The sequence below is a fragment of the Tepidibacter aestuarii genome (assembly GCF_934924865.1).
Taxonomy (GTDB): Bacteria; Bacillota; Clostridia; order Peptostreptococcales; family Peptostreptococcaceae; genus Tepidibacter_A; species Tepidibacter_A aestuarii.
The window spans coordinates 865073-922743 of sequence record NZ_OW235315.1 but is presented as its reverse complement, the minus strand read 5'-3'; the positions used below and the strand labels follow the sequence as shown (position 1 = coordinate 922743).

The 57671-nt window shown below is 30.1% G+C and carries 58 protein-coding genes (2 of these 58 running past the window's edge); 5 read left to right on the top strand and 53 right to left on the bottom strand.

The genetic code is table 11. The features are described 5' to 3' along the window. The 9 genes from M2214_RS04425 to M2214_RS04385 all read right to left on the bottom strand — a co-directional run. On the bottom strand, positions 1 to 701 hold the start of the coding sequence (locus tag M2214_RS04425) for a carbon starvation CstA family protein (RefSeq protein ID WP_248483205.1). It extends 709 nt beyond the left edge of the window; 701 of the gene's 1410 nt are visible here — the first part of the coding sequence; it begins with the start codon at positions 699 to 701; its stop codon lies beyond the left edge, outside the window. Positions 702 to 808: 107 nt separating this feature from the next. Beyond that, positions 809 to 1519 (bottom strand): LytR/AlgR family response regulator transcription factor, encoded by a 711-nt coding sequence (locus M2214_RS04420; protein ID WP_248483203.1) that lies wholly within the window; start codon positions 1517 to 1519, stop codon positions 809 to 811. 1 nt (position 1520) lies between these two features. Next, entirely contained in the window at positions 1521 to 3197 is a 1677-nt protein-coding gene (locus tag M2214_RS04415) for a sensor histidine kinase (protein WP_248483201.1), read from the bottom strand. A 128-nt stretch (positions 3198 to 3325) separates the two neighbouring features. Then, entirely contained in the window at positions 3326 to 4021 is a 696-nt protein-coding gene (locus tag M2214_RS04410) for a DUF1361 domain-containing protein (protein WP_248483199.1), read from the bottom strand. A gap of 22 nt (positions 4022 to 4043) precedes the next feature. Then, positions 4044 to 4808 carry a YfjL-like protein gene (locus M2214_RS04405; RefSeq protein ID WP_248483197.1) on the bottom strand — a complete coding sequence of 255 codons (765 nt, stop codon included), beginning with the start codon at positions 4806 to 4808 and terminating at the stop codon, positions 4044 to 4046. A 181-nt stretch (positions 4809 to 4989) separates the two neighbouring features. Beyond that, a complete protein-coding gene (locus M2214_RS04400) occupies positions 4990 to 5688 on the bottom strand; it encodes a hypothetical protein (protein ID WP_248483195.1) in 699 nt (232 codons plus the stop codon). A gap of 84 nt (positions 5689 to 5772) precedes the next feature. Further along, complete coding sequence (locus M2214_RS04395; RefSeq protein WP_248483193.1) at positions 5773 to 7155, bottom strand: HAMP domain-containing sensor histidine kinase; 1383 nt, start codon at positions 7153 to 7155, stop codon at positions 5773 to 5775. Further along, the gene (locus tag M2214_RS04390) at positions 7155 to 7844 is read right to left on the bottom strand and encodes a response regulator transcription factor (protein WP_248483192.1); all 690 of its coding nucleotides are present in this window, start codon (positions 7842 to 7844) and stop codon (positions 7155 to 7157) included. Before M2214_RS04390 ends, M2214_RS04395 begins: the two co-directional genes overlap by 1 nt. A 10-nt stretch (positions 7845 to 7854) precedes the next feature. Beyond that, positions 7855 to 9189: a hypothetical protein gene (locus tag M2214_RS04385; protein ID WP_248483190.1), complete on the bottom strand. Its 1335-nt coding sequence runs from the start codon at positions 9187 to 9189 to the stop codon at positions 7855 to 7857. Positions 9190 to 9482: 293 nt separating this feature from the next. Between M2214_RS04385 and M2214_RS04380 the strand changes: the two genes are divergently transcribed. Then, complete coding sequence (locus M2214_RS04380; RefSeq protein ID WP_248483188.1) at positions 9483 to 10160, top strand: DUF4163 domain-containing protein; 678 nt, start codon at positions 9483 to 9485, stop codon at positions 10158 to 10160. Between the two features lie 68 nt (positions 10161 to 10228). Here M2214_RS04380 and M2214_RS04375 read toward each other — a convergent pair whose 3' ends face one another. Both M2214_RS04375 and M2214_RS04370 read right to left on the bottom strand, forming a co-directional pair. Beyond that, the gene (locus M2214_RS04375; protein ID WP_248483186.1) at positions 10229 to 12181 is read right to left on the bottom strand and encodes a GTP-binding protein; all 1953 of its coding nucleotides are present in this window, start codon (positions 12179 to 12181) and stop codon (positions 10229 to 10231) included. Positions 12182 to 12289: 108 nt separating this feature from the next. After that, positions 12290 to 13252, bottom strand: a complete 963-nt coding sequence (locus M2214_RS04370) for a hypothetical protein (protein WP_248483184.1) — start codon at positions 13250 to 13252, stop codon at positions 12290 to 12292. A gap of 173 nt (positions 13253 to 13425) precedes the next feature. Between M2214_RS04370 and M2214_RS04365 the strand changes: the two genes are divergently transcribed. Then, positions 13426 to 14445 carry a threonine aldolase family protein gene (locus tag M2214_RS04365; protein WP_248483182.1) on the top strand — a complete coding sequence of 340 codons (1020 nt, stop codon included), beginning with the start codon at positions 13426 to 13428 and terminating at the stop codon, positions 14443 to 14445. 70 nt (positions 14446 to 14515) lie between these two features. Here the strand turns inward: M2214_RS04365 and M2214_RS04360 are convergent, their stop codons facing one another. From M2214_RS04360 to M2214_RS04310, 11 genes are all read right to left on the bottom strand, one after another. Further along, entirely contained in the window at positions 14516 to 14938 is a 423-nt protein-coding gene (locus tag M2214_RS04360; RefSeq protein WP_248483180.1) for a hypothetical protein, read from the bottom strand. 24 nt (positions 14939 to 14962) lie between these two features. Then, a complete protein-coding gene (locus M2214_RS04355; RefSeq protein ID WP_248483178.1) occupies positions 14963 to 15466 on the bottom strand; it encodes a peptide deformylase in 504 nt (167 codons plus the stop codon). Between the two features lie 400 nt (positions 15467 to 15866). Continuing rightward, entirely contained in the window at positions 15867 to 16955 is a 1089-nt protein-coding gene (gene orr, locus M2214_RS04350) for an ornithine racemase Orr (RefSeq protein WP_248483176.1), read from the bottom strand. An 11-nt stretch (positions 16956 to 16966) separates the two neighbouring features. Continuing rightward, a complete protein-coding gene (locus M2214_RS04345) occupies positions 16967 to 18325 on the bottom strand; it encodes a GlmL-related ornithine degradation protein (RefSeq protein WP_248483174.1) in 1359 nt (452 codons plus the stop codon). A 71-nt stretch (positions 18326 to 18396) separates the two neighbouring features. Next, a complete protein-coding gene (oraE, locus tag M2214_RS04340; protein WP_248483172.1) occupies positions 18397 to 20610 on the bottom strand; it encodes a D-ornithine 4,5-aminomutase subunit OraE in 2214 nt (737 codons plus the stop codon). Between the two features lie 26 nt (positions 20611 to 20636). Beyond that, the gene (locus M2214_RS04335; protein WP_248483170.1) at positions 20637 to 21014 is read right to left on the bottom strand and encodes an ornithine aminomutase subunit alpha; all 378 of its coding nucleotides are present in this window, start codon (positions 21012 to 21014) and stop codon (positions 20637 to 20639) included. Between the two features lie 3 nt (positions 21015 to 21017). Next, positions 21018 to 22445 (bottom strand): 2-amino-4-oxopentanoate thiolase subunit OrtB, encoded by a 1428-nt coding sequence (ortB, locus tag M2214_RS04330; protein ID WP_248484759.1) that lies wholly within the window; start codon positions 22443 to 22445, stop codon positions 21018 to 21020. 4 nt (positions 22446 to 22449) lie between these two features. Then, positions 22450 to 22758: a 2-amino-4-oxopentanoate thiolase subunit OrtA gene (gene ortA, locus M2214_RS04325; RefSeq protein WP_248483168.1), complete on the bottom strand. Its 309-nt coding sequence runs from the start codon at positions 22756 to 22758 to the stop codon at positions 22450 to 22452. Between the two features lie 11 nt (positions 22759 to 22769). Next, positions 22770 to 23843: a 2,4-diaminopentanoate dehydrogenase gene (gene ord, locus M2214_RS04320; protein WP_248483166.1), complete on the bottom strand. Its 1074-nt coding sequence runs from the start codon at positions 23841 to 23843 to the stop codon at positions 22770 to 22772. A gap of 250 nt (positions 23844 to 24093) precedes the next feature. Further along, a complete protein-coding gene (locus M2214_RS04315) occupies positions 24094 to 25482 on the bottom strand; it encodes a sigma-54 interaction domain-containing protein (RefSeq protein ID WP_248483164.1) in 1389 nt (462 codons plus the stop codon). A gap of 122 nt (positions 25483 to 25604) precedes the next feature. Beyond that, on the bottom strand, positions 25605 to 26831 hold the full coding sequence (locus M2214_RS04310) for a serine hydroxymethyltransferase (protein ID WP_248483162.1): 1227 nt from the start codon (positions 26829 to 26831) through the stop codon (positions 25605 to 25607). Between the two features lie 161 nt (positions 26832 to 26992). On the opposite strand from M2214_RS04310, the gene M2214_RS04305 reads away from it, so the two are divergent. Then, positions 26993 to 27766 (top strand): threonine/serine exporter family protein, encoded by a 774-nt coding sequence (locus M2214_RS04305; protein ID WP_248483160.1) that lies wholly within the window; start codon positions 26993 to 26995, stop codon positions 27764 to 27766. Continuing rightward, on the top strand, positions 27766 to 28203 hold the full coding sequence (locus M2214_RS04300) for a threonine/serine exporter family protein (RefSeq protein ID WP_248483158.1): 438 nt from the start codon (positions 27766 to 27768) through the stop codon (positions 28201 to 28203). The genes M2214_RS04305 and M2214_RS04300 overlap by 1 nt, the downstream gene beginning before the upstream one ends. A gap of 10 nt (positions 28204 to 28213) precedes the next feature. Here M2214_RS04300 and M2214_RS04295 read toward each other — a convergent pair whose 3' ends face one another. The 31 genes from M2214_RS04295 to M2214_RS04145 all read right to left on the bottom strand — a co-directional run bounded on the left by M2214_RS04295 (position 28214) and on the right by M2214_RS04145 (position 56968). Then, positions 28214 to 29377, bottom strand: a complete 1164-nt coding sequence (locus M2214_RS04295; RefSeq protein WP_248483156.1) for an MGDG synthase family glycosyltransferase — start codon at positions 29375 to 29377, stop codon at positions 28214 to 28216. A gap of 26 nt (positions 29378 to 29403) precedes the next feature. Then, entirely contained in the window at positions 29404 to 29832 is a 429-nt protein-coding gene (locus tag M2214_RS04290) for a SoxR reducing system RseC family protein (protein ID WP_248483154.1), read from the bottom strand. Between the two features lie 9 nt (positions 29833 to 29841). After that, positions 29842 to 30138, bottom strand: coding sequence for a metal-sensitive transcriptional regulator (locus M2214_RS04285; RefSeq protein ID WP_248483152.1), 297 nt, complete (start codon positions 30136 to 30138; stop codon positions 29842 to 29844). Positions 30139 to 30152: 14 nt separating this feature from the next. Then, positions 30153 to 30419 carry a hypothetical protein gene (locus M2214_RS04280; RefSeq protein ID WP_248483150.1) on the bottom strand — a complete coding sequence of 89 codons (267 nt, stop codon included), beginning with the start codon at positions 30417 to 30419 and terminating at the stop codon, positions 30153 to 30155. A 263-nt stretch (positions 30420 to 30682) separates the two neighbouring features. Beyond that, a complete protein-coding gene (gene aspS / locus M2214_RS04275) occupies positions 30683 to 32464 on the bottom strand; it encodes an aspartate--tRNA ligase (protein ID WP_248483148.1) in 1782 nt (593 codons plus the stop codon). A gap of 13 nt (positions 32465 to 32477) precedes the next feature. After that, positions 32478 to 33737 carry a histidine--tRNA ligase gene (gene hisS, locus M2214_RS04270; protein ID WP_248483146.1) on the bottom strand — a complete coding sequence of 420 codons (1260 nt, stop codon included), beginning with the start codon at positions 33735 to 33737 and terminating at the stop codon, positions 32478 to 32480. Then, entirely contained in the window at positions 33727 to 35208 is a 1482-nt protein-coding gene (hemZ, locus tag M2214_RS04265; protein ID WP_248483144.1) for a coproporphyrinogen dehydrogenase HemZ, read from the bottom strand. The genes hisS and hemZ overlap by 11 nt, the downstream gene beginning before the upstream one ends. Before the next feature lie 24 nt (positions 35209 to 35232). Next, entirely contained in the window at positions 35233 to 35850 is a 618-nt protein-coding gene (locus tag M2214_RS04260; protein ID WP_248483142.1) for an MBL fold metallo-hydrolase, read from the bottom strand. Positions 35851 to 35863: 13 nt separating this feature from the next. After that, positions 35864 to 36313: a D-aminoacyl-tRNA deacylase gene (gene dtd, locus M2214_RS04255; RefSeq protein ID WP_248483140.1), complete on the bottom strand. Its 450-nt coding sequence runs from the start codon at positions 36311 to 36313 to the stop codon at positions 35864 to 35866. Positions 36314 to 36327: 14 nt separating this feature from the next. Beyond that, positions 36328 to 38523, bottom strand: a complete 2196-nt coding sequence (locus M2214_RS04250) for a RelA/SpoT family protein (RefSeq protein WP_248483138.1) — start codon at positions 38521 to 38523, stop codon at positions 36328 to 36330. Between the two features lie 83 nt (positions 38524 to 38606). After that, a complete protein-coding gene (locus M2214_RS04245) occupies positions 38607 to 39119 on the bottom strand; it encodes an adenine phosphoribosyltransferase (protein WP_248483136.1) in 513 nt (170 codons plus the stop codon). Between the two features lie 421 nt (positions 39120 to 39540). Next, entirely contained in the window at positions 39541 to 41205 is a 1665-nt protein-coding gene (locus M2214_RS04240) for an ABC1 kinase family protein (protein WP_248483134.1), read from the bottom strand. 158 nt (positions 41206 to 41363) lie between these two features. After that, positions 41364 to 42224 carry a protein translocase subunit SecF gene (secF, locus tag M2214_RS04235; RefSeq protein WP_248483132.1) on the bottom strand — a complete coding sequence of 287 codons (861 nt, stop codon included), beginning with the start codon at positions 42222 to 42224 and terminating at the stop codon, positions 41364 to 41366. Positions 42225 to 42235: 11 nt separating this feature from the next. Then, positions 42236 to 43480: a protein translocase subunit SecD gene (gene secD / locus M2214_RS04230; RefSeq protein WP_248483130.1), complete on the bottom strand. Its 1245-nt coding sequence runs from the start codon at positions 43478 to 43480 to the stop codon at positions 42236 to 42238. A 16-nt stretch (positions 43481 to 43496) separates the two neighbouring features. After that, entirely contained in the window at positions 43497 to 43997 is a 501-nt protein-coding gene (locus tag M2214_RS04225; RefSeq protein WP_248483128.1) for a gamma carbonic anhydrase family protein, read from the bottom strand. Continuing rightward, the gene (scfB, locus tag M2214_RS04220) at positions 43990 to 45372 is read right to left on the bottom strand and encodes a thioether cross-link-forming SCIFF peptide maturase (RefSeq protein WP_248483126.1); all 1383 of its coding nucleotides are present in this window, start codon (positions 45370 to 45372) and stop codon (positions 43990 to 43992) included. Before scfB ends, M2214_RS04225 begins: the two co-directional genes overlap by 8 nt. Before the next feature lie 265 nt (positions 45373 to 45637). Further along, positions 45638 to 45775, bottom strand: a complete 138-nt coding sequence (scfA, locus tag M2214_RS04215) for a six-cysteine ranthipeptide SCIFF (RefSeq protein ID WP_072888016.1) — start codon at positions 45773 to 45775, stop codon at positions 45638 to 45640. Positions 45776 to 45833: 58 nt separating this feature from the next. Further along, positions 45834 to 46202, bottom strand: a complete 369-nt coding sequence (locus tag M2214_RS04210; protein ID WP_248483124.1) for a TIGR04086 family membrane protein — start codon at positions 46200 to 46202, stop codon at positions 45834 to 45836. Positions 46203 to 46255: 53 nt separating this feature from the next. After that, a complete protein-coding gene (yajC, locus tag M2214_RS04205) occupies positions 46256 to 46522 on the bottom strand; it encodes a preprotein translocase subunit YajC (protein ID WP_256466702.1) in 267 nt (88 codons plus the stop codon). 62 nt (positions 46523 to 46584) lie between these two features. Further along, positions 46585 to 47706, bottom strand: a complete 1122-nt coding sequence (gene tgt, locus M2214_RS04200; RefSeq protein ID WP_248484755.1) for a tRNA guanosine(34) transglycosylase Tgt — start codon at positions 47704 to 47706, stop codon at positions 46585 to 46587. A gap of 123 nt (positions 47707 to 47829) precedes the next feature. Continuing rightward, positions 47830 to 48246, bottom strand: a complete 417-nt coding sequence (locus tag M2214_RS04195) for a hypothetical protein (RefSeq protein WP_248483121.1) — start codon at positions 48244 to 48246, stop codon at positions 47830 to 47832. Between the two features lie 17 nt (positions 48247 to 48263). After that, positions 48264 to 49286, bottom strand: a complete 1023-nt coding sequence (queA, locus tag M2214_RS04190; protein WP_248483119.1) for a tRNA preQ1(34) S-adenosylmethionine ribosyltransferase-isomerase QueA — start codon at positions 49284 to 49286, stop codon at positions 48264 to 48266. Positions 49287 to 49300: 14 nt separating this feature from the next. Continuing rightward, positions 49301 to 50872 carry a SpoIID/LytB domain-containing protein gene (locus M2214_RS04185; protein ID WP_248483117.1) on the bottom strand — a complete coding sequence of 524 codons (1572 nt, stop codon included), beginning with the start codon at positions 50870 to 50872 and terminating at the stop codon, positions 49301 to 49303. A gap of 34 nt (positions 50873 to 50906) precedes the next feature. Then, positions 50907 to 51914 carry a Holliday junction branch migration DNA helicase RuvB gene (ruvB, locus tag M2214_RS04180; protein WP_248483115.1) on the bottom strand — a complete coding sequence of 336 codons (1008 nt, stop codon included), beginning with the start codon at positions 51912 to 51914 and terminating at the stop codon, positions 50907 to 50909. A 15-nt stretch (positions 51915 to 51929) separates the two neighbouring features. Beyond that, the gene (gene ruvA, locus M2214_RS04175) at positions 51930 to 52523 is read right to left on the bottom strand and encodes a Holliday junction branch migration protein RuvA (RefSeq protein WP_248483113.1); all 594 of its coding nucleotides are present in this window, start codon (positions 52521 to 52523) and stop codon (positions 51930 to 51932) included. A gap of 14 nt (positions 52524 to 52537) precedes the next feature. Then, positions 52538 to 53026, bottom strand: a complete 489-nt coding sequence (gene ruvC, locus M2214_RS04170; protein WP_248483111.1) for a crossover junction endodeoxyribonuclease RuvC — start codon at positions 53024 to 53026, stop codon at positions 52538 to 52540. A 97-nt stretch (positions 53027 to 53123) separates the two neighbouring features. After that, positions 53124 to 53747: a hypothetical protein gene (locus M2214_RS04165; protein WP_248483109.1), complete on the bottom strand. Its 624-nt coding sequence runs from the start codon at positions 53745 to 53747 to the stop codon at positions 53124 to 53126. A 74-nt stretch (positions 53748 to 53821) separates the two neighbouring features. Then, the gene (locus M2214_RS04160) at positions 53822 to 54016 is read right to left on the bottom strand and encodes a DUF1858 domain-containing protein (RefSeq protein ID WP_099187748.1); all 195 of its coding nucleotides are present in this window, start codon (positions 54014 to 54016) and stop codon (positions 53822 to 53824) included. A 70-nt stretch (positions 54017 to 54086) separates the two neighbouring features. After that, positions 54087 to 54746: a nitrite/sulfite reductase domain-containing protein gene (locus tag M2214_RS04155; protein WP_248483107.1), complete on the bottom strand. Its 660-nt coding sequence runs from the start codon at positions 54744 to 54746 to the stop codon at positions 54087 to 54089. Positions 54747 to 54853: 107 nt separating this feature from the next. After that, the gene (locus M2214_RS04150) at positions 54854 to 56212 is read right to left on the bottom strand and encodes an MATE family efflux transporter (protein WP_248483104.1); all 1359 of its coding nucleotides are present in this window, start codon (positions 56210 to 56212) and stop codon (positions 54854 to 54856) included. 75 nt (positions 56213 to 56287) lie between these two features. Then, entirely contained in the window at positions 56288 to 56968 is a 681-nt protein-coding gene (locus tag M2214_RS04145) for a superoxide dismutase (RefSeq protein ID WP_248483103.1), read from the bottom strand. A gap of 215 nt (positions 56969 to 57183) precedes the next feature. Here M2214_RS04145 and M2214_RS04140 point away from each other — a divergent pair, with 215 nt between their 5' ends. Beyond that, positions 57184 to 57671, top strand: partial view of a 4Fe-4S binding protein gene (locus M2214_RS04140; protein ID WP_248483101.1) — the 5' portion only. The gene runs 4 nt beyond the window's last position; 488 of the gene's 492 nt are visible here — the first part of the coding sequence; its start codon is at positions 57184 to 57186; its stop codon lies beyond the right edge, outside the window.

Below are 57671 nucleotides of genomic sequence, written 5' to 3'. Positions count from 1 at the left end.
GCTATAGTTATAAATAGGAATGGGAATATAGGAGTTCCTTTAGGGTGTAGATTTGCAACAGTTATTTCTGGTATATTATATCCTTTTACAACTAATCCTCCAGCTATACCTACAGCCATTATAAGAAGAGAAGCTCCAAATATTGGATATATCTTTCCTATTAATTTATCAACCGGAAGTACAGTTGCTAATATATAGTATGCTATTATTACTATAACCCAAAATCCTTTGTCAAATGAAGTTAAGTTAGCTAAAAGTCCAGCTGGTCCTGTAACGAACACTACTCCAACTAATATTAATAATACTACTGTAAATACTCTCATTATTTTTTTTACAGTTTCTCCTAAGTAAATACCAACGATTTCTGATGCACTAGTACCTTTGTGCTTCATAGATAAATATCCTGATAAAAAGTCATGGGTTGCTCCTGCGAATATACATCCAAATACAATCCATAAAAATGCTGCTGGTCCCCATAAAGCTCCTGCTACTGCTCCAAATATAGGTCCAAGTCCCGCAATATTTAAAAACTGAATAAGAAAAATCCTAGGCCAACTCATAGGTATATAATCTACACCATCTTCCATTTCAATAGCTGGTGTAGTTTGTGAATCATCGATTCCAAGAATGTTTTCTACAAATTTACCGTATACAAAATATCCTAAGATTAAAAGTATAATTGCTGAGAAAAACGTTATCATTGTATTCCCTCCTTAAAGTTTAGTTAGTCTTAACTAAATTATAATAGATGCTTAGTTAAAATTTTAATAACGAACACGAAATGCAAAAAAAAGCACATAAAGTGCATTTATATGCCCATTATGTGTTTAAATTCTTTTATATTTTTCCTACTAACCGGAATTTTAACATCTAAATCCCTTAATTTAACATTATAAGTATTATTAAACCAAGGTATTATCTCTTCTACCTTATCTATATTCAATATATATGATCTATGGCTTTTAAAAAAATTATATTCCGAAATCTTATTATAAAACTCAGATATACTCATATTAACAGTATATTCTTCATCCTTAGTATAGACCAAAGTATCCCGTTCTGATGACGTACAATAATATATATCGCCAATATTTACGACTATCATCTTTTCTCCCTTTAAAAGAGTCACCCTATCATACATACATTTTTTTTCTTCACAAGACTCTAATCTCTCTATTTTTTTTAAAGTAGTAAGTATTCTTTCTTCAGAATAAGGTTTTAATATATAATCAAATGCCTCTAGTTCAAACGCTTCTATAGCATGTTCTTTATATGCAGTTATAAAAACTATTTTAAATTCTTTATTAAACTTATTTATAACTCTAGCTAGGCAAACACCGTCTAACTTTGGCATATTTATATCAAGAAATATAACATCAACATCATTACTCTCTATAAAATTTAAAGCATCTAATGAGTCATCAAATTCTTTTACTATTTCTATTGAACTAAAGTTATTTATAAAGTACTTAAGCTCCTCCCTTGAAGGAGATTCATCATCTACTATTATACATCTCATATTAATTCCTCTTTCCTTCACGATATATTATAAATCTTATTTTTGTTCCTTTATCAAGTCTTTGTATATCAAGACCTTTTCCATATATAAGCCTCAACCTATTGTGTACATTTAAAAGTCCAATCTTATTTTCTTTCATATTTCTCTTATATATATTTTTTATTATTTTTTCATCTATTCCAATGCCGTCATCTTCTATAGATATTTCTACATCATTATCAAGTTTTTGAACTTTTACTCTTACACACCCACTACCTGTTCCCTTTAGTATTCCATGTTTTATAGAATTTTCAACCAAAGGTTGTATTATAAGGCTTGGAACCTTTACTTCTATACTCTCATCAATATCATATACTACATTTAATTTATCACCAAATCTGGCTTTTTCGATTTCTACATAAGCTTTAACTTGATCTAATTCCTTATTTATATCAACACAAGATTCACCTATTTCTAAATTATATCTAAGATAAGTAGATAAGTTTATTATAAGTTCTCTCGCCTTGTCTGGATTTACTCTTATAAATGAAACTATAGTATTTAAAGCATTGAATAAAAAGTGAGGATTTATCTGAGCTTGTAAAGCCTTTATCTCAGCCTTATTCGCCATCTCCTTGAGCCTTTCTATTTTAGCTATTTCAAGCTGAGTTGATATCATCTGAGAAAGACCTATAGCTAAAGTTTTATCCTTAAAGCTTATAGAGTCTTCTTTATTGTAGTAGATTTTTAATACCCCAACAACAGCTTCTCTATCCTTCAATGGCATTATTATAGCAGATTTTAATGGGCAATTCTCATTAGGGCAAGCTATTTCCCTATGAGATTTAAATATTATTATTTCTCCAGTTTCTATTACCTTCTCAGTTGCACGAGTTAACACTTTTTCACCGTCTATATGGTGATCATCTCCATCTCCCACATGAGCCAATATGTACTTTTTATCAGTTATAGATACAGCACTAGCTCCTACACTGTCTTTTATAACTGTACATATTTTCTTTAAAGAATCATTGTTTATATTTCTGAAATAAGGAAGAGTTTTGTTAGCTATCTCAAGAGCTAGTTTTGCTTGTCTTGCAGCTATCTCTTCTTTTTCTTCGAATATATTTTCTGTAATTAGTATTACTATACCTATTCCTATTCCATTAACTAAAGTCATAGGTATATATATTTTCTTAACTATCAAAAGTGCTACTGCAAACGGTCTAGAAAGCAAGAGTATAAGACCCATACTTATACTTTCAATTAGTATTCCACCTAAAATACCATATACCCACCTATTCTTATCATTTGATTTTATATATATAATACCCGATAGAAAACCTCCAATAACTGTACTTATAAAGCAAGGAAATGCTGTTATTCCTCCTACATCTATTAAGTATCTATGCATTCCAGCTATTATTCCAGACCCTATTCCAACAAAAGGACCACAAAGTATTCCTCCTGCCATAACCCCAATTATTCTAGTATTTGCTATAGCTCCCCTAACATCTGTACCTATATAAGTTCCAAGTATCCCAAATGCACCAAATATAAAAGATAGTACGAAAAGATCTATATAGGTGAATTCATCCTTTTGTATTATCTTCTTAAAGCTTTTTATCTTAGATATCATAAAAGCTATTAATACTACATATCCTAGATTGTTTATAAGATTTTTTAATAGATATATCAAATTATCATCTCCAAATTAATCTTTCATATTAATTATATCAAAAAATATCTTTTTTTGTCACAATGCTATATTTATATATTTACTATCATGTACTTTAATTTTTTAATATATTCAAAAAAAACAACCCTTTATTCAGGATTGTTCTTAAAATTTATCAAGCTATATACAAGTACATAAGTAAACAATAAAACAGTGGCAAACATCAAAGAAAAGTATATAGCTTCAAGTTTAAAACTATTTATAATATATCCGAATAATTTTATAGGATTCGATACTATATCCCAGCTATTAAATCTAACAAATCTACCTAAATATATCCCGTATCCACTCAGAAACGATACAATACTCACAAATATCCAAGATACTAAATTATTAAACTTATCCTTAACTATTATTTGGTTCAAATATAAAGATGCAACACCAAGTAAATATCCTATTAAAGCACAAAATGCTATCAGTATAAAATCATACCATATCCAAAAGTTTCGTTGAAATTCTAAAGTATCTTCTATTTTAAATGGATATTTAGAAACACTTATATGTATAAAGTCCGTTATTATATATGGAGCATTAGGATAAAATAGCAGCCATATGCACATACAGATAAATATCAATATATTGTTTATATTTCCCTTACCTTTATAATACATATTGTGTACTATCAAAGAAAATATGAATGGTATCCACGCCAAAAACATATTCCAAATGTATATATAATATTTATATGTGTTTAGTTTGTAAGATCTATTTGTAGCCATAACTACTGCCATCATTGTAACTAAGAAAAACACACTAAAAATCGAGATTAATCTTTTGTTTATCACTATTTACCTCCTCTATTGCAAGTTACTCTTTAAAATGCGTATTAATTCCATATTTCTGAAAAGCTTCTTCTGTATTATCCTTAGAATATTGAATTAATTCAGTTAATCCATCATCTACCATATCCGATTTAACACCAGTTACATTTATATAATCATATTGTTTATCTCCATCGATCCAAACACCATATTCATTAATATAGTACCCTTTTTTAGTTAGTATATTATGCAATTTTTTAAGATTGGATGAAAGCGATTCAACAGTCATGTCGACACCTTTTAAATTAAGCCATAGCTTTTTATACTCGCTATCATTAATATCCAAAGGTGCATTTAACTTAGTAGAAATATCTGTTTTTGTAATTTCTTTAGGATACTCTACAATAACTCTATCAAATGAATCTGTAAATTCTTCTTTTAATAATGGTGTAATGAGTTTAGCATATTCCTTTTCCATTCTCCTAACTGTATTCCATCCACTTAGAACATCTATTTCATAATCGTCATATATTCTTTTATTCCTATATCTAACAAAAAAGTGAACATCAATATCCTCTTTTGAATAAATATTAGAATAATATTCACCGAACTTGAAATTATACTTTGTTTCTTCAATATTTAAGTTCATATCGCTATAATTAGTATTAACATAATGATTTATTTTTTCAGACGCTATTTTCTTTGATATAGGGTTTCCATTAAATGAGTTAACAATTGATAATATAATGAACACTATAAAAATAGCTAATATTGAGACAATACTTCTTTTTGATATTTTTATTTTTTTCATATCATGAATCTCCCCATTCTATATTTACAAATATTTACTATAGGTTTATATTACCATATATTCATATATTATGCTAAAAAGTGATATACTTATGTTAAGCTTCGAATGGTAAGCCTGATATCAAATTAAAATAGTGTATATTAAAAATCCTCTTTAGAATTTCTAAAGAGGATTTAATTTATTACTGCTCTGGCTCAAATAATATATATCCAAATTCAAAAGGGCTTTTACTCTCTCCCAAAAGAATTGTATTTCTAAATTCTACAAGACCTTTTCCTTCTTTAAATACTTTTATTTCCCTATAAGTGTTTTCAGTATAGTTTTCTATTCCTTGAATTGTAGTTTCAGTTTTTATCATATTTCTATTTCTATCATCCTTAGATACGTCTGTAATCTTTGTTTTTGCAGTATACTCTTTACCATCTATGGTGATTTTTTGATCCCAAGTATTCCCTACTTTCATAGGCAATTTTAAAACTATCTGTTCTGTAATTATAGATTGTGAAAACCTTCTTGTTAAATTCTTTTGTGTTTGTGTAACTGTATCTTTATTTATTATATATTCTGTTTCTATAATCCTATCTTCTTTTGAAGGACCTTCACCTTCAGATATATCTAATATCTCACCTTTAAAGTTTAACATTAATGATTCATTATTATCTACAACTTTATTAAGCGTCAATCCTTGTCCATATTCAGCTGTTCCAGAATAGTTAAGAACAGTTCCTTCTACTGATGGAAAGTAGCTTGCAAGCTCATTACTGTACGTTTTTTTACCTGTATCTTGTTCAACTTCATTATCTGCTTGTGTACATCCAACTCCAACAGCAATTATTGCAAACATCAATGTACAAAAAAATATCTTTTTTAGTAGATTCATTCAAATCTCTCCTTTTCAATACTAATCATTTGATTTATTAATTATATTTTAGTGTATAAATTACTTTTTGTAGTTACAGCTAAATTAAGCTTTAGGTATTTTTATAGTTACTTTTGTTCCTTCTCCTTCGATACTTTCAATATTTAACTCTCCCTTATGCATATCTACTATTTCTCTACATATTGCTAATCCAATTCCACTACCCGATTTTTTAGAGTTTCCTTTATAAAACTTATCTGTTACTTTAGGTAAATCTTCTTGTGATATTCCCATTCCATTATCCTGTATATCTATTAAAATAAATTTATCACTACATATAGTTTTTATAGATATTACTTTATTCTCCTTTGAGAATTTTATTGAATTATCTATAATATTTATAAATACTTGTTTTAATCTATTTATATCTCCTTTTATATAACACTGCTTTTCATCTAAATCTAAAATACCGTTTATATTTTCTTTTTTTAATCTCTTCTTAAAATAATTATAAATAGATATTATTAATTTATTTATATCTATATTTTCTAAATCAAGAGTTATTTTTCCAGATTCAAATTTAGAAAAATCAAGAAGTTCTTCTACCAATCCAGTTAAACGTTTAGATTCATCATATATAATTTTTAGTCCTTCTTTTTCTTCTTCATTATCAACATCACCTGTCAACATAATTTCACTCCAACCCTGTATTGATGTAAGAGGAGTTCTTAGTTCATGTGATACAGAAGATATAAATTCATTTTTTATTAGATTAGTTTTTTGGATCTCATCTGACATGTAATTTAACGTATCTGCCAATTTTCCTATTTCATCTTCATTTCTTTTGATAGCTTTTTTTGAAAAATCTCCTAAAGCTATTACTTGTGCAATATCAGTTAATTCCTCAATAGGATATACTATTTCTTTTGCTAAAAATGAACTAAATAAAAATGTTATAATAATTACAATAATACCAACTAACACTGTAACTATACAAATTTGAAAAAAAGTTTTATCAATATCATCTACAGAAACTATATATCTTAAAACTCCAGATATATTATCTAAATAATAAAGAGGAACAGATACAGCCATAATTTTTTCATTAGTTTTTTCATCAATTTGCTTTATAACTTTTTTGTTCCCTTTCAATGCCTCTTTTATATCTACTGATTCTATATGATCAGTAGAATTTAATCCATATGAATCTATAACCATTGTTTTATCTGAATTAACTACTTGCATATAAAAAGCTCTATCTTTTTCGTTATCTTCTAATATATACCTTGCTTTTTTATCTATTTTGTCACTTAATAGAAGCTTATTATAAAATGAACTAGATATGTTTGCTTTATTTATTAACTCATTTTTAACACTTTCAAAATAATAGTTTCTTACATTAACCAAAAATATTATCTCTAAAATCAAAACTATGCTTATAATAATGATCCCATTTTGTCTATATATACGGCTTTTTATGCTTTTCATTAATCAACACTCCATATATATCCGTATCCTCTAACTGTTTTTATATACTTTGGTTTTGAGGGATTATCTTCTATTTTTTGTCTTATTCTTCTTACATTAACATCTACAGTTTTTATATCTCCAAAATAATTCTTTCCCCAGACTTCATCCAATATCTCATCTCTACTTATAACTTTATCTGCATTAGTAATTAAAAGTTCTATAATTGCATACTCTGTTGGAGTAAGCGATATTAACTCATTAATTTTAATTAAAGATTTTTTATCTATATCTAATTTAAAAGGTTTGTACTCAACTATATTTATATTTTCTTTAACTGAATTTATATTAATTCTTCTTAGTAATGACTCAATTCTAGCTGCAAGTTCTTTAGGACTAAAAGGTTTTACAATATAATCATCCGCTCCACTTTTAAGCCCTATTACTTTATCATCTTCTTGTCCTTTGGCTGTAATCATTATAATACCAAGACCTGGATATTTTTTTCTGATTTTTTTACAAACCTCAAATCCATCTATATCAGGAAGCATTACATCAAGTAGTGCAACATCAATACTATTGTCTACTTTATCTAATGCTTCATCACCACTTTTAGCTTCTATAACATCATACCCTAAAGCTTTTAGTTTTATTTTTATAAATGCCCTTATTGAATTTTCATCTTCTAATACTAAAATTTTATTTTTCACAGAAGTTCACCTACTCAATAATATTTTTAAACATATTTTTAATAATTTCTTCATTTACAAAATACTTAGATTCTTCATTTATATCATATATTATCCCAATTACTATGTTCTTTTCATTTTCTTTTAAAACTGTATATTTTTGTTTCTTTAATAAATTTGGATTCCATTTATCTTTATCATAAGTCTCAATAGAAAAAATTATTTCACCATAATATTTATTGCTGTATAAAGGATAAAAACTTACTTTATTTTTGATATTATTATAGTAGTCTTCAATAACAATAAACTTATCTCGCCAATTACTTGGAATCTGTATTTTATATCCAAAATCATAATTATAATACTCACGTAAAACTAATTTAATATTATCTTCACCATCCCATTGATACCATATATTAATTGGAATTGAATTATATCTCCAATTGACCTTAGATATAAGGCCAATTTCTATTATATTATCATTATTTATATCTTGAGATCTAATCATATCTCTTCTAGCTGTTTTATCGTTATACTTTAAAACTTCGATAAGTTTATTATTCTTCATAATATATAAATTAGTATATGAAAAATATGTTCCCATATCAAAATCAATAAATATTCCTTTTTTATATTTAGATGCATTTCCTACATTCATTGTGCTGTAATAACTGTTGTTATCTATTAACAAATCATCAATAGCATTAAATTGTCCATTGAAGTAATTTAAAACTCTTATATTTGTAGAATTATCTTCTAATCTATTTAAAAGTATCAATTCATTTTTACCATCACCATTTAAATCATCTAGTCCAAATTCTCTATATTCAGTATCATAAATCGCATTATAATATCCAACATCATAAATTGTATTAAAATATCCATCATGATAAGAATATGCATATAATCTTTTATTAGTGCTACCTTTAGTATTATATCCTACAAATATATCCGGAAGATTATCTCCAGTTATATCTTTATATTCAACTAAATCTATACTATCCCCCCATCCTTCTATCCTATTTATCTCATGCCATTGATTATTATTTTTTTTGAGTATAATAATTCCATATTGACCTTCATCTTTATAAATATTTTTATCACTCTTATATAATAAAATCATTTCATCCGTTTTATCTCCATCTATATCAACCCTTCTAATAGATCCTTTATTCGTTTGACTCACAGCAAGTGTTAATGTCTCTTGTTCTGATAGAAAGTTAGATAGTATATTATTTATATCATTTGTATATTCTAAAGTTTTAGGTCTTTTTATTAAATCTGACGGAGATTTATAGACTTTACAACCTGATAATGAGAAAAGTATAATTATTACAAGCATAATTAAATTTATTTTTTTTAGCATAAAATCCCCCTTTTTATATTCTATTATAATAAAGACTACTAATTATTAGGTTACAACTAGGTTAAGGTTCCCTTTATTCTAATGCATAGCTTATATTGTCCAATAGTCCTAACTTACTTCGTTGACTAAAAATAGTTGCCACTAAAAAAGCCCTTCTATTATTTTTGCCCATATTTAGAAAAAAATAATATAGAGCTTTATTTAAAACACTGTAATCCAATTGTAACATTTTTTAATTAATTATAATATAAAATCAAGTTAAAACCTATATACTATGAAAGAGGAGATATATAATGAAAAATTTAAAATTATTATCAGTATTGTTAATCGTATTTATACTAGCATCAATATCAATTGGATGTACAAAAAAAGATGCTGTTAAATCTACAAATGAAGAGACCGTTATAAACAATAATTCTTACACAACTGAATCAGTTACAAATACCTTTGATACTAAAATTTATGAAGAAGATTTATCTTTAGAACTTACATACCCTCAAATAAAAGGACTAGAGAATAAAGAACTAGAGAACAAAATTAACGAAACTATAAAGGGTGAATTCCTAGGTATTCAAAGTTCTTTATGGGCAGAAGCTAATGTTGTTGATGAAAGTTTTGAAATAACATCAAAAACACCTGACATTTTAAGTATTAAATATAATTATATAACTAGCCCTGATAACATATCAAAGTATGAATTTTTCGAAACAATTAATATAAATATGAAAAACGGAAAATTAATAAGAATACAAAACCTATTTAATTCTGAAGAATCAGTAGAAAAAGTAAAATCAATTGTAGATAATATTATTAAGAATCAAAATTTTAATATTAAAAACCCAATAGGTAATACAAATATATATGAAAATATATATTTCACAGATAAAAATATGATTATTTATTATGAAAATGATGAGTTAGTTGAAATTGAAGTTCCACTAAACAAAATATTAGAATATATTAATATATAGTACATTATTTAATACACAAAATCCATAAATAAAAAAACTCGCTTTTAATACAGCGAGTTTTTTATTTATTATAAACAATGCATCTCTTTTTCTGATTTATCCCAAGTAACTGTATAGGCTTGTCCTTTTGAGCAAAAAATAGATGATGATGTATAGTCAAAGTCAGCATTTTTCTTATAATCAATTCTTTTTATAACTTCTTCCTCATTATGACAACGTTCATAACCAGCAAACAGCAAACTCATGCTAGCTTTTCCTTGTGTAAAGGCAATTAACTCTGTGCTGTAGTTCATAAAGGTAGCTACTGGTACGTTACCTGATATAATTGCTTTGTTCCCTATAGTTTTAGGTGCATCAAAGCTACCATATGATTTTTGTATATCTGATAAAACCCTACCTAAATAATCTAATTCCACTTTAATTTTAAAGTTGTAATAAGGTTCAAGTAAAATATTTTGCGCTTTTTCAAGTCCTTGTCTTAAAGCTCTATATGTAGCTTCTCTAAAGTCACCACCACTTGTATGCTTGTTATGAGCTCTACCTGTCAGCAAAGTTACTTTTATATCTGTTATAGATGAACCTGTTAATATTCCATGATGGTCTCTTTCATAAATATGATGACTAATCAAATTTTGGTTCCCAACTGTTAGATCATCAGTATGACAGTTATTTTCAAACTCTATACCATAATTCCTTTTAGTAGGTTCTAATTTAAGATGTACCTCTGCATAATGTCCCAATGGTTCGAAATGACCATACCCATTTACTACTGTATCAATGGTTTCTTTATATAATATTTCAGGTTCTCCAAATACCACACTAAAATCAAATCGTTCTTTAACCAATTGTTCTAATACCTCTAGCTGAATAATTCCCATAACATTAATGTGAATTTCTTGTAAAGATTCTTCCCATGTAACATTTAAAGAAGGATCTTCTGAGTTCAAAATTCTAAAACATTTTAATACATGTTTTATATTTAAAGAATAATCAAATATAACTTTAGACTTTAAAGTTGCCACTATTTCATAACTAGATTTTTCTCTCAAAGTTCCCAAACCATCCCCTATTGATGGAACTGTTAGCCCAGTTACTGCAAAAACTTGCCCTGCTGATACTTTCTCAACAGTTTTGAATTTATTTCCATTATAAACTCTTATCTGAGTTACTTTTTCACAAATTTTGTTTTCTTCATCACTATAACTTAACTCATTTCTTACTTTTAATGTTCCACTCAGACATTTAATATAAGTTACTTTAGTTCCATTATTTTCATGACGTACTTTATAAACTCTGGCTGAGAAAGAATCTTCAACAGAATAATCTGTGAATGTTAGCTCATGTATTTTATCTAAAAATTCAACTATACCTATATCTTGCAAAGCAGAACCACTAGAACATGGAAAGATTTTATTTTGCTTTATCATATTTTTCATATTATTTAACCATAAACCCTTTTCAAAACTATCTTCCATATATTTTTCAAGAAGTTCTTCATCTCTCTCGGCTATAAATTCTATGAGTTCTTCTTTCATTTCATCTTTATTAAAGGTCTCTGTTATATTACAAATATCATCTGTTAAGTTCAATTTAATTTCTTTTAATACCCCTTCAACATCTGCACCAACTCTATCAACCTTGTTGATGAAGAAAAAAGTAGGTACATTATGTTTTCTAAGTAGCTGCCACAGAGTTTCTGTATGACCCTGTATACCTTCAACTGCACTAATAATAACAATGGCATAATCCATAATTTGAATTGATCTTTCCATTTCTGATGAAAAGTCTATGTGTCCAGGAGTATCTATTAAATAATAATTTGAGCCTTTGTAAGACATGTATGCTTGGTCTGAAAACACTGTAATTCCTCGTTCTTTTTCTATATTATGACTATCTAAAAAAGCATCTTTATGGTCTACTCTACCTCTTTGCCTAATACTTTTGGTATGATACAGAATTTGCTCAGCAAATGTAGTTTTACCAGAATCTACATGTGCTAGTATTCCAATTGTTTTATTCATTTTGGCACCTCTATTTAATTAATATCAGACATAAAAAATTCGTCTAGTCGCTACATCCCTTGTGTATAAAAAAGTACCTACTTTAATTTGTAGGTACTCCCATATATTTTAATAATAATATTCTTCAATTTTTTTAGATACTTCATCAGATAATTTAAACTTCAAATTATTAACCTTTTTAGCAGCCTCTTTATCATCTACCTTTAACACATACTCATATTCAGACAATAAATTATCCATTTCTTGAGATACATATTTCAAAATTTTTAGATCGCTTGCTTTAAGTTCTTCATATGTATTCTTAACAATATCATCTACTTTTCCAGTTTCATAATCTACAACATTGCTGAAGTGATCAATTCTTAGTAAAGCTTCTACGTACCATCTCATCATATTTTTTAAATCATCTTTGTTTTCAAAATCTTTATTTTCTCTAATAACTTTTTCAAGCATAACTGCTCTATCTTTTATTTCTTCAAAGTCAATACTTACATATTCTTCAACAAATGTAGGGTTCTCTAACTCTTTCTTTTTTAATTCGTAATATGGTTTTAATCTTTCAGAAAGGTAAGTAGCAAAAGTATCGTTAATCATTGAATAATCCATAGCTAAGTAATAACTTCCTTCTAACATTTCAAATGTATAACCTGAAGCTACAGCATCCATTACTTCTTTCTTTATATTTTCGTCTTTAATTGATTCTAAGTTCAACTTATAACTTTCATCCATAGTATCGTTAACTGCGTTAAAATATTCCATTGAATTAAATTTATCAAACAACTTATAGAAATTATCTTTTAATAATACTTCATACTTCATAACCATCTTATCTGCAGTTTCTTCATCAGCCTTATCTATATTATCTAAGATAAATTTTTTTAACTCTATAGTATTGTTTGATTCTAATTTTTTTGTGAATTCAGCAAATATCTTTTCACTAACTTCTTTTTTATCTTCTTCAACGTTATTTTCTACTTGTGTACTTTCTTTTGATTCTTCTGTATTAGCACAACCTGTCAAAGCAGTAGCTAAGCAAAGTAATAATGATGCTCCTATTGCTATCTTTTTCATTCCAATTTTCTCCTTCCAAGTTCTTTATTATGTATTTTATAATTATATAATATCAAATAATCTTGTCACTTACTATTTAATTTGATTTAAAACTAGTTGAAAATTCTTCTATTTTTATCTATACTGTAATCAATTGAAAATTCAATAAATTTAAATACTAAAGGGGGATTACTATGTATAGCTTCAAAAATGACTATAGTGAAGGTGCTCATCCAAGAATTTTAAATGCTCTAATAAAATCAAATATGGCTCAAGAAGAAGGATATGGATATGACCGCCATACACAGAGTGCAGTTTCCAAAATAAAAAATCTAATACATAATCAAAATATCGATGTTCACCTGATATCTGGAGGAACTCAAACAAACCTTACAGCAATTAGCGCTTTTTTAAAACCTCATGAAGCTTGTGTATCTGCTAATACAGGTCATATTGCAGTTAACGAAACTGGAGCAATTGAATATACCGGACATAAAGTGATTACAATAGATTCAAACGATGGTAAAATAGTTCCCGAGAAAATCCAGGAAGTATTAAATTCTCCTTTAAATGAACATGTTGTAAAACCAAAACTTGTATATATTTCTAACCCAACAGAACTAGGTACAATATACACAAAAGAAGAACTTAAAGCTCTTAATGAATTTTGTAAGTCTAATAACCTTATATTATATGCAGATGGAGCAAGATTAGGTTGTGCTATTTGTGCTCAAAAATCCGATTTAAACTTATCAGATATGTGTAATTTTACAGATGCATTTTTTATTGGCGGAACTAAAAACGGAGCCCTTCTTGGTGAAGCCTTAGTAATAAAAAATGAAAATTTAAAAGAAGATTTTAGATATCATATAAAACAAAAAGGAGCTCTCCTTGCTAAAGGAAGACTTTTAGGAATTCAATTTGAAGAATTATTTAGCGATAACCTTTTTTTTGAGCTTGCTAATCATGCTAATGAAATGGCATATCTTTTAAGGGATGGCTTAAAAGAAGCAAATTGTAAGTTTTTAATAGACTCTCCAACTAATCAAATTTTCCCTGTCTTAGAAGATAAAATAATTGAAAGGCTAGAGAAAAAGTTTAACTTTTATACTTGGAAAAAAATAGACGATAACCATTCTGCTATTAGATTAGTTACATCATGGGCCACTAAAAAAGAAGCAGTACTAGAGTTCATAGATGAATTAAAAAAATAAATTAACAGTAAAATAGTCAACCTTGCGGTTGACTATTTTAACGCTACATTAAATTGTCTTTAACCTAAATTTATGTAATATTATCTTTTTTGTATACATAATCTAAACTATATTTTTCTTTTTTCTTTAAAAATACTACATCCCAAAAAGAAATAGCAAAAGCTCCCCCAACAGCAATTGAGATTGCACTTAATAAACCACTATTTGATATTTTAAAGTAATTGCAAATACAGTTTATTAAACTAAATAATATAAAAAATTTAGCAAACCTAAATACTCTTTTCTTAAAATCTCGTCTATATAGCTTTCTTATATTAATAACACTTACGATTAATATATATATTAGATATAGTACAGTGCAGCCTAGATATATCCACATAAATTTAGTAGCAATCCAATTGTCTATTCCTGTGTAAGCAATACATAGTGCTATTATAGTTTCAATACCATATATTGCAGTAAAAATTTTGGTCAAATTTATATTTTTTCTCATATTTAGTCCTCTTTCTTTCTCTTTCTAAAAACAGCCTATTTTATTTTTATTTATTCTAAACGACTTGTTATCAATTGCCCTTTGAACAGCCAATATACCATCAAGGTGGTCATATTCATGTTGTATTAATTCTGACAAGTCCCCTGTAGGCTCTAAAATACAATCATTCCAATTCAAGTCTTTATAGTAAACTTTGCACTTTTTATATCTATATAGTTTCACCTCTAGTCCTGGATAACTCATACAATCATCCCACATTTCAAATTTCTCATCATCAATAAACTCAAGTCTCGGATTTATTAATGCTATTGATTTACTATCAAAATTCATATATATTATTCTATAAAGCTCATTAATTTGAGGTGCCGCTATTGCTCTTCCAAACCCATACTTTTCTCTAAAATCCATCATTGTATCATGCAAATCTTTAACTATTTCTTCAGCCTTATCAATTTCATTTTTTGAAACTTCTTTACATATCTCATATAAATTTTTATTTCCTAATAACAATATTTCTTTTATAGCCATACATTCCACCCCTTTTTATCTTTATATCTATTAATAATTAATTGTTATAATTTAACTTTTAAGGTTTATAATACATATTTATTATATTCTTTCGTTATTCCTTTGTAAACAAGCCCTTTTGATTATATAATCAATCTATAAAAATCTTACTCCCATATATATAACTCAAAACAAAAATGATGCTTATTAAAATGTTAGCTACTTCTTTGTTAATGTTTTACTATAAAACTCAGATTGAGTCTTTGAAACATCCGTTAAAAAGCTTTTTTGTTTGACTCTAGGGAGTTTAAAAGTTTTAGGATATTTCATAAGGCGTAATCTTTAGTTTTATTAAAACATTAACTAAGTAGCGGTATTTTAATAAGCATCATTTTTCTCTTAACCACTATATATTATATTTTTATACATTCTCTGCTAATTTTTCTTCACACTTAAATATCTTATTAACATATTCACTAGTATTAGCTGCCATTAATGCTCCGTACTCAAGATTAAATTCTATAGTATCTCCTACCTTATAATCTTTCTCACTGTCTGTAACATCAACTATTAAATGATCTGAGCTTGCTCCTAATATTTCTTGTTTTGGATCAACTGTACTCATTCCATCTAAATTAATATCTTGCTTTCCTATTCCTACTATAGCTCTTTTTCTAATTCCCTTATCTTCATAATATGGCTTATTTCCAAATGCATCTACTCCTATCTCTCCGATTGGAATAGATGGTTTTTCTTTAAGCTCTACAATCTCACATACTAGCTTAAATGCATCTTGGTAAGCTCCTTTTATATCTTGAGAATAAGCTGACTCTTTTCCAAGAGCTATAGCTTCCCCAAGTCTTAAGTTAGTAACTTTATCAGGCATCTCATCTTTATCTAGTAGATGTAATGAACTTGAATTTCCTCCAGATATGAAAGATAGTTTAATATCGAATTTTTCTTCTATCCTTTCTCCAAGCTCACATAACCTTCCTAAATTTTTCTTTGAAGGTATTACAGCACCATAGCATGTTAAATTAGTTCCAATTCCAACAAATTCTATATTTTCAAACTTTAAAATCTTTCCTACAACTTCAAATAATTCTTCTTCTTTAAAATAACCCTCTCTTAAATCCCCAAGGTCTACCATTAAAGCTATTTTGTGCTTCTTATTTAGTCTTGCACAAGTTTCATCTATCTTTTCTATAACTTCAAGTTCAGAGTTAAGACTTATATCAGAATACCTTACTACATCTTCAATTTCTGTAAGCATAGGTATTCTTATAAGTATTTTTTCAAGTTCTATATTATCAAGTTTTTTTAAATTTTTTATTCTCGAATCTGCTATATATTTAACTCCACTGTCTTTTAGATAATCTACAATCTCAGGAAAAGCACAATATACTTTTGTAACTACAGCCGTTTCTATATTATGTTCCCTACATTTTTTACTAAGCAAACTTGCATTATGCTTTAATTTGTCAAGATCTATCTCTATTCTCGGATACAATACTATCCCCCCTATATACCTAAACTCTTTTTCATAAGAAGTAAAGCCGATTTAGGATGTCTCTTTGATAAAACTCCTAAAGAGGCCATAATATAATCATTATCAACAAGTATCTCAGCTTCCTCTGATGGAAACAACTTTGTCTTTGTTGTATTTGATTTTGCTATTGACTTCATTATGTCAATTCTTAGAGGTAACCTAGTCAAAGCTCCACCTGTTCCTACTATATACTTAACTTCTGTTAAGTCCTTTCCTTCAGCTATAGATGTTCTGCCTCCTGCACCATATAAATCTCTAACTATACCAGCATGTCTTTCACATGCTCTTAATGTAGCTTCTTGAGCTAATCTTTCAACAAACTTTATTTGATCTTTAGTTTTTGGTATAGGAAGATGGTTATCTATTAAACCTTGTATATCCATTCCCAATTCTTTAGATAATTTATCATTACCTATTAACTCAACTATATTTTTCATATTTATATATACTCCCAAATCACCTTCTACAGTTCTTTTTGCTAAAGGCTCCGGGCTTAAAAGTATTCTACTTATCTTGTCACTTCCATCTGTAACTGAATGTAAATCTGTTGTTGCCCCTCCTACATCGAACACTATTAAATCTCCTATTTCTTCATAAAGTAGTTTTGCACTCTCCATTACAGAACCAGGTGTTGGTATAATAGGTCCATTTACAACTTCTCTAACATGTTCCATTCCAGGCGCATGTATTATATGGTCTTCAAAAGCATCCTGTATTACTTTTCTTGTTGGATCTACATTTAATAAATCTATCTTAGGATATACGTTATCGACTATATATAATTTTGATTTCATATCTTCAAATATTAGTTTGATCTCTTCTTGATTTTCTATATTTCCAGCATAAATAATAGGTATATTAAGATTCATATTTGCTATAAGTTCTGCATTGTAAATTGCAGTATCTCTTTCTCCAAAATCTACACCGCCAGCTATTAATATAATATTTGGTCTAGATTCTTTTATTTTCTTTAAATCGGTTCTTCTAAGCCTTCCTGCTGTAACATTATGTACAATAGCTCCTGCTCCAAGAGCTGCTTCCTTTGCAGCCTTTGCAGTCATATCATATACTAGACCATGTACAGTCATCTTAAGTCCACCAGCTGCACTAGATGTAGCAAGCATCTCTTCATATTCAATCTTACCTTCACCTAAGCTTTTAGCAAGACTATCTATTGCTCCATTTAATCCAATCCTTACATCACCTTCAAGAACCGAAGTAGGTGCTTGACCTTGTCCTATGAATTTAGGGTTATCTGTGTTTATATCATTAAATGCATTTACAACAGTAGTTGTACTACCTATTTCAGCTACTAAAACATCTATTTTCACACGTTTCCCCCCTTTAATATAATTAATTAAGTTGTGCGAAGTACTTCGCACAACTTAATCATTCAAATATTTTAAGCTTCAGCTAATTTTTCTTTTCTCTTATTTACAAGGAATGTAGCTACGTGTATTCCTCTATCAGTCTTTCCAAATCCAGCATCTACACCTTGTTTAACTGCTATTTCAGGAGTAACTTGAGTTCCTCCACAAGCTATCATAATTTTATCTCTTACTCCTTTTTCTACTGCATATTCATGAAGCCTCTTCATATTCTTATAGTGAATATCATCGTGACTTATTATAGTTGATGCAAGTACTGCATCTGCATTTAACTCTATTGCAGCATCTACAAGTTTTTCTATTGGGCAAGAAGTTCCTAAGTATTCAACTTCAATTCCCCATTTCTCTATTCCACCATGTTTAATATCTATAACCTCACGAAGACCAACTGAATGCTCATCTTCTCCAACAGTTGCAGCAACTACCTTCATAGGTCTTTTTTCTATCTCACTCCAAAGCTCTTCATCACTCATAAGTTCAGGCTCTGGTGGTATTTCAAGCTTACTTATATCAACATCAGCATCTAATTTACCTTTTACTTGTACTCTTGTTCCCTCTGATGGGTGCATCATTTCAACATGTATAACCTCAGGGTCAATAAGATTCATCTTCTTAGCAAATTCAACAGCTGCAAATTCAGCTACTCTGCTGCTAGTTGGAAGGAATAATTCAACTTGAACAGTTCCATCAGCAAGCCATTCTACTTCAGGTTTAACAAAGTTTGAATTTCTATACTTTTCACTTTCATCTAGACGGCTGAATACGTTATCATTTTCATCAAGCTCATCTATATAAACTATTTTGTCAGGATCTTCAAACGTACATCCACCAATTAACGAAGATGGATTATCTACAGCGCTCTCATCATATTGAGCAACGTTATTGTATCCAAAGTGTGCAGTTACAGGAGCCATATAATCTTCATCTCTTTCGAATACATATCCTGCACCTATTCCACCGTTTATTTTTCTAGCTATTCCATCTCCATTTCTCTCAGGATACATTCCAGAGTCTACAAAAAATCCTTTTTCTACTGCTTCAAAGTATCCTCCAACTTCAAGCATTTCTTCCATATATAAAATAGCTCTTTCTTTCAATTCTCTAACTGTATCTCCTAAGTATCCATCCCTTTTAAGTTCAACCATCTCAAGTAATCCATCAAGACCTACTAGGGTTTGCTTAGCTGTATCACATGCTTCTATGTTGTACATATGCCATGGCACATTTCTTCCCTCATCAGGAGTTATAGTAGATTGAATATCCGCTCTAGTAAGCTTAGATATCATCATATTCATAACATGAGTCACAGTAGCCTCTCTTGAAGAAGATGTAACATACTTAGTATTTTGTTGAGCTCTCATTCTATACTCATCAAACAAATCTCTTAAAGCAACAGCATAAGGTAAATCATACTTAATACATGGAACTGGAGCTGCTGATGGAGGTACAGTTGATAAACATATATCTTCTTTTTTCATACCTACTTTATGTGAGAATATAGAGTTTAGAGCATGTTGTACCATAAGCTCTGGCATAACCTTCCAAGCATCTCTTGCAGTTGCATTTGCATTGTGAGCACCATCTATTTGAGCTATATCTGCCCAAACCATAATCTTCTTAGATTCAGCAGCATCAATATAAGATCTTATCATGTTTATATTTCTATATAATACGTTGTATTGTGGATCTTGATGAGCCCCGTTAACTCCCTCTTCTGCAAACATTACAGCTATATCAGGACCAGCTACTCCTGATACATAAGAATGGTAGTTTATAGGTCTCCCTACTTCTTCTTCTATTAAATCAACAGCTTTTCTTTGAGCTCTAACTTGCTTTCTTGTAACAGGAATACCTCCTATACCTTGAGGCGATCCTTCTATTAAACCATCATAATGAGATTGACCAGCCGTTCTAATAACCATTAAATGATCTGCTCCATGCCATGCAGCCATTCTCATTCTTCTTATATCATCCTCAAATCTACCAGAAGCAATCTCTGTAGTTATAACTTCTTTAGGTTGAGGATCTAAATTTTCAAAGTACCTAACAGCAGCTGGTATTCCTATTGAATTTTTAAGAGCAGGTGAACAATCTGAATACTTATGGCCTCCCATTTCTATTTCTTTATTTTCTCTCCAAGTCCAACCTCTTCTTTTAGGTCTATAATTTTCTAAATCATCAAGTATATTTCTTATATCTAATTTTTCATTAACATCTAATTTTTTCATATTTTTTCTTTCCCCCCTTTTAATATCTATAAAGTAGCAGCAGCCTTGTCTTTCCCAAATACCTCAAGAGCATAATCCCAATACTTGCCCTCTATCATACTAAGACCAGCTTCTCTAATAGATATATTTTTATCTTTAGCTACTCTATACACTATGTGTCCAACTCCCTTTCTCATAAGATTTCTATCCATAGCACCATCAACTAAAGGCTTAGCTTCAAGGCTTGAAAATCCCATTCTAAGAAGAACAGATCTTTCTACCGATGGAGTTGTATTCTTTTTACCAAGATCTAGTAATGGATCTACTATTTTTCCAGCAAGTTCCCAAAATCTATCGTATAGTTCCTGATCTGACAAGTTAGCCAAATGTACTCTTCTTTCATTAAAATCATCTGCTCTTTTCAAAATTTACACCCCCAAATTTTCTTTTAAACAATTAATACCCAGCTCTTTTAATACTTCTTTTACAAATTCTTCACTAGACTTAGTATCTTTAGCTAAAAATTCTAAATCTTGTTCATTTATTTCATTTCCTTTTATTCTCGCTATACAATTTTTGATATATGATTTTTTAATTTTATTTAAATCAAGATCTTTCACCTTAATCATAGATGGATGGCTAGGAAGTATTATACTTTCTCCAGCAACTTCATCCTCTGGATTTCCAAACCTTATATCTATACCATTTTCTCTTGCAAATGCAAGCTGTGGTTGAATATGCTTCCCTGCACCTGTGTATTCAGTCTCTTGAACAACGATTATCTTATCCTCATCCATTTCTTGAGCTATACAAAATGCAGCCGCAAGTGATGTATTTCCAGCTGGGCCTCTTTCAAGACCCTCAAGCTGAGCTAAGGCTTCTGTCATATAAAATACCTCTCCTTGACTCACAGTTACATATCTATCCATATATCTAAGTGGTCTTCCAGCAGATCTTGGAACATCTGATCTATCTGGATTAGTACAAAACGGTATTCCAAATCCAGTATGTCCTGTTGTAAACGACTTTTTATTAAATTGAGTATCAGATGCCATATGTAGACCTTTTAAGTTAACACTAGCTCCTACAACTTTAGTATCAAAGGCTCCGGCTTTAATAAGCCCTCTTGCTGTACCAGTTAAATTGCCTCCACCTGCATTGGTACAAACTACAACATCAGGATCTCTTCCTTCTTTTTCTCTAAATTGCATACTTATTTCATATCCTAAAGTTTCGACTCCTGCAATTCCAAAAGGAGTATATAAAGATGCATTAAAATATCCTGTTTCCTCTAAAAGTCTTAAGAATGTATAGAATAGTTCAGGCCCTACACTTAACTGAATAACCTCTGCACCATATGCCTCACATTTTCTAGCTTTTTCTATAATCTCTGGTTGGCCTTTTCCCTGACTATCATAACATTCTTGAACTATAATACATTTAAGTCCTTGCATTGCAGCTTGCGATGCAACGGCAGCTCCATAATTACCACTAGTTGCAGCAATTACACCCTTATATCCTAGTTTTTTAGCATGATATACAGCATTTGCAGCACGTCTTGCTTTAAAGCTTCCAGATGGACTAGATGCTTCATCCTTTATAAATATTCTTGCTCCTTTTCCTTTTGGTGCACATTTTCTAGTAAGCTCAGTTATATTTTTAAGCTCTATCAAAGGAGTATTGCATATCGCCACATCCTTTTGAATACTTTGCATTTCATCCAAAGTATAGCCTGTTTCTCTCATCATTTTTTCATAGTTAAACTCAGCAGTCCCTGATTCAAATAATTCATAATCTATTCCAACAGCATTTTTCATTATTTCATTTTTTCTAGACATTACGCCTAAATAGCTCATATCTTTACTCACAGTCTTCACCTCCAAATAAAATGCCTTTTAGCTGAAGACCTATTTGTAAAAGTTCAGGAACACACTTTCCATAATCATGCCTGTAGTATGGATTTATTTCTATGAGTTTACCCTTAACTATTCTTTCAGTTATAGTAGTTATTTCAACTTCATCATTTATAACTGCATCATGATTTAAAAATCCTTTTACCCACATTTCAAGAGGTACTTTCTTAGTATCATCTGGAACCTGTGGTGCTCTTTGATCTGAATTTAATATCACATTATAAATTAAAACCCAGTCTCCCTTTTTAGCGTTCATTTAACTCACCCCTAACAGCAACCACATTCACATTCTTTTTTTACTTCAATCATTTTTCTCATGTCTCCCATAATAGCTCTTGGTACAGGTATATCAAGCATAGTCTTAAGTCCAGGATTAGCATTTATAACGTGAGGTATACTATTAACACACATCGCTATAGTTCCTACTCCACCTGGTATTTCTGGCTTTATTTGAAGAGATATATCTGGCACTCCTTTAATTTCTACATAATCTCCCGTATCAACACCTTCAAGGTGAGGTAGTATTTGTTGTGGATGCTCCATTTCAACTTTTACATCTCCATCCACATATCCGTAACCACATTGCTTACAACCCGCCACATTTCCAGCTTGAACCTCTGCATATTTACTTTGTCTATATACATTAGATACTATTGATTGTCTTGTTTGATCTACCTTTTCTAAATCCCACCCGATTCCATCTGTAATCATCTTTATAGATTCTGGGAATCCTACATGTCCTGCTATTGATCCATCCTTAACTCCTTTTTCGAACTCATCAGGAGTAACTCCAACACCTTGCTCTACCATAACAGCATGACCAAATGGAGATAAATCATTTACTCTTGATGCTTTTATATGATCTACACTTTCACAAGTTCCTGTAAGTGCAAGTATTAATAAATCAAGTACAAATCCCGGATTAATTCCTGTTCCAAGCACAGAAACATGATTTTCTTTAGCTATTTCATCTATTTTTCTAGCAAGTTCTGGCTCTTGTGCATCTGGATACGCCATCTCCTCTGCAGTAGATATTACATTCATTTTTCTTTCTAATACGAATTTTATCTTATCAAAAGCTCCTTTTGTAAATGAGTCAGTAGCAAGTAATACTACATCTGCACATTTTTCTGTAAAAGCCTCTTCTTCATTAGATTTAATTATTATTTCTTTTCTATCTTTTCTGTCAATACCTAAAACCTCATATACATCTTTTCCAACTCTAGCTTCATGTTTATCACAAACTGCTACTATCTCTACTCCTTCTTTCTTTAATAGCATGTTTGCCATTCCACTTCCCATTGCTCCGAATCCCCAAATACCAACTCTAATGTTTTCCATTATATTTCCCCCTTAAATTTTCATATCTTCTAATTTCTTGCACCAATATATATAGCAACATGCATGCCACTTTGTTTTAATATTCAGAAAATTCAATTTCAACTTTGCCTAGCTTCAGTCTTTTCATAACTTTCAGAATAATCGTTCTTTTTTTAACAAATATAAAGTTTAATTTTTATATGCGAAATAGATTTTTCAAATAAAAAAAAAGCAAATATATTTGCACTTTGATGCAAATATATTTGCTTTCCTAAATATTATATTTCTTAATTTTATGCTGAAGAGTCTGCCTTTTTATCCCGAGCTGTTCAGCTGATTTTGTAATATTTTTTTTATTGTTTATTAGAGCTCTTGTTATAAAATCAACTTCAATCTCTTTTAACAATTCATCTAAGCATTTTTCATTAGATGTATCTATATTGTTTTGTATTTTCTTAGATTCGTTAATATTAATATTTAAATGCTCAATTTGAATATTATCTTCGTAATCGATCATGCTAATAGCAGAATATATAGTATTTTCAAGCTCTCTTATGTTTCCATGCCACCTATGATTTAATAGTACCTTTCTAGCTTTTTTATTTATGTATTTTACATTTTTACTTAATTTGTTATTGTACTTTTTTATAAAGTAATCGGCTAGAAGTATTATATCATCTTCTCTTTCATTCAAAGAAGGAATGTATATAGATATCACATTAAGTCTATAGTAGAGATCTTTTCTAAGCTTGTTTTCTTTTAAAAGTTTCGTGGGTGCTTCATTAGTGGTAGCTATTATTCTTACATCTATAGGAATATCCTTCATACCACCAATTCTCCTTATATAGCCTTCTTGTAAAACTCTCAAAAGTTTCGCTTGAAGCTCTACCGGCATGGAATTTATCTCATCTAATAGTAAAGTTCCTTTATTAGCCTGCTCAAATAATCCTGGTCTACTTACGGCCCCTGTAAACCCACCTTTTTCTGTTCCAAACAAAATTCCTTCAAGTAGGCTTTCAGGAAGAGCTGCACAGTTTTGAGCTATAAAAGGCTTATTTTTTCTTATACCTTCATAATGTATGCTTTGACTGAAAAGTTCTTTTCCAGTTCCAGTTTCTCCATATATAAAAACAGGAGCTGGAGTTTTAGATGCTTTTTTAGCTAAAGATACAGCCTTTTTAAAGCTTTCACTCTCACCTATTATGTTTTCGAATGTATACTTTTTAATCTTATTCTGAATTATTTTTTTTGGATTTGATTTTTCTCTATGAAGTGTCAATATTTCGTCTGAAAGTTCTTTCATTTTTGTTATATCCTTTGATATTTCAATAGCTCCTAGTGTTTTCCCATTCTCAGTTATTGGCATTGTAGTATTTACAGTAGTAATTTCGTTTTTATATTTATTTAGGTAAGTTTGTTTTTTGTCTTTTATAACGATTCCACTCTTTAGCACTTTTAAAAGAGTACTAGTTTCTTCATCTAATCCATTGAATATATCTAGCAAATTTTTGTTTAGTACATCGGTTTCTTTCATTTGCTCTAGTTCTGCCATGGCTTTATTATACACAACAGTATTTCCCTCATTATCGATAACATGAATTCCGTCTTCTATATAGTGCAAAATATTTTGCATTAACTTCATATAATCTTTAGTATTCATATCTCAATCCCCCAAAATCTGAAACTTAAATGTGTATATTTGTATATATATATCATATAATTCACACAAAATTAATGCAATTCAAATTTTTAAGTTAATTTATAAACGATCTACATATTATTCTAATATAAGACAAATTCATTAGTAAGATTTTTTATAATTTCTCCAGCTTTTTCAACTTCTCTATGAGTTATGCAAAGATCTATAGCATCAGCTATAACCTTCATTTCATCTTCCTTCATACCTCTAGTTGTGATAGCAGGAGTTCCTATTCTTATTCCACTTGTTACAAAAGGGCTCTCTGGATCAAAAGGTATAGCATTTTTATTAACCGTTATATGAGCCTCATCAAGTATTTTTTCTGCTTCTTTTCCAGTTATATTCTTATTTCTAAGATCTAAAAGAATAAGATGGTTATCAGTTCCACCTGTAACTAAATTAAATCCTCTTTCCATTAGTTCATCGGCTAGTTTTTTACAATTTTTAACTATTTGTCTTTGGTAGTCCTTAAAGTCATCTTGTAGAGCCTCTTTAAAACTTACTGCCTTAGCAGCTACAACATGCTCTAAAGGTCCACCTTGAATACCAGGGAATATTGCTTTATCAATTGCCTTTGCATATTCACTCTTACAAAGTATAACTCCTCCTCTTGGTCCTCTTAAAGTTTTATGAGTAGTAGTAGTTACAAAATCAGCAACATCACATGGATTTTGATGCAGTCCTGCAGCAACAAGTCCAGCTATATGAGCCATATCAACCATTAACATAGCCCCAACCTCATCAGCAATTTCCTTAAACTTTTTAAAATCTATTTCTCTTGGATATGCACTCGCTCCAGCTACTATAAGTTTTGGCTTTACTTCATGTGCTTTTTTTCTAACATTATCATAGTCTATTGTTCCATTCTTTTTACAAACACCGTATTCTGTGAAATCATAATAATTTCCAGATATATTTACAGGTGAGCCATGAGTTAAGTGACCACCTTGAGATAGATTCATACCCATAACCTTGTCTCCTGGCTTTAATATAGCAAAATAAACTCCTAAGTTTGCATTTGCTCCTGAATGTGGTTGTACATTAGCATGATCTGCTCCAAATATTTCTTTAAGTCTGTCTATAGCAAGATTTTCTATAACGTCTATATGCTCGCATCCACCATAATACCTCTTACCAGGATATCCTTCTGCGTACTTGTTTGTAAGATGACTCCCCATAGCCTCCATAACAGCTAAAGATACCGAGTTTTCTGATGCTATAAGTTCTATATTTCTATTTTGTCTATCAATTTCATTTGCTAAAGCTTCATAAACCTGCTTGTCCTCTTTTATTAGATTATCAAAATTCATATTTTATTCCCCCTTAACATTATTTTGTTTCTTTAAATTATATTTAAATATAGTTTTCAATACTCCTTTTATTTTTATACTTTTTTTATATTTTTAAACATTTTATAATAGAATTTTGATATAATTCTTTAGTATGTATTTTTTCATAAGGGGTGAGTATTATGACAGTAACAGAAAAAAAGGGAATACTACGAATAGCTCTTTACGCTGGAGAAATAATGCTTAAAAATGGAGCAGAAATATACAGGGTTGAAGATACTATAACTAGAATATGTATGTCAAAAAATATGAATCATGTAAATGCATTCGTAACACCGACAGGAATATTTGTATCAGACGATAGGATGGATGGTATAAGTTTTATTAAAAGAATAAAAAATAGAAGTTTAAATCTCCACAAAGTGTCTATGGTAAATAACTTCTCAAGAGACTATGTAAACTCTAATATGAGAGTTCCAGAGGCATTATCTGCATTAAAAAAAATAGACAATTCAGATAAATATTCCGTTCCTGTAAGAATTTTATTTACAGGATTTATAGGTGGTTTTTTTTCACTTATGTTTGGAGGCCAGTTTCTAGATTTTCTGTCCGCCTTTATTATATCAATGATATCAATATTTATAGCAGATAAAATAGATGAAATAAGTGATACTTCATTTTTATCAACGATTGTAGCATCATCTACCATAGGAGTACTCGGTATACTATTTACTCTAATAGGAATAGGAAAAAGTCTTGATATGATAATAGTCGGATCTATAATGCCTCTAGTTCCTGGAGTATCATTCACAAACGGTCTAAGAGACTTTATATCAGGAGATTTAATAGGCGGTCTTACAAAAATATTTGAGGCCCTATTCATAGCTATATGTATAGCTGTTGGAATAGGTATAGTATTCCAGCTATGGGTTTACTGGTTTGGAGGTGCATTCTAATGAGCTTATATCTTCACTTTATTTACTCATTTTTAGCTACAATAGGATTTTGTATATTTTTTAATGTCACTAAAAAAGACCTTTTATATGCATCTCTTACAGGAAGTATTGGTTGGACATTATACACTTATTTGAATACTGTAACTAATTCAGCTTCTTTATCAAGTTTTATAGCAGCCACTGTAATAGGTTTATTAGGAGAAATATTTGCAAGAATAAATAGAAAACCCGTTACAGTATTCATAATACCAGGTATCGTTCCTCTAGTTCCAGGTTATGGTATGTACTTGACGATGCTAGACATTATAAATAACGATTTTTATAGCGCAGCTAAAACTGGTAGTGATACTATATTTGTAGCTGGATCAATAGCAATAGGTATAGTATTAGTTTCATCTACTGCAAAACTGTTTAAAAAAATAAATAAAAAATGCTGATTAATATTAATCAGCATTTTTTTGTTTCTTCAATTAAAGTATCTACCAACATATCTATATTCATATTTTTAGAAGCTTTTTCAATATTATACACTACATTTTTATGCTGCTTTTTATTTATATAAAGCTCAACTAATCTCTCTTTCAATCCTTCTTTTGAATCTTCAACATACCCTATTCCCTTATTTTTTATATACTTTGCATTTTCTATTTCTTGACCTAGATCTGTATTAAATACTATAAGAGGAAGCTTTGACGCTATAGATTCAAATAAAGTTATACCACCTGGCTTTGTTACTATAACATTAGACTTTTTCATAAGCTCAGGTATAAACTTACAATATCCTAAAACATTAATATTAATCTTTTTATTAAACTTTTTTAACTTATTGTATATTTGTTTATTATTACCTGTAACAATTATAACCTTAAATGGTTCAAACTTACTAAGCCATTCATAAAATTCTTCATCCTCAGGTAAAACACCCATTCCGCCACCCATTAACAATATAACAAAATCATCCTGTTTTATATCTATATCCAGTATTTTTTCTACAATGCTACAGTCCAAATCCATATAAAATTCTTGTCTTACAGGTATTCCTGTTACTATAAGTTTCTTTGAATCTATTCCTTTTGACATCAAGCTATCCTTGATATCATCGGTTGGAACAAAATATATATCATTATTTCGAGCTATCCACTCGTATTTATCTACTACATCAGTTAGACATGTACACAAAGTTATATCCTTACTCATCATTTGCTTATACCTTGATATAAACCTTGTACAAGTAGGAAAAGTAGATAGTATCAGCTTAGGGTTTAATTCTTTTAGAAATTTATCTAATCTTTGCATAGTAACCAATGGCTTGAATGGATTTCTCAAATCCTTTTCCTCAGCTTTTTGCTCTATCTTCTGTTCTAACTTATTAAACTTATCATTAGCTTGATAATACAATTTATAAAGCTTCGGAGTATTCTTAACAGAAAATTCAAAAGCCTTATACTGTATTTCATAAAAATTAGGATACACAAGCTCAAAAAAATCTACAATTTGAATATTTAAATCAGGATTTTTCTTAATCAATGCACTATTTATAGAATTTGTAACAGACATATGTCCATTTCCAAACCTAGCTGTAAATATCACAATATCACAATTATAATTCACATTTGCACCTCTTAATATATAATTATCTACTCAACTATATTAGTTATAACAGGCGTATACTCTTCACTCTTTCTAAATTTAGGTTCATTTTTCTTTATTATCATAAATGCTACGCTCATTAAAAGAGTTCCTATTATAGCACTCATAGTTTCTACATTAGAACTGTAGTTTATAATTGTTAATACTTTGCTTGATATAACTATTCCAACAAACAAAACTATCAGAGGTATTACATATGCTATAGCAGCGGCCTTCAATACATTAGGAGTACTTACATCTACTTCAACAAAATCTCCCTTTTTAGCACCAACTCTATTTACTGCCTCTATTTGCATTTCCTTACTTTCTTCTTTTCCCATTCCACATCCACCACAGCTTGCACAAGCTGAATGTCTTTGCATGTTTAAAATAGCTGTATTTTCATTAGTACTAATAACAACTCCTGTTTGTCTCACCAATCTCACCTACTTCATAAATTTAAGCATTGTATTCACAAGCTCATCTATAACTCTATCTTTTTCCCCAATATCATCAGAATTATCAATTGTGTTTTTTACACACCCTTTTACATGATTTTCAAGTACTATACCTCCTACCTTATCTATTGCAGAACGTATTGCAGCAATCTGTATAAGTATATCTACACAATATTTATCTTCATTTATCATTTTTTGAATGCCCTTTACTTGACCTTCTATTCTTCTAAGTCTTTTTATTATAGCATCCTTATCTGTTTTAGTCTTTTCAGCCATCTCCTTCATTCTTTTACAACTCCTTATTGTTTAAAATAAAAATAAACAGCAATTATTCCAATCATAGTCATTCTTCTTATAAAGTCGAAATTCCTAGGGGTCATATCGTACTTATCTTTCGCTATAATAAGCACATGCCTTAATATTATATTTATGAAACTCAGTACAAATATAAGAGTAATATTGCTATAAGATAGCATATCAATATTACCTTTAAATAATTTTATAACTATTAAAATAGCCAAAAATACAACTGCAAATATGCCAAATTCTTCTATGATTTCTTTCAATCCAACCTCTCCTTTAGATACCTTATACCAGTATATTTATCTTCATTATACTTGTGTATGTAGTAAAATGTCAAATTGTATATAAAAATTCGCTTTATGCTACCGCATAGCTCATAGCGCCAACAAGTCTTACGACTCTGTTGCTTAAAATAGTTGCTACTTCAGTTCACTCGTCAATATTACCTATAGATTGAGAATTGTACAATTTCCTTATATATTAAAAGCCTGCCAACAAATTTTATTGACAGACTTTTTAATCCACTCTATTTTTCTTCTAACTCAACTTTTATATTAAGTTCTTCTAATTGCTTATCTTCTGCAACAGCTGGTGCATTAGTCATAGGACAAGATGCATTTTGAGTTTTAGGAAATGCTATAACCTGTCTTATATTATCTTCTCCAGCAAGTAACATTACAAGTCTATCAAGACCAAATGCTATTCCTCCGTGTGGTGGTGTTCCATATTTGAATGCATCAAGTAAGAATCCAAACTTATCATAAGCTTCTTCTTCGCTAAATCCTAATGCGCCGAACATCTTCTTTTGTATATCTTCATTAGATATTCTTATACTTCCTCCACCTATTTCAAATCCATTTAATACTATATCATAAGCTTTAGCTCTTACATTTAGTTTATCATTGTCTAAGTTAGCTAAATCTTCATCCATTGGAGATGTGAACGGATGGTGCATAGCAACATATCTATCTTCTTCTTCATCATGCTCAAATAATGGGAATTCAGTTACCCATAAAAGCTTAAATTCATTTTTATCAAGTATTTCAAGTCTCTTAGCTACTTCATTTCTTAAGTTTCCAAGAGAATCAAATACAACTTTGTCTTTATCCGCTACGAATAATAATAAATCTCCTTCAGAAGCTTCCATTGTTTCTAGTATAGAATTCATTTTTTCTTCATCAAAGAACTTAGCTATTGGAGATGTAACACCTTCATTTGTTACCTTCATCCAAGCAAGTCCCTTAGCTCCATAAGTTTTAACATAATCTTCAAGAGAAGTTATATTCTTTCTAGTAAACTTATCAGCATAACCCTTAACATTTATACCTCTAACACTTCCCCCATTTTCTACAGTAGAACTAAATACTTTAAATCCACTATCCTTAACTATATCAGATATGTTTTTAAGTTCAAATCCAAATCTTACATCCGGCTTATCGCATCCATATTTTTCCATAGATTCCTTGTACGACATTCTAGGGAATGGAAGCTGTATATCAACATTCGATATTTCCTTAAATATTTTTTGAAGCATTTTTTCCATTATATCTATTACGTCATCTATCTCAACAAAAGACATTTCACAGTCTATTTGAGTAAATTCCGGTTGTCTATCTGCTCTTAGATCTTCATCTCTAAAGCACTTTACTATTTGGAAATATCTATCCATACTAGATACCATTAAAAGTTGCTTAAATAATTGAGGAGATTGAGGTAATGCATAGAACTTTCCTTCATTTACTCTACTTGGAACTAAGTAATCTCTAGCTCCTTCTGGTGTTGGTTTATTTAAAAATGGAGTCTCAATTTCTAAGAAATTATTATCAGATAAATAATTTCTTACTATATTAGATACCTTATGTCTTAAAATTAAGTTTTTTTGCATAGACGGCTTTCTTAAATCTAAGTATCTGTATTTAAGTCTTAAATTTTCAGAAACCTCATCGTCATCCTTTATGTAGATAGGAGGAGTTTCTGACTTATTTAAGATTCTTATTTGATCTGCAAATATTTCTATATCTCCTGTTGGCATATTAGGATTCTTTGATTGTCTCTCAAGAACCTTTCCTTTTATAGCTATAACGTATTCAGATCCTAATTTTTCAGCTTTTTCAAAAGCTTCTTTAGATACATCAGTATCAAATACTATCTGACATATTCCTCTTATATCTCTTAAATCTACGAATACTAATCCACCTAAATTTCTTTTCTTTTGTACCCATCCCATTAATACTACTTCTTCACCTATATTAGACTCTCTTAAGTCACCACAATAATGTGTTCTTTTTAATCCGCCTAAGCTTTCCATATGTAATCCTCCCTTAAATCATGTTTTTTAGTACATCTGTTATTTCGCTTAATTTTATCTCTGTTTGTTCTGATGTTTGCATGTTTTTAAGTGTTGCTAAATCTTTTTCTATTTCATCATCACCAAGTACTATAGTGTATTTAGCATTAATTTTATCAGAATATTTAAACTGTGCCTTTACACTCTTACCTACATGATCTTTATCACAAGATATATTGTTTGCTCTTAAAGACTTTATAATTTTAAAACTTTCTACCTCAGCTTTTTCTCCAATTGTAACTACAAATATATCTATACCCTCTTCTTTAGGTATTTCTATATTGTTGTTTTCAAGAGTTAATAGAAGCCTTTCTATACCCATACCAAATCCTATACCTGGAGTTTTTGGACCCTCTAACTGTTCAACAAGTCCGTCATATCTTCCTCCACCACATACAGTGCTTTGAGCTCCTATATCTTGTGAAATTATTTCAAAAGCAGTTTTAGTATAATAGTCAAGTCCTCTAACTATCTTAGGATCTACAACATAGTTTATACCCATGCTATCTAAATACACCTTTACCTTTTCAAAATGATCTTTACAATCATCACATATATTATCTATCATTAAAGGCGCATCTTTTATTTCGTTTTGGCAATCTTCATTCTTACAATCAAGTATTCTAAGAGGATTCTTTTCGTATCTAGTTTGACAAGTATTACATAATGTATCAATCTTTTCCTTAAGATAAGCTCTTAATTTAGTATTATATTCATTTCTACACTTAGGACAACCAACAGAGTTTATTCTAAGTTCTAATTTTTCAAGTCCTACTCTTTTGAAAAACTCTATAGCAAGAGCCATAACTTCAGCATCTATAGAAGCTGATTCACTTCCAAATGCTTCAATTCCAAATTGATGGAACTGTCTCATTCTTCCAGCTTGTGGTCTTTCGTATCTAAAACATGGAGTTATATAAAATAACTTCGAAGGTTGTGCGTCTGCATAAAGCTTATTTTCAATGAAAGCTCTAACAGCGCCAGCTGTTCCTTCTGGTTTTAAAGTTATGTCTCTTCCTCCATTATCTTGGAATGAATACATTTCCTTTTGAACTATATCAGTAGTCTCTCCAACTCCTCGTTTGAAAAGATCTGTACTTTCAAATACAGGGGTTCTTATTTCATTATATCCAAACAAAGAACATACCTCTCTAAATAAATTTTCTACATAAGTCCATTTATAAGAGTCCTTAGGTAATATATCTTTAGTTCCTCTCGGTGCTTTAATCGGCATCTTTTAAAACCTCCTCTTCTTTTCTCTTAATCATTTCATCCACTCTATTTATATAGTGCTCTATATTTTTGACATTAGCAACTCGCTCAATTCTATTTTCATCTATATATACTACCTTAGAATTAGCTCCTGCTCCTAGAGCGTATATAGTCTGTTTTTCTTCCATTATTTGGATGTTGTATATACATTCAAATCCCTTCTTAGCATATCCTATATTTTCAAGATTTCCAAGCATATGTTTTTGTCTGTACATGTAATACGGTATAAGATTCATTTTATAAGCATATTCCATAGATATGTCTATCATCTTGACCATATCCATATAATGGCTAAATTCGTAATCATCTATATTTTCATTAAGTGTTGAAGCTCTTTTTATTGCCATAGTATGTACAGTCAAGCTTTCAGGGTCTAATTTTGATATTTCCTTTAAAGTATTTTCAACCATTTTAGGAGTTTCTTTTGGAAGTCCTAAAATAATATCCATATTTATATTATCAAACCCCAGTTCTCTAGCTATATTAAAACAATTTTTGATATCTTCTACATTATGAGTTCTTCCTATTTCTTTTAAAGTTTCATTATTCATAGTCTGAGGATTAATACTTATTCTTGAAACCGACTTTTCTTTAAGTACTTTTAGTTTTTCTTTTGTTATAGTATCTACTCTTCCAGCTTCAACCGTAAATTCCTTCATTTTAGAAAGATCAAAATTTTCATATAAAGAATCTATCAGTAAAGAAAGTTCGTCTGCTTCAAGAGTAGTAGGTGTTCCTCCACCTATATATACAGTCTCGATTTCTTTATTAGTCTTTTTAACTAGATCAGATACTCCTTTTATCTCTTTTATAAGGCAATTCAAGTATTCTTTCTTAAGATGACCCCATTGCTTTAAGGTATTTGAAGGAAAAGAGCAGTACACACATCTTGTTGGACAAAACGGTATACTTATATACAAGGCTATTTTACTCTCATCTATAGGATATACAAACTTTCTTTCAACACACGCTATATTGTATGCAAGATCTACCTTACTTTTATCCATTTGATATTTCTTTTTTAGTATATCCTCTATATCTTTTTTAGATTTATTCTCATCCATAAGCTCGTGTACTATTTTAGTAGGTCTAATACCTGTTAAAATTCCCCATGGAACGAATGATTTATATATCTTGCTCATAACCTTGAATATACTTCTTTTTATTATGATTTTACTTTCTTTTCGTATTGTTTTATCATCATAGTCTAACTTATCTATCAGACCTTCTTCTTCATAATGCAGGGCAAGTTTATTGTTTTGATAAAAATAAGTTTTAGATATTATCAAATTGTCTTTTACATCTACCTCATTAACTAGTATATTGTTTTTTATTTCTTCATCTTCTATAAATTTGAATTGAGATGTAAACAATTTCAACAATTCGCTAACTTCATACTTATAGTCGTGATTCTTTAAAAATACATTAAGCATTAATTTCTCGCCTTAACCTTTCTCTTAACTCTTAATATATGGATTATTCAGTTTCTCTATCTCTATAGTACTAGCAGGTCCATGCCCTGGAAGTACTTTTAAGTTCTCATCTAATTCAGATAATCTATTTACAGATTCTATTATTTTATCATAGTCTCCACCAAACAGGTCCGTTCTTCCTATAGATGATCTGAATAATGTATCTCCTGTAAACAGTAAGTCATTTACCTTTATGCACATACCTCCCGGAGTATGCCCTGGAGTATGGATTATTTGAAGCTTCAGATTTCCTAATTCTATAGTTTGTCCATCAGTTAAATATTTATTAGCCTCAATTTCTATGCTTCCGCCCATCATATATGTTAAGTTATTTTGACTATTAGTTAATACTATTTCTTCTTCTCTATGCGCTAATATATTAGCACCTGTTTTTTCTTTTAATTCCTTAACAGCTCCTATATGGTCAGCATGACCATGAGTGAGTATTATATAATCTAAATTCAATTGATTATTTTTTATAATATCTAATATTTCATCACAGGCTCCGCCTGGATCTATTACTGCACATTTTTTAGTTTCAACATCACCTAGTATATAACAGTTTACACCGTATACCCCAGCCACTACTTTCTCTAAAAACATAAAAAATACCCCCTTAGAAGTTCTTCTTTGAATCTATTAAAAGAGTTACAGGGCCATCATTCATAATATCAACCTTCATATGAGCCCCAAACTTACCTGTTTCCACTTTTATTCCATATTTTTTAGCTTTATCTATAAATTCTTCATATAAAGGCACAGCCTTATCAGGTTTTGCAGCATCTGTAAAGTTAGGTCTTCTCCCTTTTCTACAATCACCATAAAGAGTAAATTGAGATACAACTAAAAGTTCTCCTTTTATATCTAATAAAGATAAATTCATTTTTTCATTTTCATCTTCAAATATTCTTAAATTAACAATCTTATCAACTAAATATTCTACATCTTTTGAATTATCATCATCATTTATTCCTAATAAAACCATAATCCCTTTATCTATCTTTCCAACTACATTTTGGTCAACTGTAACACTTGAGTTGGAAACTCTTTGAACAACAGCTCTCATAATAACAGCCCCCTTTAATTTATAACCCTATATACATCTATAACGCCAGGTATATTTTTGACTTTTTTCATTAAATTATTAAGTTCTTTTATACTATCAATTTCAAGCAATAAACTCATATTAACAAGTTTATCTTTATTAGTTCTAGCATTTATTCCATTCAAAGATATCTTATCTACCGTAAACACATGCGTTATTTCAGTAATGATTCCCCTTCTATCATGTGACTTAACCTGTATTTCAGCTTCAAATCTTACTTTTTTATTTAAATCCCATTCAACTTCAATCGATCTACTAACTGACTCAGTGTTATTTGTATTGATATTAGGACAGTCCTTTCTATGAATAGAAACACCTCTCCCTTTAGTTATATAGCCAATTATATCATCTCCTGGAAGAGGATTACAGCATTTAGCTATTCTAACTAATATATTATCAACATCTTTTACAACAACACCTTGGCTACTTGTCTTCCTTTTGCTTTTATATTCTTTTTCGTTTATAGTTTCTTCAATCTTAGTATCTATAATTTGTTTTTGATTATCTTTTTCATACAAATCTCTCAATTTTGACATAACTTGTGAAACTATAAGACCACCATATCCAATAGTTGCATATAAATCATCATCAGTTGGTTGATTAAATTTCTTAGATATTGCATTTATATTCTTAGTTCTCAAGAATTCACTTAAAACATATCCTTGTCTTTTAACTTCTTTTTCAAGTAATTCCCTTCCTCTTTGGATATTTTCTTCTCTTCTTTCTTTTTTAAACCACTGTCTTATCCTGTTTTTAGCATGAGAAGTCTTAACTATATTAATCCAATCTCTACTAGGACCATTACTGTGAGCTGATCTTATAATTTCTACTATATTTCCATTTTTTAGTTTATAATCAAGTGGAACTATTCTTCCATCTATCTTTGCTCCAATACACCTATTACCAACACCAGTATGAACTCTATATGCAAAATCTATAGGAGTAGATCCTGCCGGAAGTTCTATAACATCTCCTTTTGGCGTAAATACGAATACCTGGTTTGTGAATAAATCTATTTTAAGGGCTTCCATAAACTCTTTAGGATCATTTAGATCCTTTTGCCATTCCATCATCTGTCTAAGCCATGAAAGCTTTATGTCCATATTATCTTCTTGATTACTTGTATTTCCTTGATTATTTGTATCTCCTTGCTTATATTTCCAATGAGCTGCAATACCGTATTCGGCTATTTTGTGCATCTCTCGAGTTCTTATTTGAATCTCAAGAGGTTCTCCATCAGGCCCTACAACTGTTGTATGAAGCGATTGATACATATTAGGCTTTGGCATAGCTATATAGTCCTTGAATCTACCAGGCATAGGTTTCCATATAGTATGAACTATTCCAAGCACTGCGTAACAATCCTTTACATTTTCAACAAGCGCTCTTACAGCCATCAAATCGTATATTTCTTCAAAGCTCTTGTTTTGATAATGCATCTTTCTATATATACTATAAAAATGTTTAGGTCTACCGTATATATCACATTTTATATTTGATTTTTCAAATCTATCCTCTAGCATATCTATAACTTTAGTTATATAAGCTTCTCTTTCTTTTCTCTTTTTTGCGACTTTTTCAACGAGCTCGTAATATCCCGGAGTATCAAGATATCTAAGCCCTATATCTTCAAGTTCCCATTTTATCTTAGATATTCCTAATCTATGTGCAATAGGAGAGTATATTTCGACAGTTTCTTTTGCTTTTTCCTTAGCTTTTTCAGGAGTCATAAACTTAAGAGTTCTCATATTATGAAGTCTATCAGCAAGTTTTATAAGTATAACTCTTATATCCTTTGCCATAGCCATAAACATTTTTCTAAGATTTTCAGCTTGAGTTTCTTCTTTTGATTTATATTCTATTTGTCCAAGCTTAGTTACACCCTCTACAAGATCAGCTATTTCTCTTCCAAATCTTTTTGCAATATCATCATAAGTATAATGAGTATCCTCGACTACATCATGCATAAGACCTGCTGCTATTGTATATATGTCCATCTCCAAGTCAGCTAATATATAAGCAACTTCTACAGGATGTATAAAATATTTTTCACCAGATTTTCTATACTGACCCTCATGAGCACTTTCTGCAAAATTATAAGCCTTTATTATTAAATCTAAATCGCTACTCGGGCTATACTGTTGTATTTTTAGTAATAAATTTTCTAACATAAGATCACCCTATTTTCACTTTATGTATTTAGTTTCACTTTATATATGAAAATAGTTGGTAGCACTACCAACTATTTGATTTATTAATATGTTATTAAAGAGTTAATATGATAATTGTCTATTTTCTTTCTGCCATTTAAAAACTCTAATTCTATTAAGAATTCCATAGCAACTACTTCTCCACCTAATTTTTCAATAAGCTTTGCAGCAGCACCCATAGTTCCTCCAGTTGCAAGAAGGTCGTCCACTATAGCCACTCTTTGTCCCGGCTTTATAGCATCTTTATGTATCTCAAGGACATCAGTTCCATACTCTAAATCATATTCAAACTTTTCAGTCTCAGCAGGTAACTTTCCAGGTTTTCTAACTGGTACAAAACCTATTCCAAGCCCATAAGCAACAGGTGTTCCCATTAAAAACCCTCTTGCCTCAGGTCCTACTATTACATCTACATCTTTATCTTTTAAATCTTCTATTATCTGATCTACAGCACATTTGAAAGCTTTTCCATCTTTTAATAATGTAGTTATATCCTTAAAGTCTATTCCTTCTTTTGGAAAATTCTTTATATTTCTTATTGTTTCCTGTAAATTCATTATTTATTCCTCCCTAAAACTATCTCTTATACTCAATATAATTATGTCTACTCTATAATTAAAATTATAATATTCCATACAATCGAGTTTAATTTTGCGACTTATATCTGTATAATAATGAAATTTAATTCAAATCTTGATATAAAAAGTCACAAATAACAATTATATTATATATTGTAAAATCAATTTTATCAATAAAAAAGTCTTTATTCTAAACATTCTAAATGCAGACTTTTTTTAAAACTCATAACTTAAATTATATTTATAGCGATTCAAAGTATTATAATTTACTATTCATTATAAAAAAATTCGTCAATGCTTCCGTTTTATTACAAATACTATTATTAAATTTACTATATAATTTAGTTTTAAATATTTTACCCAACTATATAATTAATAATCTATTGCCGTGGAAATATATCTATCGTTTATTTTTACTTGACATTAATATAGATATTGTCAAATACAACCCCATTACAGTTGCTATTAAAAATCCAATTATACCCAAAAGAGCAAACCCTTTTATGCTAGGTCCTGTCTTTGTAGTTATAATCATAGATGATCCTACTATTGTAGACGATAATATAAGACTCACAGCTAGTTTATTGGTCATATTGTTTATTTCTTTTTCTAGATTTGTAAATTTTATTTCATCTATAGTAAATTTAACTTCATTTTTTTCTAGGTGTCTCAAAAGAAGCTTTATCTGCCTTGGTATGACTTTAAAATCAGTAAGTGCTTGTTCTACATAAGATTTCGATTTTAATAGAACTTTATCCGGCTTAAACTTGTTTAAATAAAACTCTTTTATAAAGTCCTTTACTATTGTAGATAACGCAAAATCAGGATTTAATTTTTTAGCCGTACCTTCAAGAGTTATTATAGCTCTTGCCAAAAGTGAAAATTGAGAAGGCAGCTTTACTTTATTTTTTCTGCTAAATCTCATAAACTCGTTCAATATTTCCGTTATATTTATCATCTTAATAGGCATATCGTAATAATAGTGTATAAAAAAGCTTATTTCTTCTCTTAATTTTCGTACATTTGTACTCTCGCTTATAGCGTCCAGTTCTATTAACGAATCTATTATTTTATCTACGTCTTTGTTTATGCTTGCAAAGAATATATCTGTTATAAAATTCAATGTTATATTATCTATTAATCCAACTATTCCAAAGTCTATAAAAGCTATTTTGCCCTTGTCTATTGCGAATATATTGCCGGGATGTGGATCTGCATGAAAAAATCCATAAAAAAATACCTGCTTCATAAATGACATAGCTCCTACATTAGCAATTTCCGTAGTATCCCATCCCATGCTCTTTATAGAATTTATATCACTTACGCTTATTCCATTTATTTTTTCCATTACAAGAACTTTTTTAGATGATATATTCCAGTATATTTTAGGAATATATACATGACTATCATCCTTAAATATTTCTCTAAACTTTTCACAGTTCCTAGCCTCAAATGTATAGTCAAGCTCTCTCATTATAGTAACAGAAAATTCTTCTATTGCTTCACTAAAATCAACTACGGTTTCCTTATAGTATTCTTCTATTACTTTTCCAATAAGATGAAGCATCTCTAAATCAGATTTTATAATATTTTCTATATTAGGTCTTTGTATTTTAACTATTACATCCTTACCATCCTTTAGCTTAGCTACATAAGCCTGCCCTATAGAAGCTGCACCTATAGGAGTTTCATTAAAATCATTAAAAACTTCTTCAATTTCAAGACCCATTTCACTTACAAAAGTGTCTCTAGCTTCTTTTATATCAAAACTTTTGACGTTGTTTTGAAGCTTTGATAATTCTTCTATTATCTCTGGGTCTAGCATGTCAGTTCTAGTACTCATTATTTGACCTAGCTTTACGAATGTGGGTCCAAGCTCTTCAATAGCTCTTCTTACTCTTTCTCCGGTACTCATATTCTGTATTTCTTTATTAGGCGTTAGTGGCATTTTATATGCTATTCCATCTATTTTCAATTTTTCCACAACAAAACTAAAACCATACTTCAATAATATTTGTACTATATTGCTAGATCTTTTCAAGTTTCTATAGCCTGTTTTAATCATAAGAGCACCTCTCATTAAAAAAATCTTTAAAAATATTTTTCCTTAAACCCACTCAAAGTGTAGGCCCTACATCTAAAATCTATTTCTTATTTACCTAAAGAATAAAAAGCCCCATATTATTTTGAAAATAATACGAGGCTCAATGTCAATATCTTATACTAAAATTTAGTCTTTTGCTTAATCAACACCCATGCTGGGCTGGCTATGAATATAGATGAATATGTTCCAGCAGCCATTCCAACTATCAAAGGAAGTGTAAAATCTTTAATAGCCTCAACTCCTATTACATAAAGCGATATTATAGCTACTAATGTAGTAAGAGATGTATTAATAGATCTTGATATAGTCTGAGATATACTTTGATTTGCAATACTTGCATAATCGTTTTTCTTAGCATGCTTCATATTTTCTCTTATTCTATCAAATACAACTATTGTATCATTTATAGAGTATCCAACAACAGTAAGAACTGCTGCAACGAACGGGCTGTTAACAGGGACTCTAAATACAGCATACGCACATATTAATATTATAACATCGTGCACAAGCGCTATTATAGATGCTATCCCATATGAAAATTCGAATCTAAAACTTACATATATAAGCATACCAACAGCAGCTATTAGAGTTGATATAATCGCATTATTTCTTATTTCCTTACCTACTGTAGCTCCAAATTGCTCTGCCTTTTCAGGTTGAGTTTCCTCTAAATTATATGTTTCTTTAAATTTATTAAATACCTCTTGTCTCTTATCTGAATCAAAATCTTTTTTTGTCTTTATCTGAATAGTCTCTTTTTTTTCTCCTACAAAGTTTATAGTCATATCTTTGTCATATTCATCTGTTACAGTTCTTATTTCCTCTGTTGAAACAACTTTATGAAGATTTATCTCCATTAATGTTCCACCTGTAAAATCTATTCCAAAGTTAAGTCCAGTTGTAAGTATTATTACAAGTCCTATAGCCATAATAGCAAGGGATAATCCAAACCATAACTTCGTTTTTTCTATTATCTTCATATTATTCCCCCCTAAGCTCCAAAAAACTTTTTGTTTTTTATTATATTAGCATGGACTAATGATTTCATTAATGTTTTTGTAATAACTATAGCTGTAAAGAAAGATGCTATTATACCTATTATTAAAGTAAGAGCAAATCCTCTTATAGGGCCCGTCCCAAATTTAAATAAGACAACACCTGCTATAAATGTAGTTATATTTGAATCCATTATAGTTCCAAGTGCCTTTGAAAATCCCGAATCAATAGATGCTCTAAGCGATTTTCCATTTCTAAGTTCTTCTTTTATTCTCTCAAATATTATTACATTCGCATCAACTGCCATACCTACCGATAATATAAGTGCAGCTATTCCCGGAAGAGTAAGTGTTACTTGCATTTGTGCGTATATATACATAATTATAAGAATATATGCTGTAAGAGCTATATCAGCAATTAACCCTGGAAGTCTATAGTAAAATAACATATAAAGCATTACTAAAAGTATCCCTATAGCAGCTCCTTTTACACTCTTGTTAAGCGCATCTTCTCCAAGACTTGCAGTAACAGTAGATGTTTGAACTTCTTTAAATTCTACAGGAAGTGCTCCGGCTCTTATCAAGTTAGAAAGTTCTGCAGCACTTTCAACAGTAAAGTTACCATTTATTACAGCCTGTCCATCTGGAATTTCTACGCTAACCCTTGGAGCTGATATAATTTCTTCATCAAGAACTATAACTATCGGAGAGTTTGTAGGTGCAAGTTCTCTAGTTGCATCTGCAAACTTCTTAGCTCCTTCGCTATTGAACTCTAACGAAACTATAGGTTCATTAGTTTTTGAATCAAATTTAACCTCTGAAGTTTTAACTTCTTTACCAGTTACAACTACGGTTCCATCTTCTTTCATAAATTTAAGTTGCGCTGTTTTTCCTATAGCATCCATTGCATCTTTGGCATTTTTAACACCTGGAAGCTCTATTCTTATCCTTTTTTCTCCTTCTTTAACTATAACAGGTTCAGAAACTCCCATTCCATCTATACGTTTTCTAAATACCTCTATAGTTTGATCTAGAATTTTATTAAGTTCTTCTCCTGTTGCATCAGTTTGAGCTTCGTAAACCACGAACACTCCACCCTGTAAATCCAATCCTTGTTTTATTGAATCTTGCATAGGATCAATATTAAATTTACCTATGTTCACTCCACTTATTGCCGCATAAGCAAAAAATACAATAATAATAAACAAACTAATGAATTTTGATAAATTTTTAAGTTTCATAAATGTACCCCCAAACCTATTTGTGCTTTTTAGCATATTCTACATAGTCTATTGCAGATTTTTCTAAGGAATTTCTTTCTTCTTGAGTCAATTCCCTTATAACCTTAATAGGGTTTCCATACGCAAGTACACCTGATGGAATTTTTTTATTAGGAGGAACTAAACTTCCTGCTCCAATTAATGTATAATCTCCTATTTCAGCTCCATCTAATATTATAGCCCCCATACCCATCAAACTATAATTACCTATTTTACAAGCATGTATAGTTGCTTTATGTCCAATTGTAACATAGTTTCCTATTTCTGTTCTGTTTTCTTTACTTATGTGCACTACAGTGCCATCCTGTATATTTGTGTTTTCACCTATCATTATCTCATTTTCATCGCCTCTTAATACACAGTTATACCACACATTTGTATTCTTTCCCATTTTTACTTTTCCTATAACATCTGCACTTTCAGCTATGAAACAACTATGAGGAATTTCAGGTTTTTTCCCATCATACTCCTTAATCATCTTTGCTTCCCTCCAACATAATTTTAGCTTTAATCATAATCGCACATTCTGTACGCTTTCTTTGCATCTTACACCCTAATTCATAAGGCTTTAATATGTCATTATTAAAGTTATATGCATTAGCATGACATCCACCTGAACAGTAGAATTTAGCCCAACAGTTTCTACATTCTTCTTTAGCATATACATGTGCATTCTGGAATTCAAGCTGTATATCCCTAGGTATGCTTAAATTTTCATCTAGTATATTACCTAGTTTAAAGTCTTCATTTCCAACAAATTGATGACAAGGATATAAATCTCCTTCTGGTGTTACAGCCATGTATTCACATCCTGCACCACATCCAGTAAGCCTTTTAATAACACAAGGACCTTGATCTAAATCTATCATATAGTGGAAAAATGTAAAATTGTCACCTTTTATTTTTCTATCTGCATATTCTACTGCCAATTTTTCATATTCTTCAAATATTTTAGGCATATCTTCTTCTTTTAATGCATATGGGTTATCATCACTATCTACAACTGGTTCAACAGATGTCAAATCAAACCCTGAATCTGCAAAATGAAGTACATCTTTTGAGAAATCTAAGTTATCTCTAGTAAATGTTCCCCTTACATAGTAGTATTTACTCTTATCTCTACTATCTACTAATTTTTTAAACTTAGGAACTATAAGGTCATAGCTACCTTTATTGTTTAAAGTAGGTCTCATTTCATCGTTTATTTCTTTTCTTCCATCAAGGCTTAATACTACATTGTGCATATGCTCGTTAATATATTCAATTTTTTCATCATCTAATAAAACACCATTAGTAGTAATAGTAAATCTAAATAACTTGCCTTTTTCTTTAGCTTTTTCATTTCCATACTCAACAAGTTTTTTTACTACTTCCCAGTTCATTAAAGGTTCTCCACCAAAGAAGTCTACTTCTAAATTTTTTCTATTTCCTGAGTTCTCAAGTAAGTAGTCTAATGATTTTTTACCTACTTCATAGCTCATAAGCTTTCTTTCTCCACCAAAGTCGCCTTGAGATGCAAAGCAATATTTACATTTTAGATTACAATCATGAGCCATGTGTAAACATAAAGCTTTAACAACAGGCTTTCTATTTACAAAACTCGGATGATATTCATATTCATCATTTGAATATAAAAGTCCTTCTTGCTCCAAAGTTTTTATTTCATTGTATGCTTCAACTATCTTTTCTTTTGAATACTTGTCCTTTAGAATATCAACTATCTCATCTATATTCTTGTCCTTATAATAATCCAAAACATCATATGCTTCATTGTCTAAAACGTGAACTGCGCCACTATTTACATCTAAACCTATATTAACTCCATTTAACGAAAATTTATGTATCATACCCATCTATATGAACCTCCTAAGTAAAATGCCTATCTTTCATATTACCAAACTTTTAATAATTAATCAACATCATCCAAAACACTGATTATTAAAAAATTCGTCTAATGCTACCATTGACTTATATTCGTAATAAGTCTTGCTCAAAATAGTTGTTAATTCATCTGTTTAATCAATATTATCTATGAAAAAATCATATAATTTTCTTATAGACTAAAAAGGAAAAAGCAGCATACCTTCAAAAGAAGTTATGCTGCTAAAATATGTATAATTATCTTTCACATTCTTGATTCGCTACTGTACAAGAAGTTTTACAAGCTGATTGGCATGAAGTTTGACATTCTCCACATCCACCTTTTTCAGCACTTTTCTTTAAAGTTGCTTTTGATAGTGTTTTTACGTGCTTCATAAGTATTCCCTCCTATTAAAAAGATTCCTTATTGATTATATCATAATTCTGCCATAAATCAATCTTTTTTCATATTTACGCCTATAATTCCACCTATTCCTCCAGATAATATATTAAGAAGCATTTTATATAACATATTCATTTCAAATTTAAAGTTTTCCTTGGCTAAGAAATACATAATTATCATGAGTAATACATATAATGCCCCAGCTAATATACCGTATAAAAATCCATTGTATCCGTTCTTATATCCAATATAAAAACCTGCACATGCAATACTTAAAGTTACTATAATAGATGTCATAAGCGGTATTGTAGAAGCCGACACGGAAGTATAGGTTAAAACCAAGTTATAAATAAGAACAAGTATAATGGTTACTAAATATGAGTAACCTAAAGCTTTTAAAAAATATGTAGCTTTCTTCAAAAAAAACACCTCCTTGCTTTTTATAAAATTATATTCGCAAGAAGGTCTTTAAATTACTTATTTTTAACTTTTCCTATAGCCCATTTTTCAACGTGAAGTTTAGTTCTGTCTCCTCCAACTTCAACTGTAACCATTTCTTCTGATACACTAAATACCTTTCCAACAAGTCCTCCTATTGTAACGACTTCGTCTCCAACTTTAAGACTTCCCCTCATTTCTTTTAATTGCTTATCTTTTTTTTGCTGAGGTCTTATAAGTAAGAAATAAAAAATTACTATAAAAGAAATAGGCATTACTATGTTTATTAAATTTGCTGGCACCTTAACTCCTCCTTTTTTTGTATATATATTTAAATTCGATATAAGCTATTTGAATTCCTTTTTTATAACTCGTATCCGTATTTAGTGAAAAATTCTTGTCTATAGTCTAGTAATCTATCTTCTCTTATAGCCTGTCTTACATTTTCCATTAATTTAAGTAAGAAATGTAAGTTGTGAGTAGTTATAAGTCTTGAAGCTAGTATTTCATTTGCTTTAACAAGATGTCTTATATAAGCTCTTGTATAGTTTTTACAAGCATAGCAATCACATTCAGGATCAAGTGGAGTAAAGTCTTTAGCATATTTTGCATTTCTAACCACAACTTTTCCTTGGCTAGTCATAGCTGTACCATTTCTAGCTATTCTAGTAGGAAGTACACAATCAAACATATCTATACCTCTTATAGCTCCTTCTATTAATGCATCTGGGCTTCCAACTCCCATTAAATATCTAGGTTTATCCTCTGGTAAAAGAGGTGTTGTATATTCTAATACTTCATACATTAATTCTTTAGGCTCTCCAACACTTAGTCCTCCTACGGCATATCCAGGAAAATCAATTTCCATTATTTCTTTAGCTGACTGTTCTCTTAAATCCTTGTACATACCACCTTGAACTATCCCAAATAATGCTTGGTTTTCTGTATTCTTATGAGCTTCTTTACATCTTTTAGCCCATCTTGTTGTTCTTTCTAAAGAGTTCTTAACATAATCTCTACTTGCAGGGTACGGAGCACATTCATCAAATGCCATCATTATATCCGCTCCTAAAGCATTTTCTATTTCCATAACCTTTTCTGGACTTAAAAAGTGCTTAGATCCATCTATGTGAGATCTAAATTCTACACCTTCTTCTGTTATTTTTCTAAGTGGTCCTAAGCTGAATACTTGGAATCCACCACTGTCAGTAAGTATAGGTCTATCCCAGTTCATAAATTTATGAAGTCCTCCAGCTTCTTTTACAAGTTCATGTCCCGGTCTCATATAAAGATGGTATGTGTTACTTAATATAATTTGAGAATTGATTTCCTTTAATTCTTCCGGAGTCATAGATTTTACTGTTGCTTGAGTTCCAACCGGCATAAATATTGGAGTTTCAATTATACCGTGTGGAGTGTGTATTCTCCCAAGTCTCGCTCCACTTTGTTTACAAGTTTTTATGTGTTCATATCTTATTGCTGACATTTGATATCTTCCCTTCATTCTATTTTTTATCACATATACACATTAAATATAAATTGCATATCCTTAATTTGTTTTCCCACCTTACACCCTATATAGATTAACTATATATATGCAATTTAAAATTTAACTGTTATTTTGTTCATTCATATCCTTATCCGTAAATAAGTATTTTTTAATAGCAAATAATCCAGCTATAGTACATATCCCCATGAAAACTTCTATCATACCTTTATCTTTTGGTATCAACAAAAGTTTTCTAGCTATAGCATATAGCAAAACATCTATTACACTTTCTGGAGTGTGTAGGGCAAGCATTATAACAAGTTCTACTCCTATAACCAATAAAAGAGCATATCCAAGTATCGCTTCAACCTCATAGTAAGCAGCAGGATTTAGTACATTACTTACATAAGAAGCCCATATAACTCTAGATAAATCCACTGCACCCAACAATACCTTAAATAATATTATTAAGGCTAATACAATCTCAAAAACATGACTAACTTTTAAGATTATCTTCTTTACTGACTTTTTATCCATTGTATCACCTCAAATTATTATTTTACAAACATCGCATCTCCAAAGCTAAAGAATCTGTATTTTTCATCTACAGCTACTTTGTATGCATTTAATATATTTTCTTTTCCTGTTAAAGCAGCAACAAGCATTATAAGAGTTGATTCAGGAAGATGAAAATTAGTTATAAGAGCATCTACTATTTTAAATTCATATCCAGGGTATATGAATATTTCTGTCCATCCACTTTGCTCTTTTAATAATCCATCTTCACTTGCAATTGATTCAAGAGTTCTACAGCTAGTAGTTCCAACAGGTATTATTCTTCCTCCATTTTGCTTACATTTGTTTATTTTATTAGCTTGTTCTTTATCTATCATATAAAATTCGCTGTGCATTTTATGATCTAGAACATTATCAACCTTTACAGGTCTGAACGTTCCAAGACCTACGTGTAAAGTTACAAATGCTATTTCTACACCTTTATCTTTTATCTTTTGTAGTAGTTCATCTGTAAAATGAAGTCCTGCTGTAGGTGCAGCTGCTGATCCATTATGTTTTGAATAGACAGTTTGATATCTTTCTCTATCTTCTAGTTTTTCTGTTATATAAGGTGGAAGAGGCATGTTTCCAAGCTCATCTAAGATTTCTTCAAATACTCCATCATATTCAAATTTAACTATCCTAGATCCCTCTTCGGCCATATCTACAACTGTAGCTATAAGCTTATCTCCAAAAGAAAATTTAGCACCTATTTTTGCTCTTTTTCCTGGCTTTACAAGAACCTGCCATGTATCTAATTCTATTCTCTTTAAAAGTAAAAATTCAATTTTACCCTTAGTTTCTAGTTTTTCTCCTATAAGCCTTGCAGGAAGAACTCTTGTATTATTTAGTACCAAGCAGTCTCCCTCATTTAAATAATCTATTATATTCTTAAAAATCTTATGCTCTATTTCTCCTGTTTCTTTATTTAATAGCATAAGTCTTGATTCATCTCTTTTCTGAAGAGGAACCTGAGCTATTAACTCTTCTGGTAAATCAAATTTAAAATCGCTAGTTTTCAAATTAAACGTCCTTTCTATCTTTGTATTTCTATTCCTGTATAATAGTGCTTTAATATGTCTTCATATGAAAATCCTTGTTCTGCCATATTTTTGGCTCCCCATTGACTCATTCCTAGGCCATGGCCCCACCCATGTCCATTAATCGTATATTTATCCGATATAGCATTATCTAAATTTAATTGTATAGTATCATTATTTCCCATTAAATAAATATTAGTATTATTACTTATACCTTGGACTCCATCACTTGTAATAGCATACATATTATTTAAGCTGTTCTTCTCTTTATTTCCATCGGTTGAATAAATATAAAATATCTCTGTTCCACCAGCTCCTTGAGCCTTTGCTATATCATAATAATTGCTTTTGAGCCCAAGAATAGTTCTTGTCGAATTTTTAGTATACTCTTTTTCACCATTTGTTCCTATAAACTTAATTTTTATAACCCTATCATTTTCAGATAATTCCTCTATCTTAACATCAGTAATTGAGCCTATATCTACATTATCCCTTGATAACTTGCTTTTAATATCTTCCTTAGTCATAACAATAGACCAATTATCATTAGGATATCCTAATGAATAACTATCCTCAACACCTCTCAAATAAGAAACCTTATTAGACCATACATTTTCAGAATCTTCTGTTTTACCACCACTATTTGAATGATAAAGAGCACTTACGATACGTCCATCACATACCATAATCTGACCTCGCGTTTCGTCTACTGCTCTATTACTATTTGAATGTTCCGATCCATACCCACCGTATACCTGTGAAAATGTATCGTCCGTCAAATCAAAACCATACTTTTTATATTTTCCCATATTCATTATAGCATAATTCCTAGCGGCTATAGCTTGAGCCTTAAGTGCTTCTATAGGCCAGCTTCCAGACATTTCTCTAGGTACTACACCATACAAATATTCATTAAGGCCTACTCTATTTATAACAGTCATATTGTTATTATCACTTCTCTTGAATAAAGCACTCCCTCTATATTCCTTCCCATTAATTCCTATAATATCTTCTCTAGGATAGATACATATTTCATCATTAGAATCATACATAAAAACAGTATCATCATCATTCATAATTTTAACAAAATTATAATCAGAACTTATTACCTCAAAACTGAAATCCGATAATTCATCTGATATTTCATCTTTATAATTTTGAGCCTGATCTTGATCTAAATAACTACCCATGTATACTTTAAAGTTACCATCGTAGAATATGAAAGAATCTATATCTTTATCTTCTAAACTCTGCCCCACACTTAAAGCCTCTTGTATATCATCATAGTCTTGTTCTATTTCTATATAATATATAGACTCTTCGTTTTTTGCTGTTAGCCTAGATTCATCAATTTCAATAAGTTTTTCTATATTATCTTCTTTTAAAATAGCAATTTCAAACCCACTATTAGAACTCAAATCAACCTTTGGTAATGCAGAACTACCATATTCAAGTCCTATTTTTAAATAATCTGGTACACTAATACTAGCAAAAGAATTAATCGCAAATAAATTAAATAAAAAACACACAATAACTATATTAACAAATTTAGACCTACATTTCCACATTATAGTCCCCCATAAATATATTATATTTTTCAAATTACTTCTCATATAGAATATTAAAATGCTTATAAGCATTCACAGTAGCAACTCTACCTCTAGGCTTTCTATCTATAAACCCTAATTGTATTAAATAAGGCTCATAAACATCTTCTATAGTATTTCTATCCTCACCTATTGATGCCGCAAGCGTATCAAGCCCTACTGGCCCTCCAGAGAACTTTTCTATTATATTCATCATAAGCTTTTTATCTACATAATCAAGACCTAAAGAATCGATCTCTAGCATTTCAAGGGCAAGATTTGCTATTTCCTCATTTATCATACCATTTCCTTTGACTTGAGCATAGTCTCTAACCCTCTTTAATAATCTATTTGCAATTCTAGGTGTTCCCCTTGATCTTTTACCTATTTCAATAGCAGCTCTTTCATCTATATCACAACCAAGTATTCCAGATGATCTTTTAACTATACTAGATAACTCATCTACATTATATAAATCAAGTTTACATATAACTCCAAATCTATCTCTTAAAGGAGATGTAAGCATACCCGCTCTTGTAGTTGCCCCTATCAATGTAAACTTCGGAAGATCTAACCTTATAGATCTTGCAGACGGTCCCTTTCCAATTATTATATCCAGACAAAAGTCTTCCATGGCAGGATACAAAACTTCCTCAACATTCCTATTTATCCTATGTATCTCATCTATAAACAAAACATCATTCTCGTTCAAATTAGTAAGTATAGCAGCCAAATCACCAGCTCTTTCAATAGCCGGCCCGGATGTTATCCTTATATTAACACCCATCTCATTAGATATTATAGTAGAAAGAGTGGTTTTACCAAGTCCCGGTGGCCCATATAATAAAACATGATCCAACTGCTCTCCCCTATTTTTTGCTGCCTCTATAAATATTTTAAGCTTTTCTTTAGCCTTCTCTTGACCCAAGTAACCACCAAGATTTTTAGGTCTTAAGCTGCTCTCTATATCAACATCCTCATTTTTCATACCAGAAGTTATAATTCTATCCTCTTCAGTAAACATTCAAATCCTCCTTCTTTACTTCATCAAATACATAAGACACTTCTTTATAAGTTCTTCAGTATCACCGCATTCTTTCTTCAACTTATTAGTAGCCTCTTTTGCCTCAGCTAGAGAATATCCTAGTGCTACTAAAGCTTGTACAGCTTCATCTTTTTCAAGTATATTTTTATTAGATGCAGTAAGTAATGTTTGCTCAAATTCAACATTATGCTTGTCTATCTTATCCTTAAGCTCAAGTATCATTCTCTCAGCAGTTTTCTTCCCGACACCAGGCGCCTTAGATAAAGCCCCTATATCTTCACTCAATATGAATGCACCTAATCTTTTAGGCTCTGCAAATGACAATATCCCAAGTGCAACCTTAGGGCCTATTTTTGAAACTGAATTTAAAAGTTCAAACATTTTAAGCTCTTCTTGAGTTTTAAAGCCACATATACTCATATCATCTTCTCTAACTATAAGCTTTGTATATATCTTTACTTCCTCATTTTTCTTGACTTGGCATATAGTATTTTGAGATGTATTTATTCTATAACCTATCCCATTACACTCAACAACTATAAAATCAATATTAATCTCTTCTACTATACCCTTTATATATTGATACATAATTTCCTCCCTATTTATCCTATTATTTTTTCAAGTCTGTTAGAATGGCAATGGCATATAGCAACAGCCAACGCATCTGCAACATCATCCGGCTTTGGAACTTCTCTCAAATTAAGAAGTGATTTAACCATAGTTTGAACTTGAGCCTTTTGTGCCCTACCATAACCTACTACTCCTTGTTTTACCTGTAAAGGAGTGTATTCATACGTTTTTATATCGTTATGAGCACATGCAAGCATAGCAACCCCTCTAGCCTGCGCTACAGTTATAGCTGTTTTTACATTTTTATTAAAAAACAGTTCCTCTATTCCAATCTCATCTACATTGTATTTTTTAATAAGTAAATCTAATCCTGCATATATTTTTTCAAGTCTTTTAAACACATCTAACTTAGAAGATGTCTGTATAGACCCATAATCTATAACCTTAAAATTATTTCCTTTATACTCTATAATACCATATCCAAGTATAGCAATACCTGGATCAATTCCCAATACAATCATCTCTTCATCTCCCAAACATATATTCTACATAATTATATAATACTTTTAAAAATAATAAAACCTATGATATTCAATACAGAATACCATAGGTTTTATTTTAGCTTCCGAAATCTTCAAGTCTTTCATTTAGTTCCTCTAAAGAATTTAATATCAGACCAGACTTTATCTGTTCTTGATCTATAGCAGGAAGCGAAGATATTGAAGATTCTGTTTTTTTAAATACATTCTTATTTCCTTTTTCATCGTATTTATATATGATTATGTATCCATTGTCCTCACCTATTTCATAATGCTTATCGCAATAACTATTTATTTCCTCTAGTAATTCAATTTCTTTTGTCTTAAAACTTAGCAATTTGAATTTAGAATAATGCTCCTTTATATACTCTTTAAATTCTGTCTCACTTAATCCAACAGCATCTTTTGGAACAGGATTTTCTGTCGTTTCTACATGCTCGCACTTATCGTATTTAGTAGTTATTTTAAGAACAGTATTCTTATCTACTAATACCTCATCATTTTTTTCAACGGATTCAATTTCAATCTTTTTTCCTTCTTCACTATTTCCGGTATTTTTTTCTTCTTCAGCTTGTACATTTTTGATAACAGGTGTATCTCTATCTTCTTCTTCAAGCATCTTTCCCATATAGAACCCTCCAACAAGGGTTAATATAGCTATAAGCAAAATAGGAATTTTAGAAGATCTTTTTTTCTCAAACATAAAAATAACCTCCTTTTAGAGGTTATTTTATCCATTAAGTATTAATTTATACAATTTTTAGTCAAAATTAATATTTACTCAATTCCTTCATTTAACTTTTTGATTAATTCATCTAAGTTTATACCATGAACAGCAGCAGCTTCTTCTAAACTCTCCATTTGAGCAGATGGGCATCCTATACATCCCATTCCAAATCCCATAAGTATTGGTCCTGCATTAGGGTTGTGTCTTAAAACCTCTGCTATTAACATATCCTTAGTTATTTTCATAATAAATTACCTCCTCATTTTTATCTATTTATAATATTACATTTTATCTAACTATAATATTACCATATATTTATAATTTTTCAACTACATCATTTCTAAATTTTTCAATACCTATTCTATCTATAAAAAATCCTAATTTTTCGCCCATTAAAGCATTCTCATTATAATAATCGAGTATAATCTCTACCAATCTATATGCATCTTCTTCACTCAGATTTTCAGTTATTATATCTGACATTCTCTGATGAAAACCAGCACTTCCACCTGCTGTTATAATAAATCCTTCTTTAGTAGCTATTACACCTACATCTTTTGCATACACACTAGTACATGCATTTCTGCATCCTGCAACGCCTATTTTAGTTCTATTTGGCATTGCTTTTCCGTGAAAGTTTTTACTTATTTTCATACCTATTCTTATAGTGTTCTCCTTAGATCTTTTGCAAAAACCAGCTGGACACATCTCTACATTTTTAATTGAATACTGATTCTTAACCGCTGGCTCCATATCTAAGTCTTTCCATATATTACTTAAATCTTCTTCTTTTAAATTAGTTATCATTATTCTCTGTCCAGATGTTATCTTAAGTATTCCATTATATTTCTTAGCAGTGTCTGCTATTTTTATCATCGTATCTGCAGTTACAAAACCACCTGGTATATGGGGTGTTATAGCAAACGTCCTTTTCCCATCTTTTATCTTTTGTAAATTCCCAAAATGCGCTCCCATCATTCTCACCTCTATTTGTGTAAATCAATTGTACACTTTTTATTATACCCATATTATAGTTTTTTTAAATAGTTTTTTCCGTACCATATGTTACGTATACATTTTTTTTAAAATTCTTCTTGTATTCTATGGTTTCTTAAAGCTATATTTTCTTTAGCAAGCAGTACTAAAGTAATAAAAAACGAACCTATATCAGATATAGGATATGAATAGAAAACACCGTTAACTCCAATAAAATTAGGAAGTATAATAACTAAAGGTATTAGTATAATTATTTGTCTTGATATAGTAAGAACAACAGACTCAGTTGCCTTGCCTATAGCCTGAAACCAACTAGCTCCTATAGCTTGAATTCCAACAACAGGAAGCCCCCAAATCATCATAGAAAGTGCATCTACGCCTATATCTATAGTAGTTTGATCATCTGTAAATATTTTCATAACTTGAATTGGGAATATAAGCACTATTAAAAATCCACCAATACTTAATATAGTAGCATATATATTTGCATATTTTAAACTTTCTTGAACCCGCTTAAACTTTTTAGCTCCATAATTAAATGCAGCTATAGGCTGAAATCCTTGAACTATGCCGTATATAGGCATGAACATAAACATCATAACCCTATTTATTATACCAAGTGCAACAACATAATAATCATTTCCATAGTAAACTAATGTATTATTTACTATAATCATCAATAGACTTCCTGATATTTGTCTAAAGAATGTAGCCATACCCATACTTACTATTTCTTTTACATTTTCTATTGTAAACTTCATATTTGAAATTCTTATTTTAAGCATACTTCTACCATTTAGATAGTACATAAGTATCCAAACAGCGCTACATAATTGGGATATTATAGTAGCAAGAGCTGCTCCAGTAACTCCCATTTTAAATATAAATATAAGTACATAGTCGAGTATTATGTTTACAACAGCTCCAAGCACCATACTTACCATAGCAGTCTTAGCATTCCCCTGTGCTCTTATAGTATGATTTGAAGACATAGCAAAACTATTAATCAATATACCAAACGCTATTACATTCATATACTCTTTAGCATAAAAAAATATATTTGGTGTAGCGCCACACATTATAAGAATCTTATCCATAAAAACAAATATAATAATAGTAAATATAAAATTTATTATTAGATTAAGCGCTACAGCCTCTCCAAGTAGCTTTTCTGCACCCTCTATATTCCCTTCTCCTATTCTTCTTGAAATAGATGCCGATGCTCCAACTCCAACCATTAAAGCTATAGACATCATAACCAACATAATTGGCATAGCAATAGTAACTCCACCTAAAGCTAAAGCTCCAACTCCTTTGCCTATAAATATACCATCCGCTATATTATATAAAGCATTTACAAGCATACCTATTATAGCTGGTATAGAAAATTTTAGCAAAAGTTTGTTCATAGGATAATTTGCCATCATATTCTGTCTTTTGTCCATACTCTTATCTCCTCTTTATCTTAAGTCTCCCAAACGTTCATAATAAAAAAACTATTATTATAAATCATAGTTTTCTTAGTCTTTGCAATAATTAGCCCAACCATACACTTTGTCTATATTAATTTCATCCGAAATACATCTATATTTTCTAGGAATGTCTTTAGTCATTTTTTTGTAATTCATAAATCTTTCGTTAACTACATCCCAATTTATATTTTCAATAAAAACATCAATATATTTATTTCTGTCTATACCAAAATCAATCATATAAGCATGTTCATATACATCCATAACAAGAAGTGGATAAGACATCAGTACTGTCCCCACATCATGTGCGTCAAGCCCATATATATGAAGATTATTATCCAAAGAATCAATAGATAATACTACCCATCCCCTCATTGATAATCCTACATTTTTTAATCTTTTTGTAAAAAATTCATATGATCCATATTTTTTCTGTATTTGATTAAGGATATCTCCATAAGGCAGATTATTTCCACCTACTAAGTTAGAAAAATACAGTTCATGTAGCTTAACACCATCAACAGCATAACTCTGTCCAAGCATCAAACTTCTAGTTTCACTATAAGTAGTATTAGGATTTTCATATAATTTGTTCTCACCTAATATAGTCCATATTTCATTTACTTTGTTTACATAGCCTTCATATAGTTTATAATGTTGGTTTAGTTGATTCAAAGTCATTCCATTTACATCTTCAAAATCGTACTTTTTAGCTTGTATATACTCCATACCATCACCCCTTATACTTGATTGCTTAAATTAAGCTACTCTTATATAGTATGTAGTACCTATTTAAAATGCGTGCTTTCTTTTATACGGGTTATCAAAGGAAGTACTTTTTTTCATCGTAATATTAAGATATTCCAAAATAAATATTGACAACATAATCTATATATCGTAATATATCAATATATCGATTTACAGATTTTAAGGAGGTTCTTATAATGAAAAAAAATACTAAAAAAAATAAAAAATCACATATGAACTGGTCTTGGATTTTTATGATTTTATTTATTACATTATCAATTTTGGATATAAGATTCGGAATTCTAGGATTTATTTGCATGACAGTACCAATGTATCATGCTATTAAAGGAAGAGGTAAGGTTCATTGTTCTCACTACTGCCCTCGTGGGTCATTATTAGGTAAATTTCTAAATAATATAAGTCTTCAAAACAATTTACCTAAATCATTTAAAAGTAAAACTGTAAAAAATATATTACTAAGCTTAATGTTTATAATGCTTACTATATCTTTAATACATGCAGGTCTTGATATTAAAAAAATAGGTTTTTCAATTTTTAGATTTATGATGGCATCTCTTGCAGTTGGTATTATAATGGGTGTAGTGTTTAAACCAAGAAGTTGGTGCCAAGTATGTCCTATGGGGCATGCCACTGGACTAATAGATAAGCAAATAAAAAAATCAGC

What these genes read in the sequence shown, in the direction of transcription:
- M2214_RS04420 (WP_248483203.1), bottom strand. Translation starts at nt 1,519, where the DNA reads ATGAGATGTATAATAGTAGATGATGAATCTCCTTCAAGGGAGGAGCTT.
- M2214_RS04405 (WP_248483197.1), bottom strand. Translation starts at nt 4,808, where the DNA reads ATGAAAAAAATAAAAATATCAAAAAGAAGTATTGTCTCAATATTAGCT.
- M2214_RS04400 (WP_248483195.1), bottom strand. Translation starts at nt 5,688, where the DNA reads ATGAATCTACTAAAAAAGATATTTTTTTGTACATTGATGTTTGCAATA.
- M2214_RS04395 (WP_248483193.1), bottom strand. Translation starts at nt 7,155, where the DNA reads ATGAAAAGCATAAAAAGCCGTATATATAGACAAAATGGGATCATTATT.
- M2214_RS04385 (WP_248483190.1), bottom strand. Translation starts at nt 9,189, where the DNA reads ATGCTAAAAAAAATAAATTTAATTATGCTTGTAATAATTATACTTTTC.
- M2214_RS04380 (WP_248483188.1), top strand. Translation starts at nt 9,483, where the DNA reads ATGAAAAATTTAAAATTATTATCAGTATTGTTAATCGTATTTATACTA.
- M2214_RS04375 (WP_248483186.1), bottom strand. Translation starts at nt 12,181, where the DNA reads ATGAATAAAACAATTGGAATACTAGCACATGTAGATTCTGGTAAAACT.
- M2214_RS04370 (WP_248483184.1), bottom strand. Translation starts at nt 13,252, where the DNA reads ATGAAAAAGATAGCAATAGGAGCATCATTATTACTTTGCTTAGCTACT.
- M2214_RS04365 (WP_248483182.1), top strand. Translation starts at nt 13,426, where the DNA reads ATGTATAGCTTCAAAAATGACTATAGTGAAGGTGCTCATCCAAGAATT.
- M2214_RS04360 (WP_248483180.1), bottom strand. Translation starts at nt 14,938, where the DNA reads ATGAGAAAAAATATAAATTTGACCAAAATTTTTACTGCAATATATGGT.
- M2214_RS04355 (WP_248483178.1), bottom strand. Translation starts at nt 15,466, where the DNA reads ATGGCTATAAAAGAAATATTGTTATTAGGAAATAAAAATTTATATGAG.
- oraE (WP_248483172.1), bottom strand. Translation starts at nt 20,610, where the DNA reads ATGAAAAAATTAGATGTTAATGAAAAATTAGATATAAGAAATATACTT.
- ortB (WP_248484759.1), bottom strand. Translation starts at nt 22,445, where the DNA reads ATGAGCTATTTAGGCGTAATGTCTAGAAAAAATGAAATAATGAAAAAT.
- ortA (WP_248483168.1), bottom strand. Translation starts at nt 22,758, where the DNA reads ATGAACGCTAAAAAGGGAGACTGGGTTTTAATTTATAATGTGATATTA.
- ord (WP_248483166.1), bottom strand. Translation starts at nt 23,843, where the DNA reads ATGGAAAACATTAGAGTTGGTATTTGGGGATTCGGAGCAATGGGAAGT.
- M2214_RS04315 (WP_248483164.1), bottom strand. Translation starts at nt 25,482, where the DNA reads ATGAATACTAAAGATTATATGAAGTTAATGCAAAATATTTTGCACTAT.
- M2214_RS04310 (WP_248483162.1), bottom strand. Translation starts at nt 26,831, where the DNA reads ATGAATTTTGATAATCTAATAAAAGAGGACAAGCAGGTTTATGAAGCT.
- M2214_RS04305 (WP_248483160.1), top strand. Translation starts at nt 26,993, where the DNA reads ATGACAGTAACAGAAAAAAAGGGAATACTACGAATAGCTCTTTACGCT.
- M2214_RS04300 (WP_248483158.1), top strand. Translation starts at nt 27,766, where the DNA reads ATGAGCTTATATCTTCACTTTATTTACTCATTTTTAGCTACAATAGGA.
- M2214_RS04285 (WP_248483152.1), bottom strand. Translation starts at nt 30,138, where the DNA reads ATGAAGGAGATGGCTGAAAAGACTAAAACAGATAAGGATGCTATAATA.
- aspS (WP_248483148.1), bottom strand. Translation starts at nt 32,464, where the DNA reads ATGGAAAGCTTAGGCGGATTAAAAAGAACACATTATTGTGGTGACTTA.
- hisS (WP_248483146.1), bottom strand. Translation starts at nt 33,737, where the DNA reads ATGCCGATTAAAGCACCGAGAGGAACTAAAGATATATTACCTAAGGAC.
- hemZ (WP_248483144.1), bottom strand. Translation starts at nt 35,208, where the DNA reads ATGCTTAATGTATTTTTAAAGAATCACGACTATAAGTATGAAGTTAGC.
- M2214_RS04260 (WP_248483142.1), bottom strand. Translation starts at nt 35,850, where the DNA reads ATGTTTTTAGAGAAAGTAGTGGCTGGGGTATACGGTGTAAACTGTTAT.
- dtd (WP_248483140.1), bottom strand. Translation starts at nt 36,313, where the DNA reads ATGAGAGCTGTTGTTCAAAGAGTTTCCAACTCAAGTGTTACAGTTGAC.
- M2214_RS04250 (WP_248483138.1), bottom strand. Translation starts at nt 38,523, where the DNA reads ATGTTAGAAAATTTATTACTAAAAATACAACAGTATAGCCCGAGTAGC.
- M2214_RS04245 (WP_248483136.1), bottom strand. Translation starts at nt 39,119, where the DNA reads ATGAATTTACAGGAAACAATAAGAAATATAAAGAATTTTCCAAAAGAA.
- M2214_RS04240 (WP_248483134.1), bottom strand. Translation starts at nt 41,205, where the DNA reads ATGATTAAAACAGGCTATAGAAACTTGAAAAGATCTAGCAATATAGTA.
- secF (WP_248483132.1), bottom strand. Translation starts at nt 42,224, where the DNA reads ATGAAGATAATAGAAAAAACGAAGTTATGGTTTGGATTATCCCTTGCT.
- secD (WP_248483130.1), bottom strand. Translation starts at nt 43,480, where the DNA reads ATGAAACTTAAAAATTTATCAAAATTCATTAGTTTGTTTATTATTATT.
- M2214_RS04225 (WP_248483128.1), bottom strand. Translation starts at nt 43,997, where the DNA reads ATGATTAAGGAGTATGATGGGAAAAAACCTGAAATTCCTCATAGTTGT.
- scfB (WP_248483126.1), bottom strand. Translation starts at nt 45,372, where the DNA reads ATGGGTATGATACATAAATTTTCGTTAAATGGAGTTAATATAGGTTTA.
- scfA (WP_072888016.1), bottom strand. Translation starts at nt 45,775, where the DNA reads ATGAAGCACGTAAAAACACTATCAAAAGCAACTTTAAAGAAAAGTGCT.
- tgt (WP_248484755.1), bottom strand. Translation starts at nt 47,706, where the DNA reads ATGTCAGCAATAAGATATGAACACATAAAAACTTGTAAACAAAGTGGA.
- M2214_RS04195 (WP_248483121.1), bottom strand. Translation starts at nt 48,246, where the DNA reads ATGGATAAAAAGTCAGTAAAGAAGATAATCTTAAAAGTTAGTCATGTT.
- M2214_RS04185 (WP_248483117.1), bottom strand. Translation starts at nt 50,872, where the DNA reads ATGTGGAAATGTAGGTCTAAATTTGTTAATATAGTTATTGTGTGTTTT.
- ruvB (WP_248483115.1), bottom strand. Translation starts at nt 51,914, where the DNA reads ATGTTTACTGAAGAGGATAGAATTATAACTTCTGGTATGAAAAATGAG.
- ruvA (WP_248483113.1), bottom strand. Translation starts at nt 52,523, where the DNA reads ATGTATCAATATATAAAGGGTATAGTAGAAGAGATTAATATTGATTTT.
- ruvC (WP_248483111.1), bottom strand. Translation starts at nt 53,026, where the DNA reads ATGATTGTATTGGGAATTGATCCAGGTATTGCTATACTTGGATATGGT.
- M2214_RS04165 (WP_248483109.1), bottom strand. Translation starts at nt 53,747, where the DNA reads ATGTTTGAGAAAAAAAGATCTTCTAAAATTCCTATTTTGCTTATAGCT.
- M2214_RS04160 (WP_099187748.1), bottom strand. Translation starts at nt 54,016, where the DNA reads ATGAAAATAACTAAGGATATGTTAATAGCAGAGGTTTTAAGACACAAC.
- M2214_RS04155 (WP_248483107.1), bottom strand. Translation starts at nt 54,746, where the DNA reads ATGGGAGCGCATTTTGGGAATTTACAAAAGATAAAAGATGGGAAAAGG.
- M2214_RS04150 (WP_248483104.1), bottom strand. Translation starts at nt 56,212, where the DNA reads ATGGACAAAAGACAGAATATGATGGCAAATTATCCTATGAACAAACTT.
- M2214_RS04145 (WP_248483103.1), bottom strand. Translation starts at nt 56,968, where the DNA reads ATGGAGTATATACAAGCTAAAAAGTACGATTTTGAAGATGTAAATGGA.